Raw genomic sequence first — 57671 nt, 5'->3', positions numbered from 1 at the left:
AAAGAGTTGCATATTCAATTAGATTTGAAATAGAAATGCCTGATTATCAATATTTTTAAAAAATATTAACACAAATTTGCGTTTGTATTATTTTAAAGATTACATTTGCTACATTATAAATTATTATTACAATTAAAATGCGCACAGGAACAGTAAAATTTTTCAATGAATCTAAAGGTTACGGATTTATTACAGACGACGAAACAGGAAAAGACATTTTCGTACACGCTTCAGGTATCAAAGCTGAAGAGTTAAGAGAAGGAGACAAAGTTTCTTACGAAGAAGAAGAAGGAAGAAAAGGTAGAGTAGCTGCTCAAGTAGTAGTTATCGAAGGATAATAAATTATTTTTTGGCATACCGAAAAACTAACCGTTTCATTTTGAAGCGGTTTTTTTATCTCTTTTTCCTAAAAAAATCTTTCATTAAATCTCCACATTCTTCTTCTAAAACACCACTAACTACAATAGTTTTAGGATGCAACTGTGTTCCCATTTTAGTAAAACCACGCTTGGCATCATTTGCGCCAAAGACTATTTTAGAAATCTGACTCCAATATAAAGCGCCCGCACACATTTGACAAGGTTCTAGCGTTACATATAGCGTACAGTTGGTTAAATATTTTCCGCCCAGAAAATTGGCAGAAGCTGTTATGGCTTGCATTTCCGCATGAGCAGTCACATCATTTAATAATTCAGTTAGATTGTGACTTTTAGCAATTACTCGATTGTTTATTACCACAATTGCACCTACAGGAATTTCATCTTTATCAAAAGCTAAATAAGCTTCTTGCAAAGCTTTTTTCATAAAATATTCGTCTGTGAAAATGTTTTCCATAAAGCAAAAATAAGAATTCAATTTGTACATTTGCTTTATGTCTGATAATTTACTTCAAAATATAAATAACCCCAAAGATTTACGTCAATTAGATATAAATCAACTACCACAAGTTGCTCAAGAATTGCGTGATTTTATTATAGATGTTGTTTCAAAAAACGAAGGACATTTAGGAGCAAGTCTTGGTGTTATCGAACTTACAATTGCTTTGCATTATGTATTTAATACGCCCGAAGATTTATTGGTTTGGGACGTAGGTCATCAAGCTTATGGGCATAAAATATTAACTGGACGAAGAGAAAATTTTCATACCAATCGGAAATTAGGCGGAATATCTGGTTTTCCTAAACGAAGCGAAAGTATTTATGACGCATTTGGTGTTGGTCATTCATCAACTTCAATTTCTGCAGCGCTGGGAATGGCAATAGCTTCTAATATCAAAGGTGATTTTAACAAACAACATATTGCGGTTATTGGTGACGCTTCCATTGCGAGCGGAATGGCTTTTGAAGGATTGAATCATGCTGGAGTAACTGATGCCAATTTATTGGTAATATTAAATGATAATGCTATCGGAATCGACCCCAGTGTTGGTGCTCTTAAAAATTATCTCACTGCTGTGAAAGAAGGGAAGAATCCCAAAAATAACAATATGATTACCTCTTTAAATTTCAATTATTCAGGACCAATACATGGTCATGATATTTTTGCAGTTATCAATGAGTTAAAACGATTACAAAATATAAAAGGGCCAAAATTTCTCCATATAATTACAACCAAAGGAAAAGGGTTACAATTAGCCGAAGAAGATCAGGTAAAATATCATGCGCCAGGCAAATTTGATGCTGATACAGGAAAAATACACTTGAAATCCGAAGAAAATTTACCTCCAAAATTTCAAGATGTTTTTGGACTAACCCTAGTAGAATTAGCCGAAAAAAACGAAAAAATAATTGGAATTACTCCAGCAATGCCTTCAGGTTCTTCTATGAAATTTATGATGGAAGCTTTCCCAAAACGCGCATTTGATGTAGGTATTGCGGAACAGCATGCCGTAACTTTATCAGCAGGAATGGCAACGCAAGGAATGGTTGTTTTTTGTAATATTTATTCAACATTTATGCAAAGGGCTTATGATCAGATTATTCATGATGTGGCTTTGCAAAATTTACCTGTAATTTTCTGTTTGGATAGATCTGGACTAGTTGGTGAAGATGGCGCAACGCATCATGGTGTTTTTGATATTTCTTATTTGAATTGCATTCCTAATATAATTATTTATGCTCCAATAAACGAAATAGAATTGAGAAACATCATGTTTACAGCTCAATTGGGATTAAAAAATCCTATTGCCATTCGTTATCCTCGTGGTCGTGGTGTGTTAGAAAATTGGCAATTGCCATTTGAACAAGTCGAAATTGGTAAAGGAATTCAATTAAAAAAAGGTGCTAAAATTGCTATTTTATCTACAGGAGCTATTGGGAATAATGTTATTAATGCTCTTGGTAAAATTAAAAATTCTGATTTGTTTTCACATTATCATTTCCCTTTTGTAAAACCTTTAGATGATATTTTGCTTCATGAAATATTTATAAAATATTATACAATCGTTACAATTGAAGAAAACTCGATAATTGGTGGTTTTGGGAGCGTTATTAATCGGTTTTCTACTAATAATAATTATAAGACTTTTATTAAAAATTTAGGAATTCCAGATAATTTTATTGAACAAGGTTCAGTCAATGAATTACATAATATTTGTAATATTGATGTGTTAAGTTTGGCGAAATTATTTGATTCTATTATATAAAAAAAGCGTTCACAATTTGTGAACGCTTTTAGTGTTATTTTGTAAAATTAGTTTAAGATAATTTTCTTAGTATAATTTAATTCACTTCCGTTAATTTTAACGATATACATTCCAGATTGTAAATTACTTAAGTTAATTGTTTTTTCAATATTAAAATCAGTATTGTTTAATGAATAAACTACACGACCATTTAAATCAACGATTTGTAAGTTAACTTTTCCAATAAATTGGTTTATTTTGATATTGATTTGACCGTGTGATGGATTTGGATAAACTTTTATCATATCCTCATTTTCGAAATAGTTAACTCCTAAAGTACAGTTTGGTCCTGGAGCAGGCTCAACGAAACTTGCTGTTTGATCCTGAATATCTGTTACAGAACTTGAATTATTTCCTGCGGAAGCTCCAACACCTACACCTCTTCTAGCGAAAGTTGCCCAAATCATACAATAATTTTGACCGCCAGTTGTTGCTTGATCTGCAGCAATAATAGCATTACGACCACTAACAATTGTTGGATTACATCCGCCAATTTTTATAGCATCCAACACCAATTTCATTACTTTGTTATTACCACCAGTTCCACTATAGATATTTGGATCGTAACCATATTTGTCTATATAATTCCACGCTAAATCCCATAACATAACAGCCCAGATTGATCCAAGGCCATGAGTGTCAATAACATCAAAACCGGATGTGGCATCTGTATACCATTGATCGTTTGAATCGGCATAAGTATGTGGGTTAACTGACATGTCAGTTGAATATCTAAATTCTCTAATTCCAGGGCCATTAGTAGCTTGATTCTCTACGAATGTGCCAATTCCTCTTGCATCATTTCTTGTGTCACCTGGTTTTATTTGCATCATTAGCCAAGCCCAGTCAGACCATCCTTCTCCCATTTGTTCAGCACCGCCTAAACAGTTTCCTGATAATCTTGTTGAAATACCATGAGTATATTCGTGAGCAATAACTCCATTGTCAAAATCACCGTCTGCATTAACAAAAATTTCAGGAGTAGAAATGCTCACATTTACCGTTCCAGCTCCCATTGCTGTGATAAGTGCTTCACCATCTGCTTGAGACATACTAACTGCAGGAATAGTGATTGTGGCATCTGCTCCAGCCATAGATATACCGCCAGCAGTATTGTTTACGATAATTGCACCAATAGCTCCTGCTGTTTGCGCAAATTTCACTTTAATAGCAAATGAACAAGTACCTCTTCTAATAACTGCAATTTTTCCATTTAATGCAGTAGCATTTATTGCGTCAGTGCAAGCATCGGAGTTATCTGGAGTGCCATCGTCGAATAAAACTAAATCATTTGTTAAAGTTGCAGGTGTCACTGGTAAATTAACGTGTCCTGGACTAAAAGCATTGTCATTATACGGATAGCTTGTGCCTGATAAAGCCCCTGTGTTTACTAATAAATATGAAGGTTTTCTGATATTCCAAAGATACATTTGCATTCTTGGTTTAGAACCATCTGTTGGAGTTGAAAAATTAGCATTGTTAAAAGCTGGTGTTGTAGCTTGTGAAGCATCCTGAGCTTCTGCATTTACAGCATCATTACCTGTACCACCTCTACTAAAATTAGCGGCTTGAAAATTTTTGTTAGCTTCGGTAAAACCATATTGGTACCACAAGTCATGCATTACATTGTTTTGGTAAAATAAGTTTGTTGTTGCAGCAGCAATATAAGTTGTAGCAGCTACGCTATTGCCAGGGTAGGCAAAATCAAAAGTTAAATTTGGGTATGCTCCAGCTGAAGCCGTAGTATATGTTGTTGGGGTAGCAGGATTTAAATTTGTGTAATCTGAGTAAGCAAATGCATTGTTTCCTCTTGTATAATTATAAGTAGTGGTTGTGCCGCCAATTGTTGTACTAGCATTATGCCATCCGTTAGGAGATGCCGCAACAAGTAGTGGTGCTAATGCGGTAGTCGCTTCGGGATTTGTTATTAATTGTCTAGCAGTGTGATTTGGGCTCTCATAATTCCAAGGTATTACTCTATAATTTGTTGTTCCAGGAGTAAAGACTATTGATTTCTGATCGTCATTTTTTAAGAAATTTTTTGTAAATTCTACTGAATTATGGGTAATATTTTCTGTATGAATATGTCTAGGACCAAAGTTACAAGAGATAACCATGTCTTTTTTGTCTAAAATTTTACCATCAACAGCATCTATTTTTACATTCCATAAATGCTTATAGTCTTGAGAGTAAAATTCATAATCCCAAGCTAATTTTAAAGTTGTCGTATTTGTAAGATAATATACTAATTGAGCAATAATGGGACTGTCTGTTAAATTACCATTGCTTAATTTGTATTTATTTTTATTTGATTCTAAAATTTGAACATTGTTAACATTAATTTCTTGAAGTTGTGTTATTGCAGAACCAAATCCGTCAGTTACACTAAAACTTGAAATTGCAGTATTAATTTTTTGATTAATATTCTGAATAAAATTTTCTCCTCCTTGGTTGATTAATTTATTGTTTTGAATTAAAAAATTAGAATCTGAATTTAAAACTTCAATTCCGTTTATACGTTGTTTTACGTGATAAATAAAAACATCATTATCAGCAGTTACAAAATCATTCGTTATAACTAAATCCGAAACATCCAATTGCGTTAAGTTTAATTTAGTCCGATTTTCTGTCATATAATTCTGTATTTTCTCAATAGGAGTCTGGGAAAACCCAAACATTGGTATAAGAAAAAATAAAAAAAGAGTAATTTTTTTCATTGTTATGTATTTAAAATTAGTTTATTATTTGCGAATATAAATAATATATTAAAACAATAACAATTTTTTGACATTATATTGCTATTATTAACACTTGTGTTAAGAAATTATTTTGTTATATAACAATGCATTGCCATCGGTTAGCATAGATACAAAATGACAAATATGTAATAATTGATCATATAAACTTCCTTTTTCCAGATGGTATTTTTCGGGCAAAATTTTAAGTAATAAAGAATCAAAATTAGTTGCTTTTCCTTCGTGTTTGTTGTTGTAAGCTGTGATAAATTTGTCAAGAAGACTATTGATGATTTGATAGCCAGTAAGTTCTTTTTCTATCACTTCTCGACTTTGGTAAATATTCTTAACACTCAATTTGATGATATCATCCATTTGCGCTTTATACTTACTTTTATCAGTTAATGCAAATGGAAAATTTCCTTCTAGAATTGCACTTTCATTTTCGATAAATGTGTTTACAGCATCATTTATCAAACTTCCAATGGCTAATGCGCGTAAATAACTAATTCGATCTTCCTTTGTAGTTAAGGTGTTATATTTAATAGAATCAATATTATCTTTTACTAATTTTATAAGATATTCTAATGCAAAATCTTCAGAGACTAGCCCTAGATTAATTCCGTCTTCAAAATCTATAATGGTATAGCAAATGTCGTCTGCTGCTTCAACAAGATAGGCGAGTGGATGGCGTTCGAAACCAATGTCATCACCAGTTTTATTTGTAATCATTCCTAATTCTGAAGCAACTTCTTGAAAAAAGACTTTATCAGTTTGAAAAAATCCATATTTTTTATCAGCAATAGCTGAAGTTGGTTTTTTAGGTAAACTTTCTTTGGGATATTTCATAAAAGCGCCTAAAACGGCATAGGATAAACGCAAACCCCCTTCTATTCCTGGACGTGAACTTGTAAGTACAGAAAAACCATTTGCATTTCCTTCAAAATCGATTAAATCTTGCCATTGTTTGTCTGTAAGTTGGTCTTTGTATTTTTGCCCTTTTCCTATCGAAAAATACTCACCAATAGCTTTTTCTCCCGAATGACCAAATGGCGGATTGCCAATATCGTGAGCTAATGAAGCTGCTGCAACAATAGCTCCAAAATCGTTTGCTTGATAACCGTGAATTTCTTGTAAATGCGGATATTTTTCTATAATTTTTTTGCCTACTAATCGCCCGATAGATCGTCCAACTACAGAAACTTCTAAACTGTGTGTTAATCTGGTGTGTACAAAATCTGTTTTAGATAATGGAATCACTTGTGTTTTGTCTTGCAAGCTACGAAATGCTGCCGAAAAAATGATTCTGTCATAATCTACCTCAAAACCCAAACGAGTATCGTCTTGTTCTTTTCGCAATCGTTTGCTTGTGTCGCCTTGTCGTTTAAGAGATAATAATTGTTCCCAATTCATCATTGATTTTAGATTTGCTTCGCCATTTCGCCTTTTAGGCTCGTGTCAGATATATGATATTAGATTTTCCGAAATTCAAAAATACATTTTATTTTAAGATTTTCTTCATACAAACACTACTTTCAACATTTTTGTATTGTCCATATCTTTCAATTATTGTATATCCACTTTTTTTGTAAAGTGCGATGGCGTTTTCTAGTTTAAAGGAAGTTTCTAAAATACAGGCAGAAAAATGGAGCGACTTTGCCCAAGATTCCAATTCGTTTAACACTTGACTTGCCACTTTCTTGCCTCGGTGTTCAGGGTGTGTACAAACATTCTTTTTATTTCTGCAATTTCTGGTTCGTATGTTTTGAATGCACCACAACCTATGGCATTATCATTCTCATAACAAATAACGACATTCTCTAAATGAATTTGATTATATTGTGCAAAGAAATCTTTTTCTTCTCCATCGATATCAACAAGATATTCATCAAAAAGTGCTGTTAGTTTTTGAAAATCTGGGTTATCTGATGTTGTTCTTTTTAGTGTAATCATTTCTTTGTTTTTTTTAGCCCCGATTAAAGTGAAAATCCTTTTTCTTGCTCCTTTAGCAAGGAAAAGATTGCAACGGAAAGCGGGATTAGCTCCTAAAATAAAAACAGCCATCAAATTTGACAGCTGTTTTTTGTTTTTAATTATGACCCACACATTTCACAATCTTCTGGACCAGCATTTTTTGCTAGTTCAATCATGGCTCGGTATTCTTCGTTAGTCATTGCTGTTGTTTGTACTTCGAGTTCAGCTAAAACTGGTTGCTCTTTTACTTCGATAGCAGCAATTGGCTCGGCTTTTTTGTCGTTATTTAAGGTGAATTTAATCGCATCGACCGCAGCTTTTGTTCTCAAATAATACATTCCAGTTTTTAAACCTGATTTCCAAGCATAAAAATGCATCGATGTTAGTTTCGAGTAATTAGCATCTTGCATAAACAAGTTTAACGATTGCGATTGATCTACAAAATACCCTCTGTGACGTGACATATCGATAATATCTTTCATAGACATTTCCCAAACTGTTTTGTACAAGTCTTTCAAATCTTGCGGAATATCAAGGTTTTGAACAGAACCATTTTCACGCATTAATTGTTGTTTCAAATCTTCTGTCCACAAGCCTAATTTTACTAAATCTTCGAGTAAATGTTTGTTTACCACGATAAATTCTCCGGATAAAACACGACGTGTATAAATGTTTGAAGTATATGGTTCGAACGCTTCGTTATTACCTAAAATTTGTGAAGTTGATGCGGTTGGCATTGGCGCAACCAAAAGGGAATTTCTCACTCCGTTTTTCATTACTTCTTTACGTAAATTGGCCCAATCCCAACGACCAGAAAGTTCTTCGTCTTTTAATCCCCATAGATTGTATTGAAATTCTCCTTGGGAGATTGGCGAACCTGCAAAAGAAGAATACGACCCTTCCTCAATTGCCATTTCCATCGATGCGGTTACGGCTGCAAAATATAAAGTTTCGAAAATTTCTTGATTCAATTTTTTTGCTTCATCGCTTGTAAACGGTAAACGCAACAAGATAAAAGCATCTGCCAAACCTTGTACTCCCAAACCAATTGGACGGTGGCGTTTGTTAGAGTTTTCTCCTTCTATTACTGGATAATAATTTCTATCGATAACTTTATTTAAGTTTCTTGTTACTCGTTTGGTTACGGTAAACAATAAATCGTGATTAAATTTTCCATTTTCGACAAACATTGGCAACGAAAGTGATGCTAGATTACAAACTGCAATTTCATCTTTCGAAGTATATTCCATAATCTCGGTACACAAATTCGACGAACGTATGGTCCCTAGATTTTTTTGATTCGATTTTCTATTTGCTGCATCTTTATACAACATATATGGTGTTCCAGTTTCAATTTGAGATTCTAGAATTTTCTCCCACAATTCGTGTGCTTTGATGGTTTTTCTTCCTTTTCCAGCTTTCTCGTAATCAGTGTACATTTTCTCGAATTCTTCTCCGTGCACATCATACAAACCTGGACATTCATTAGGACACATTAAAGTCCAGTTGCCATTTTCTTCGACACGTTTCATGAATAAATCTGAAGTCCACATCGCAAAAAATAAATCTCTCGCACGCATTTCTTCTTTACCTGTATTCTTTTTTAAATCCAAAAAGTCAAAAATATCAGCATGCCAAGTTTCAATATAAATGGCAAAACTTCCTTTGCGTTTTCCACCACCTTGATCTACGTAACGAGCCGTATCATTAAAAACACGTAACATCGGAACAATTCCGTTTGATGTTCCGTTTGTTCCACGAATATAAGAACCTGTTGCACGAACATTGTGAATGGATAATCCGATTCCTCCAGCCGATTGTGAGATTTTTGCTGTTTGTTTCAGCGTGTCGTAAATCCCATCGATACTATCGTCTTGCATTGCCAAAAGGAAACAAGATGACATTTGTGGTTTTGGTGTTCCTGCATTAAATAAGGTTGGAGTAGCATGTGTGAAAAACTTTTTAGACATTAAGTCGTAAGTTTCTATTACAGATTTTAAATCATTTAAATGAATTCCTACCGAAACACGCATTAACATGTGTTGCGGACGTTCTACAATTTTCCCGTTTATTTTTAGCAAATAAGAACGTTCTAGTGTTTTGAAACCAAAATAATCGTAATTAAAATCTCTTGTATATATAATGTGTGAATTTAAAAATTCAGCATTTTCTTGGATAACATTATGTACTTCTTCTGACAAAAGTGGTGCTTCTTGCCCATTTCTAGGATTCACGTAATGATACATTTCGTTCATCGTTTCCGAGAAAGATTTGTTCGTATTAGAGTGTAAATTCGAAATTGCAATTCTCGCTGCTAGTTGTGCATAATCTGGATGCGCAATGGTCATAGAAGCCGCAGTTTCTGCTGCTAAATTATCTAATTCTGATGTCGAAACACCATCGTAAAGCCCCTCAATTACTCTCATAGCTACTTTTACAGCATCTACTAAATCATTCAATCCATAACACAGTTTTTTAATTCTTTCTGTGATTTTGTCGAACATTACAGGCTCTTTGTGCCCATCTCTTTTTACTACGTACATAATTTGTTTGTTTTGTGAAAAAGCAAATCCCTTTGCAGTTTCGGGTTATTTGTAATCTTTTTTTATTCAACCCTTTCAGGTTTTTTCAGGAGCTATTCCCGCTTACCGGTAGCTATCGGGACGTTTCAATCTTTTTCTTTTTTTCTCGATACTCCTAGCAAAAAAAAGCGAGAAACTCGAACTAACGAGAAAAAGGATTTCCACTGCTATTGGGGCTAAACTAGTTTTCAGACTTGGGGGCTTTACTGAAAATTTCGGGTTTTTATTTTGGTTGGTTGTGTTTTTTATTTAAAAATCAGCATCAAAACTAATTTTTTGCGCTTCAGAATCGGTATTCATCACTCCTGCTTTTTGATATTCAGCTACTTTCTTCTCGAAGAAATTCGTTTTTCCTTGCAACGAAATCATATCCATAAAATCGAAAGGATTTGTCGTATTATATTCTCTATCGCAACCTAATTCTACTAACAATCTATCGGCAACGAATTCTAAATATTGTGTCATTAGTACCGCATTCATACCAATTAATGAAACAGGCAATGATTCTGTAATAAATTCTCTTTCTATATTTAGCGCGTCAACAATAATACTTCTAATTCTTTCTTTTGGCACTTTGTTTACCAAATGGTGGTTGTGCAAATGCACTGCAAAATCGCAATGAACACCTTCGTCACGAGAAATTAATTCGTTAGAGAAGGTTAAACCGGGCATTAATCCACGTTTTTTTAACCAATAAATAGAACAAAATGCACCTGAAAAAAAGATGCCTTCCACCGCTGCAAAAGCAATCAATCTTTCAGCAAATGAATCAGATTCAATCCATTTCAAAGCCCAATCTGCTTTTTTCTTGATGGCTGGAAAAACTTCTAAGGCATTAAATAGTTCGTCCTTTTCAGCTTCATCTTTTACATAAGTGTCAATTAAAAGGGAATAGGTTTCAGAATGAATATTTTCCATCATGATTTGAAAGCCATAAAAGAATTTTGCTTCAGCATATTGCACTTCATTGACGAAGTTTTCTGCTAAATTTTCATTTACAATCCCATCAGAAGCTGCGAAAAAAGCTAAAATATGTTTTACAAAGTATCGCTCGTCATCAGATAATTTATTATTCCAATCGTTTAAATCTTGAGACAAGTCAATTTCTTCGGCAGTCCAGAAACTGGCTTCCATTTTTTTGTACCATTCCCAAATATCGTGGTGTTTTATCGGAAAAATAACAAAACGATTTTTGTTTTCTTGTAAAATTGGTTCTACGAAAGACATAGTTAACTGGTTTTTATTGTATTATAAAAATGATTTTTGTAACGATTGGGGTTTACAAAGATTGGAATTTGAATCTATAAATGAAAGAGATAGTTATTCACAATTGCCTTGAGTTTTTAACAAAGTATGGTTTTGCGAACGCTTTCTCTGAAATTATTAAATAACTATAAATCAATTGTTTAAAAACGTAAAAAAAGATAAAGTATTGTAAAGTAAGGGATTTTATTTTAGTGCTAAAAACTAAAAATTATTCGTTTTTTAGCTCCTCAGCAACTTTCTCGAGCTCGGCATACCAGTTTTCGCCAAAGCGACGAACTAGTGCTTCTTTTACGAATTTGTAAACTGGAACTTCAAGTTCTTTTCCTAATGAGCAAGCTGGAGAGCAAATGTCCCATTTGTCATAATTTACGGCCGCAAATTCGGTGAAATCTTTGACACGAATTGGATACAAATGACAAGAAACTGGTTTTTTCCAATCGATTATTCCTTGATTGTAAGCTTGCTCAATACCACAAAGTGCGGTTTTACCATCGAAAATAACATACGCACAATCTTTATTGTCTATTAATGTGGTTTCTAGTGTTCCATCTGTTCCAATAACCGATGTTCCTAGTGCTTCGATAGCAGCAATTCCTTCTTTACGAAGAAACGGTTTTACTTTCGGATATATTTCTTCTAGGATTCTAACTTCGTCTTCTAATAGTGGAGCGCCTGCATCTCCATCGACACAACAAGCGCCTTTACAAGCTGATAAGTTGCATACAAATTCTTTTTGAAGAATATCTTCCGATACGATGGTTTTGCCTAGTTGAAACATTATAATAAAAATTTCTACAAAGATAAGGATAAGTTATGCAGTTACAATCTTAGTTTGACTGGAAAAAGGGATTTTTACTTTCCACAACTTTTAGACTTGATCTATGAAAAAAGCTGTTAATGTAAAGAAATCTGAGTTATAGAAATAAAAAAAAGCTCCAAACATAGTTTGAAGCTTTTGTACTCGGGACGGGACTTGAACCCGTACGACCATTACAGTCACTGGATTTTAAGTCCAGCGTGTCTACCAATTTCACCACCCAAGCAGTTTATTTTTCAAAAATTAATATAATTTTTGTATGGTATTGAGCGAAAAACGGGGCTCGAACCCGCGACCTCGACCTTGGCAAGGTCGCGCTCTACCAGCTGAGCTATTTTCGCGTTTTCAAATTTTAAAAAGAACAGCAATACATTATTGTAATGCGAGGGCAAATTTAATACATTAATTCAATTATACAAGGGTTTTTTAATAAAAAAAAATACTTTTTTATAACGCTCTGAAAATCCTTGTTTTAGAGGTTTTATTTTTTGCTTAACATTCGTTTTATCTCATTCAACTTCATTAAAGCCTCGACTGGTGTTAGCGTGTTAATGTCTAAATTAAGTATTTCTTCTTTAATTTCTTCTAAAAGCGGATCATCGAGATTGAAAATACTCAATTGCATGTCGTCTTTATTCGCTTTTATTCCGTTTAATGCTTCGGCTGAATGATTTTTTTCTAATTTTTTTAAAATCTTTTCAGCTTTTTGTAAAACTATTTGTGGCATTCCAGCCATTTTCGCAACATGAATACCAAAACTGTGTGCGCTTCCGCCTTTTACTAATTTGCGAATAAACAAAACACTGTCTTTTAATTCTTTTACAGAAACATTATAATTTTGAATTCGTGGCAACGATTCGCTCATTTCATTCAATTCATGATAATGTGTGGCAAACAACGTTTTGGGTTGCGCTGGGTTTTCGTGTAAAAATTCGGCAATAGCCCAAGCGATAGAAACACCATCGTAAGTACTGGTCCCACGACCTATTTCATCCAGTAAAACCAAACTTCTGTCAGAAATATTATTCAAAATAGAAGCGGTTTCATTCATCTCGACCATAAAGGTAGATTCTCCCATCGAAATATTATCGCTGGCTCCAACTCGAGTGAAAATCTTATCTACAATTCCCATCTGTACGCTTTCGGCAGGAACAAAACTTCCCATTTGTGCTAACAATACGATAAGTGCGGTTTGTCTCAAAATAGCCGATTTACCAGACATATTTGGACCCGTAATCATGATTAATTGCTGTGTTTCTCTGTCTAAATAGACATCATTTGCAATATACGGAACACCTATTGGCAACTGTTTTTCGATAACAGGATGGCGTCCGTTTTTTATATCTAAAGCAAAAGAATCGTTTATTTCTGGGCAAATATATTTATTATCAATAGCCAATTGTGTAAACGAAATTAAACAATCTAGTTGTGCTATTAAATTTGCATTCAATTGAACTGGTTTGATATAAGTAGCAATCCAACTCACCAATTGTTCAAACAATTGATTTTCTATTTGCTGAATTTTTTCTTCGGCGCCTAAAATTTTAGTTTCATATTCTTTCAGTTCTTCGGTAATATATCGTTCCGCATTTACAAGTGTTTGCTTACGAATCCATTCCGTTGGAACTTTGTCTTTGTGTGTGTTCCTCACTTCAATATAATAACCAAAAACATTATTGAAAGAAATTTTAAGTGACGAAATACCAGTTTTTTCAGATTCTCGTTTTTCAATTCCTTCTAGATATTCTTTTCCTAAAGTTGAAATTCCTCGTAATTCGTCTAATTCGGTATTAATACCAGACGCAATGGCATTTCCTTTACTTATGGCAACAGGCGCTTCTTGGTTTAGTGTTGTTTTTATTTTTTCTCTTAACAAATCGCAACTATGCAAACTATCACCAATCACTTTTACCGCTTCTTGTGGGCTTTGTAATGCCAATTCTTTGATAGGAATGATAGCATCTAAGGATTCTTTTAGATAAATAATCTCTCTTGGACTAATTCTGCCAGCGGCTACTTTAGAAATTAATCGTTCTAAATCGGAAATTTGTTTAATCTGATTTTGAACCTTTTGTAGCATTTCTTGATTTTCGTTAAAATAGGCGACCACTTCATGACGAGATTTTATTTTATTAGCATCTTTTAGCGGAAGTGCTAACCATCGCTTGAGCATTCGTCCTCCCATTGGCGAGAGCGTTTTATCGATAATATCGAGTAAAGTCACCGCATTAGGATTGTAACTATGGTACAACTCTAGGTTTCTGATTGTGAATCTATCCATCCAAACGTAAGCATCTTCGGCAATACGATGTATCGATGTGATGTGTTGAATTCTATTGTGTTGTGTTTCCGATAAATAATACAAAATAGCGCCAGAAGCAATGATTCCATTAGGTAATTCTTCTATACCAAAACCTTTTAGGGAATTGGTTTGAAAATGATTTATTAAAATTTCGGTTGCATAATCTTCTTTATAAACCCAATCTTCGAGATAAAAAGCATGAAAATTATCCCCGAATTTTTCTTTAAAATCACCTTTATTTTGTTTGGGAACTAAAATTTCGCTTGGGCTAAAGTTTTGCAACAATTTGTCTATATATTCTTCGTTCCCTTCGGAAGTAAGGAATTCTCCAGTAGAAACATCAAGAAACGAAACGCCAATTATTTTTTTACCAAAATAAATAGAAGCCAAAAAATTGTTCGTCTTAGAGTTTAAAACTTCATCATTCATAGAAACCCCAGGAGTGACTAACTCTGTTACACCTCGTTTTACAATGGTTTTGGTCATTTTAGGGTCTTCCAGCTGGTCGCAAATAGCAACACGAAGTCCCGCTTTGACTAATTTAGGCAAATAAGTATTGATAGAATGATGTGGGAATCCTGCAAGTGCGGTTTCAGTAGGTGAACCTGCACCACGTTTTGTCAGTGTTATTCCAAGTATTTTTGACGCACGAACAGCATCTTCGCCAAAAGTTTCGTAAAAATCGCCTACCCGAAATAATAAACAAGCATCAGGATATTTCCTTTTTATCTCGTTATATTGCTTCATTAATGGTGTTTCCTTGATTTCTTTCTCTTTTGCAGACAAAACTTTGTGGTTTAATTAGTAGGCGACGAATTTACTTATTTTGATTAAATAAATAACTAAATAATTTAACAACAATTTTGGAAAAAAAAAGTATCGCAATTCGATTTTATTTTTACATTTGCTATGTTAAACAATAATTAAAATTTAAAATGAAAAAAATTATATTTATTTTATCAGCTGTTGCTTTTTTTGGAGCAAATACTGTTAGTGCTCAAGAAGTTGCTACTAAAGCAAAAATGGAAGTAACTAAAAAAGTAAAAAAAGCTAAAAAAGGTGCTAAAGCAGCACTTCCACAAGTAGAAGGTGCTGGAATGGTTTTTGAAAGTGAAACAATCGATTATGGAACAATTGCACACAATGCAGAGCCAAATCGTCAATTTGTATTCACAAATAATGGTAATAAACCACTTATTATTTCAAATACTCAAGGATCATGTGGTTGTACAGTTCCAACTACACCTAAAGAGCCAATTGCTCCAGGTGCAAAAGGAATTATTGGTGTGAAATATGCTACAGATAGAGTAGGGCCTTTTACAAAAACTGTGACAGTAACTTCAAATGCTGAAGGAATGCCTTCAAAAATTTTAACTATTAAAGGTACAGTTTTACCAGACGCAACTCCAGCTCCAGCAGCAGGAACGGCTGAGCCTGTAAAAAGCTAATAGTTAAAAAATATTATTATTAAAGCTTCCTAAATATTTAGGAAGCTTTTTTTATAAAAAACATCATGCGAAAATTAGAAAATAGCGAATTAGACCGAAAATCGATTTCAGATTTTAAAGAAGCTACAAAAACACCTATAATTATAATTCTGGATGATATTAGAAGTTTGCATAATATAGGTTCCGTATTTAGAACTGCCGATGCTTTCCTAATTGAAAAAATATACTTGTGTGGTATTACTGCAAAGCCACCTAATAAAGAAATACATAAAACAGCACTTGGAGCAACAGAAACTGTAGCCTGGGAATACTATGACAACGTTTTGGAGCTTATTAATAATCTAAAAAAAGAAGATGTTTCCGTTTTTGCCATTGAGCAAGTGGAGAATTCGATTTTTCTTAATGATTTTAAAGTAGAAACTAATAAAAAATATGCTTTAATTTTTGGAAATGAGGTTTTTGGTGTAAATCAAGAAGCCATAAAACTATGTGATGGAACTATTGAAATCCCACAATTGGGAACCAAACATTCGTTAAATATTTCTGTGAGTGCGGGAATTGTAGTTTGGGATTTATTTGTAAAAATGAATTAAAAAACAAATGAAAATCTTCTAAATAATAGTTTCTTTCTTTTAAGGAGATAATTTAAATTATCTCCTTAAAAGAAAGAAACTATACATGTATAATAAATTTAATTTTTAGAAAATACTATTTATGGTTTTTTCTTCTTTCCAAATAAGCCATTTAACAAGCTTCCAGCTGCATTTTTAATTTCGTCTTTTTTAGGATCCTTTGTTTTTGTAGTATCGGCAGGGTCTTTTTTTCCGCCACCTAATAAGTTACCCAATGCTGAAGTTCCTTGATTAATTAGTTTGTCTTTCTGTAATTTTACAATTTGAGTTGCTAGATTTGTTGAAGCTTGCTTCATATCTGTGCTCACTTTTGGGTTTGTGAAATTTCCAGTCATTAAAGCAGTTATAGGAATATTTTCTATTTTAGCAGCATCAGAAGGAGTAAGTTTTGCTAGTAATTTATTTACTTCTGCACCTAAATATTTAGCGGGAACATCCATTTTAATGTTATAATTCATACTTTGGTCAAAACCATGAGAACCACCAATTTCAGCATTAATATCTTGGTATTTTATTTTGAAAGGTTTAACGTTGACTTTTCCATCTTTGAACGAAATAGCAGCTTTAATATCGTTTAAGTTTAGCTTGCTAACATCTAAAAATTTCACTTGTGAACCTAAAGCCGATAACATTTGAGAGTTATTAGGATTAATAGTAGTCGATAATAATTGTCCTAATAAATCACCAGTTATGGTTTTTAAATCAGGGGTCATTTCTACCGCATCAAGATTTCCAGATAATTTGATAGTTGAATTTATTTTTCCATTAATTACACCAGCAATTGGTGCGATTTTTTTTAACATATCTAACTGGGTAAATGTTTTAGCAATGTCTACTTTGCTTAAATCTAAATTCATATTAAAAGTAGGTACTTTTCCTTTTGTCGAAACCAATCCGTTTAGTCCAATTTGACCGTCAAAAATATTGGTTGTTAAATTCTGTAAGGTTACTGCTTCGTCTCGAATGATCATTTTTCCTGAAACTGCTTTTAGTGTTAGATTGTCATAAACAACAGTATTTGCTTTTGCAGTTATTGTACAATCTAAAAAGGCTGGAATTTTTACAGCTTCTTTTTTTGTTTTTGTTTCGGAAGTGGAGCTTGATTCTGAAGTGTTTTTTGTTGATACAGGAGTGGGTGCCATAAAATCAGATACTAAAAACTGGTTTGAATTCATGTTAAAATTTCCTTTCAAGATTTGATTTCTAAAGACAAATCCGTAAAAATTGTCTAATGTTCCTGTTAGTTGAATGTCTGAATTCCCTGTTTTCATATCCAATTGGTTCAAGCGAATTTGGTTTGGATTAAAAGCAATTACTGCTTGTTTTATTTGTACAGGTTTTGCCATTTCTGGACCAGCATAATTGAAACCAGTTAAAATAATATTTCCAGCATTCTGAATTTTTTCATATTGGCTTTTCTCAACTGATTGCATATCGAATTTTGTTGTCACATCAGCTTTTAGAATTCCAGAAAGTGGTTTGTCTAGCTTTACAGGATAGGCTTTGGTTACATTGGCTAAATTGATAGTTCCTTTTAATGAGGCATCAACTAAAGCATTTGTGGCTACATTTCGGATATTAGCTTTTGCATTAAAAACGTCTTGATCTATTCTAAACGATAATTTGTCTAGGTTTACATAAGTGTCGTTCATTAACCCAGTTTCGTTGATGATTTTAGTGTCAATAATGATATTTTGTACTGATTTTGGTAAATCAGGATATTGAAACGAGGCATTATTTGATGCAATAGCGATATTGAATTTTGGGACAGTTGTATCTGTAAGTTTTCCTTTTGCAAAACCTACTATTGAAAAGTCTCCTGAGGTTTTTACGGTATTCAAATCTCCTGCATAGGCGGCAGGTACAAGTCCTAAGAAATTTTTGAATGAAGATGTTGGGGTTTTAAAAGTTAAATCATAACCTTGGCCGTCTTCTAGTAATTGAATAAATCCATTAAACTCTAATGGTAATTCGTTAATTTTTGCCGTATTGTCTTTGAAGGTATATTTACTTTTTTCTAAATCTATTCCAAGGACTGCATCGAGAGAAATAGCAACGTTTTTCATATAGTTCATTTTGTCCATGTCTAATGAAATTTTCGCAGTCGATTTAGTGTCTAAATCTAAAACTTGTGATGCAAAATTACCTTTTCCTTCATGGTTTAGTTCGCTAATTACCATTTTAATTTTAGAACGTTCGTCGTAGTATTTGAATTTAAAGTTTTCTACTTTATAATTCTGAATATTCATAGCAAACGGTTTGCTTTTTTCGGTTTCTTGCTTTTTATTGTCTTTGATTGCTATATCAAAATTCCCGACACCATCTTTATTGAAAAGTATGTTTGCTTTTCCATTTTTAACAGAAATGGCTTTTAGTGTCATAGGTTCGTCATCACTATTGAATAATTCTCCGATAGACATTTGCAAGTTCAATTCTTCAAATGCTACTAATGTGTCTCCAGCAAAAGGCGCTTTATTTATTACAATTAGTTTTTGAATTCCAACATTGGCTTGCGGGAAACTTTTAAATAAACTCAAACTGGCATCTGCAAATGTTACTTTAGCATCTATGTTTTCATTAATGCTTTTTTCGATTTTAGCTTTAATTTGGTCTTTAAAAAATATAGGAATTGCAGCTAAAGAAGCTATAATCACTAATAAAAAAACACCAATTCCTATAAAGATTTTCTTTTTCATATTATTTGAATTTAATTCTAAAAGCTTCAAAGTAAAAAACTTACTGCGCTATCTTACAAAAATAGTATTTATAGTTTAAGTGTGTTGTAAAATATTCATAAAAAAAACAGGCAAAGGTTAATTTGCCTGTTTTTATAACTGATATTTTCATGAAAATCTAAGAAGCAATTTCCAATCGCTTCAATAAATTTTTAGTCAAAGTATGATGGGCGTATTCCTTATCTATATTCAGCGTTTTGTCATCTGAACTTGGTAATTCGTACATCGCATCAGTTAGTATTGCTTCACATAGCGAACGCAATCCACGAGCTCCTAACTTATATTCTAATGCTTTATCGACAATAAAGTCTAGTGCTTCATCGGTAATGTTAAATTCAACATCATCCATCATAAATAATTTTTGATATTGTTTGATTAAAGCATTTTTAGGTTGTGTCAAAATAGCACGTAAGGTTTCTCTGTCTAAAGGATCCATGTGCGTCAATACTGGCAAACGACCAATTATTTCTGGAATTAAACCAAAATCTTTAATGTCTTTTGGAATAATATATTGCAACAAATTGTCTTTGTCTATATTGTCAACATTTTTTGAAGTACTGTAACCAACTGCTTGACGGTTTAATCTTTTTGAAATTATTCTTTCAATACCATCAAAAGCGCCACCAGCAATAAATAAAATATCTTGAGTATTTACTTCAACAAATTTCTGGTCTGGATGTTTACGACCTCCTTTTGGCGGTACATTTACAACGGTTCCTTCCAAAAGTTTTAATAATGCTTGTTGCACACCTTCGCCCGAAACATCACGAGTTATAGATGGATTGTCACTTTTGCGAGCAATTTTATCTATTTCATCTATAAACACAATACCTCTTTCAGCTTTAGTTACATCATAATCGGCAGCTTGCAAAAGACGAGTCAAAATACTTTCTACATCTTCTCCTACATAACCCGCTTCTGTCAAAACGGTTGCATCGACAATTGCTAAAGGAACGTCAAGCATTTTTGCAATGGTTTTTGCTACTAATGTTTTTCCTGTCCCGGTTTGTCCTACCATGATGATGTTAGATTTTTCAATCTCTACTTCGTCATGATCATTTTGTTGCATTAATCGTTTGTAATGGTTGTAAACTGCCACAGACATTACTTTTTTTGTTTGGTCTTGACCAATAACATACTGGTCTAGAAAAGCTCTGATTTGTTTTGGTTTTTGTAAAACTAAATCGGAAGCTTGACGTGAAACCCCACTTGTTTTTAATTCTTCCAGAACAATTCCGTGTGCTTGCTCGATGCATTTGTCGCATATATGTGAATCGATTCCAGCAATTAACAAATTGGTTTCTGGTTTTTTCCTTCCACAGAAAGAACATTCTAATTTTTCTTTTGCCATCTTTTTAGATTTTAGATTTTAGATTTCAGATTTCAAAACTGCCAACTGAAATCTGAAATCTGTTATCTAATTTAACTTCTTCTCAACACTTCATCAATCATTCCATATTCTTTTGCTTCGTCGGCAATCATCCAATAATCACGTTCAGAATCTTTATGTACTTTATCGAAAGTTTGTCCTGAATGGTGTGATATAATGTTATATAATTCATCTTTTAGTTTCAACATTTCACGTAAGTTAATCTCCATGTCAGTCGCAACGCCTTGTGCTCCGCCTGATGGTTGGTGAATCATTACTCGAGAATGTGGTAAAGCTGAACGTTTTCCAGCTGCTCCAGCACACAACAAAACTGCTCCCATAGAAGCTGCCATTCCTGTGCAAATTGTTGCTACATCTGGTTTGATATATTGCATGGTATCATAAATTCCTAATCCTGCATAAACGCTTCCGCCTGGAGAATTTAGGTAAATTTGAATGTCTTTACTAGCATCGGCACTTTCTAAGAAAAGTAATTGTGCTTGTACGATGTTTGCTATTTGATCATCGATTCCTGTTCCTAGGAATATAATTCTATCCATCATTAATCTAGAAAAAACATCTAGTTGAGAAATATTCAACTGGCGTTCTTCTATAATATAGGGTGTCATGTTTGTTGGTGTCATTGCACCCACTATTTTATCATAATACATTGCGTTTACACCTTGGTGCTTTGTTGCAAATTTTTTAAATTCTTTTCCGTAGTTCATTTAAATTTTAGTTTAAAAGTTTATGTATTTAAAAGTTTAAAGTCGCAGAACTAAAACTTATAGTTTTTTTATTTTAAAGCAAAGTTCGTACCTTTTATTTTATGTGACAAACTGTCTCATTACTTTTTTAAAATTTAGAAATTTTAAAAAAATAAGCGTCTGAATTATATTATTCAGACGCTCAAATATACTAATTATTTTATTATTTATTCGCCGTACATTGCCGCAACGAATTGTTCATAAGTAACTTCTTTTGTAGTAGGATTTGCTTTTTCAACCAACATTTGTAAAAGTTTGTCTTTTGTTACTTGCTCAGACAATCTTTTTACTTCTTCTTGGTTAGATAAAACTCTTGCTACAATTCCTTCTACTTCTTGGTCTGTTGGATTTGTTTGTCCGAACTGTGCCATTTGCTGACGGATTGATTTTGAGGTAAAAGATTTTAAATCTTCAAAATTAATTTTGATATCACTTTGAGCCAAAGCACGACCTTCAATCATTTGAAAACGCAATCCTTTTTCTGAACGGTAATATTCCGCTTCTGCTTCTGCTGGAGATAATTTTTTCTCACCTACAGTTTGCAACCATTTTTTTAAGAATGCTTCTGGTAAATCGAATTTTGTGTTTTCGATTAATGCATTAACCACGTCATCTGTTAGTTTTTGCTGTGCTTGCTCTTCAAATTGAGATTCAGCATCTTCTTTTATTTTTGCTTTCAAGTCTGCTAATGAAGCTACTTTTCCTTCGCCAAAAAGTTTGTCAAATAACTCTTGGTTCAGTTCTGCTGGTTCAGTTTCGTTAATGTTTTCGATGGTAAAGTTTACATCAACTTCTAATCCATGTACGTCATCATGGTTTACTTTTAGGAAATCCATTAATTGATGATCGTCTTCAAATAAACCTTTTGTATTTACAGTAACAACATCACCAGATTTTTTCCCGATAAATTTAGCTGCCGTTTTTTTGTCTTTAAAAATATCTAAAGAAATAGTAATAGGATTGTTTATTCCTTTTTCTTCGTTTGTAAAAGTTCCTGAAACTTCCGTTTTTTCTGAAACGATGTCTTGAGGAATTGCTTTTCCAAATTGTTTTTGGATGCGTGTTACTTGTCCGTCGATTAATTTATCATCAGCAGTAACAATATATTTTACTACATCAGTTTTTGCGTCAAGATCTAAAGTAAAGAAAGGAGCTAATCCTATTTCGTATTGAAAAGTTAGTTCTTCTACTTCCCAGTTAAAAATTTCTTTTTCTATTTCTAATGGAGTTCCTAGTAATGCTAATCTTTCGGCAGTGATGAATCTTTCTAAAGCAAGATCTACAACTTTCTTAACTTCTTCTTGTTTTATGGCGCGTCCGTATTGTTTTTCTACTAAATCTTTTGGCACAGCACCTTTACGAAAACCTTTTACAGTTGCTAGAGGCATTTTTTCGTTGATACGTTTTGCTACTTGACCTTTATAATCTGTAGGCATTACTGTAATTTCGATAATTTCGGTTACAGCGTTTATTGCTATTCTTCTAATATCCATCTTCTCTTTAATTTACATAATAAAATTGGGTGGCAAAATTACAAAATTTCTGCCACCCAACAAATTTTTAACTTATCGAATTTTGCTATTTATCGTCATTTATGAATTTGTATAAAATAGATTGCGAAATAGATAGTAAAATACTAAAGATTAATGCGGTTAAGAACGAACTTATGTTAAATCCGTCTAACCAATGATCGCATAATAAAACAATCGCAGCATTGATAACCAATAGGAATAATCCTAAAGTAACCACTGTGATTGGAAAAGTAAAAAACACTAAAACGGGTTTCAAAAACGTGTTTAGTAATGCTAGAACAACCGCCACTTTGATAGCTGTTGTGATGTTGTCAACCTGAACTCCGCCCATAAAATAGGAGAGTGCTATAACAATAAGGGTTGTGATAAGTAAACGAAAAAGTAGTTTCATAATGTTTTTATTTGTTTAGATTTGATGATAATAAATTGATAATATCTTTATATAATGTTGATTCTGTTTCGTTTTTATCGGAATTAAATCCAGTAGATGGTGTTTTAAATCGGTGGTTGTAGATTTCTATTTTTTGACAATCTTCCTCTTTGTAAAATGTAAGCTCTATATGTTCAGTATTTGGACCAAAACTTATCATCATATCTCCATTTGTAGGTATATTTTCAATTCTTTCAATTATTTCATTAATAGCTATTGTGTCATTAACAGAAATAGAAGCTTCAATTTTATGATTAGAAATACTTTTGTATTTTACAATTTCTAATAATGTATAATTTTTATTTTTAAACCAAGTTCTTCCAGAGTTCATTTGTGCATTTATGTTATAGTTTATAGTAATAAAAAATATAAAAATAAACCTTTTCATTATGTATAAATTTTAAGTTTGAAAATTATTTCTCTAAAAACCGCACCGTTTTTTCAAAAAATTCAAGAGGATTTTCGGCATGAAGCCAATGTCCTGCGTTCGAAATAGTTTCTATTTCCCCTTTTGGAAAATGATGCAATATTGTTTCGAAATCCGAATCTAAAATATAATCTGATTTGTCTCCACGTAAAAATAAGGTTTCTTTTTCAAATATATTATGAAAAGGTAATGCTTTTCCTATTTCTTCGATTTTCTGATTGAAAACTTCTAAATTGAAACGGAAAGCCAATTGCCCTAGCGCTGACCAATACAAGTTTTTAAGCAAAAATTGTCGGGTGCCAAAGTCTGAAATGTATTCAGAAATTATGGCTTCAACATCCGAGCGTGATGGTTTTTTTGAAAAATCGACTGCATTCAATGCGGCTAAAATAGTTTGATGATGTATAGGATAAAACTTAGGTCCAATATCTGCAACGATTAGTTTATTTACTAATTCTGGATAAGTCGTAGCAAGCAACATGACTACTTTTCCGCCCATTGAATGTCCTATGACATCAACGGAAGTTAGCTGATGAAAGGCGCAATAATCGACCACGTCTTGCGCCATGATTTCGTAACTAAAATCGTCGGAATGGAACGATTTTCCGTGGTTTCGCAAATCTAATGCGTGCACTTGAAATCCTTGCTCGGCATATTTTGTTGTGAGTGTTTTCCAATTGTCTGACATGCCTAAAAATCCGTGAAGAATAAGGAGTGGCTTGCCTTCGCCTTCTATTTTTGAGTGTAACATAATATTTTAGAAGTTTTTTTTGTAATTATTTGAAGTGAATCCTGTAATTTAATACTTTCTATTAAATTAAAAAAATTCTGCGAAACATAAGTTTGAATTTATATAAACTTAAAAATCTCGGAAAATGTTTATTTAGTCTTTGCGAGTTTTTCTATTGTTAATCCTTGAACTAAAATACTAAAAAGGACACAGAAATAAGTAGCTATCAAAAGGATGTTTTTTGTTTCACTTTCGGGCAATGATAAAACTAAAGCTAAAGAAAGTCCACCTCGAAGTCCGCCCCAAGTAATTATTTTTGCTTCTTTGCTTTCAAGGTTTAATAATTTTGGAAAAAATAAATGTGGAAAGTAAACAATAAATACTCTTGATAGCAAAACAATAAAAACAGAAAACAAACCCAAAATGATATAACTTGTTTTGAAATCTATTACTAAAAGTACAAAAGCAATTAAAATGAATAAAATAGCATTAAGTATTACGTCGATTAACTCCCAAAATTTATGAACATATTCTTGTGTGATGTCGCTCATTGCTATTTCTTGTCTAAAATTACCAACCATAAGCCCCATTACCACCATTGCGAGTGCGCCGGAAATATGTATATAATTACTCATTGAATAACCACCCATAACAAAGGCAAGTGTCAATAATACTTCAGTTTCGTAGTGGTCGATAGATTTTAAAAGTAGATGTAAAAAATAACCTAATATCAAGCCTATTATTACTCCCCCTATAGCTTCTTGCAAAAATAAAATTCCAAAATGAGATAAACTAAAACTACCAGTATGTAAAGTGTCTAAAAGTGCTACAAAAACAACCACGCCAACGCCATCATTAAACAAACTTTCCCCAACAATTTTAATTTCTGTTTTTTTAGGAACATTAGCTTTTGTTAGTATTCCTATAACTGCTATAGGATCTGTTGGTGATATTAATGCGCCGAAAAGCAAACAATAAATAAAATCGATTTGTAGGTTTAACATCTGTGAAAGAACAAGAAATAAACCCGCAATAATGATAGTTGATAATAAAACGCCAAAAAAGGCAAAAATCGCGATCGATTTTATATGTGTTTTTATCTTATTCCAATCCGTATGCATTGCACCTGCAAAAAGTAAAAATCCTAAAAGAATGTCTAAGATAATTTTATCAATATGTGCATTTTGAATTAATAGTTTTATTTCCGTAAAAGGTAATTTGAGCCATATTTTTGAACTTAAAACCAGTATTGATAATATAGTTGAAATCAAGAACAAACCAATAACAAAAGGAAGTTTTAAATATTTTTGATTGATAAAAGCAAAACTTGCAGAAAGGCAAATTAAAATTATTAGTGCAAGGTATATATTCATTAGTCTTTTATGGTTAGTTCAATTTTTTTAAGGTTGTATTTTTTTTGCATCCAATTTTTTAATTTTTCTTTATCTTTTTCAGATAATTTTGGTTTGGAATCATAAAATAAAGTGGTCATTACAACTGTCGTATCTACAGTTGTAATGTTTTGATTTGAAAGCGAAATAGAATTTATATTTGGGAAAATAGTTTTAATTTCAGAAAATAATTGTTTGTTATCAAAAGTGTTTTCAATCAATTTTTGCTCCAATGTTACAATTCGTTGGTCTTTTTCGATTTCAAAACTTCCATTTTTATTTACTTCGTTTAGAATATCTTTTTTAAGTGCTTCTAGATTATCTGTTGCGTTTTGTTTTATTAAGAGTTTAGTGTTTTGTAGATCAAACGTATTTAGTTTATTGGTTAATTTTTTTATTTCATCTTCAGAGTAATTTTTTCTCAAAAAAGCCAATTCAATTATTTTTGGATTGTTGTTGTAATTTATTTTTTTATAAATTAGCGTGTTGCCATTTTCTACAAACTCTTTTTCGATAAAAAGATTGGCATTTTGTTTAAATTGCTGTTCTTTAAACAAACGATAGGCAAAAAATGAACTCGGTAAAAGCATTAATAAAACAATTACAGTTATGCCATATTTTACTTGTTTTTGATTTTTAATATCAATTTGTGTTGATGCTGGATAATTCAAATATTTTACAATACTAAAAGTAGCAATACAAATAAAAACACAGTTAATACAATACAGAAACAAAGCACCAAAAAAGAATTTATAATTGCCAATCGCTAATCCATAACCAGCTGTGCAAAGTGGTGGCATTAATGCTGTGGCGATGGCTACGCCAGGAATTGGATTTCCTTTTTCTACTCTTGTTATGGCAATAACACCTGCCAAACCTCCAAAAAAAGCGATTAAAACATCATAAATATTTGGAGAAGTTCTTGCTAATAATTCAGATTGTATTTCTTTAAACGGGCTTAAATAAAAATAGACTGTTGCGACAAATAAACTTGTAATTGTTGCAATAAGTAGATTTTTTAGAGATTTTTTTAAAAGTATAAAATCATAAACTCCTAAGGCAAAACCAGCGCCAACAATTGGTCCCATTAACGGAGAAATTAACATTGCTCCAATAACTACTGCTGTAGAATTTACATTCAAACCAACTGATGCAACCATAATTGCGCAAACCAAAATCCACAAATTAGACCCTGTAAATGAAATATTATCTTTTACAACTTCTAATGTCTTTTTTTTTCCAGCTTCCCCTTCGTGTAAGTTAAATAAGTTTCTTATTATTTTCACCATTGTTTAAAGTTTATTTATGCGGTTTTGGATGTTGTACAATCTTTATTCCATTATAACATTCTCAAACTTTAAAAACACACAATACCCTAATTTCTTTTCTATTTTAATTTTTGCAAATACATATTCACCACATTATCCAAACCTAAATATAATGATTCAGAAATAAGAGCGTGACCTATAGAAACTTCCATCAAATTTGGAATATTTTGATTAAAAAAATGAATGTTATCTAAACTCAAATCATGTCCAGCATTAATGCCAATGCCGAGTTCATTGGCTAAAATAGCCGCTTTTGTATAAGGTTCGATAGCGTTTTTATTTCCCAAACCGTATTGGTGAGCAAAAGCTTCGGTATATAATTCGATTCTGTCAGTTCCTGTAATTTTTGCTCCTTCAATCATTTCGAGAACGGGATCTACAAATATGGAAACTCGAATATTATTGCGTTGAAATTCTTGTGTAATTTCGGTCAGGAAATCTTTGTTTTTAATCGTGTTCCAACCCGCATTTGAAGTTAAATTACTATTAGCATCAGGAACCAAAGTCACTTGCTTTGGTTTTGTTTCTAGCACTAAATTGATAAACGAAAGTTCTAACGGATTTCCTTCTATATTGTATTCGGTATAAACGATTGGTTTCAAATCTCGTGCGTCTTGGTAACGAATATGTCTTTCGTCGGGACGCGGATGTATTGTGATTCCTTGTGCGCCAAATTTCTGAATATCGGCAGCGACTTTTAGTAAATCAGGTACATTTCCGCCACGAGAATTTCGTAAAGTGGCAATTTTATTAATATTTACACTTAACTTGCATTGATTTTGAGTCATTATAAACTTAATTTGTATTTGTAAATCACAAAAATACAAACTAAAACAAGCATAGTAACTTATTTTTTAATTATTTTGCAGTAGATTTATACCACAATGAATATTTTATCAGACTATATTAATAACGATTACAAACCGCTCGACATTCACGAAACTGTTGCTGTTGCGCAGGATTTTTTTGTAGAAGCACCGTTTTCGCATTTTCCGATTATGGATGAAGGTGTGTTTATTGGAAATTTGTCTAGTGAAGATGTAGAAACTTTCGATTTTAATAAAAAAATCATCGATTATAAATATACGCTCGAAGGTTTTTTTACGAAAAACGATTCGATTTGGTTAGATGTATTAGAAGATTTTGCTAAAAACCAAACGACTGTTTTGCCAGTTCTCGATGAGAATAATAAGTATTTAGGATATTATGAAATTGTAGATGTGATTCGTTTTTTTAACGAAACGCCTTTTTTAAAAGAATCTGGAGGTATTATTGTTATCGAAAAAAATATTACTGAATATTCTTTTAGTCAGATTTCACAAATTATAGAAGGAAATAATGGTCGAATTTTAGGTTTGTTTGTTTCGGATTCAACCAATGGAAAAATACAAATAACGATTAAAATTGCCACTGGCGGAATGAACGAAATTATTCAAACGTTTCGTCGTTACGAATATGGAATTATTTCTGATCATCAAGAAGATAATTACATAAACAACTTAAAAGAGCGCTCGGAATATTTAGACAAATACCTTAATATATAGATATTCGTGGATTTGTTTATTCGGTTATTTTTTATCCGAATAACTAAACCCACAAATAATCAAACCAACATTAAAAATGAAAATAGCTGTTTTTGGACAATTTTATCAGAATTCTACTTCGCCAATTATCGAACGATTGTTTGCTTTTTTGAATCAAAATAAAGTTGAAGTTATTATCGAAGAGAAATTTGCTGCTATTTTAGTCGAAAACAAATCGATTACAAACACTTATGAAAAATTTAGTTCTCACAAAGATTTAGACAAAAGTTTTGATATGCTCATTAGCGTTGGTGGTGACGGAACTTTTTTGAGAGCCACGACATTGGTAAGGAATTCAGGAATTCCAATTTTAGGGATTAATGCGGGAAGATTAGGATTTCTAGCTACTGTTCAGCAAGAAAATATTGAAATTTTTCTGCAAATGGTTCTCGAAAAAAAGTATACTATTTCTAAACGTACTTTATTAAGTTTAAAATGTTCCAGTAAAGTTGAAGAAATAAAAGAGTTGAATTTTGCGATGAACGAAATTACCGTAAGCAGAAAAGATACCACTTCGATGATTACTATTGAAACTTATTTGAACGGAGAATACTTAAATTCTTACTGGGCTGATGGGTTAATTATCTCAACACCAACAGGTTCTACGGGTTATTCGATGAGTTGCGGCGGACCTATTCTTACCCCCGAAGCAAACGGTTTGGTTATAACACCCATTGCTCCACATAACTTAAACGCCAGGCCGCTTGTGATTCCGGATAATACCGAAATAAAACTTAAAGTTTCTGGTCGTGAAGAAAATTACTTGGTTTCGCTAGATTCTAGAATTGCATCGGTAAAAAATGAAGCGATTTTAACGATCAAAAAAACGCCTTTTAAAATCAATATGGTTGAAATTCCTGAGGAAACTTTCTTGAAAACATTACGAAACAAACTACTTTGGGGCGAAGACAAACGAAATTAATCTTACCTACAAATACTACAACTCTTTATTTTTCGTTTTTACATCATAAAAAACTATTAATTATTTGCTCTGGATAACAAATTTCACTTTGTTAAGTGTTCAGAATTAGTATATTTGCACCCTTATTAAAAATAAATGAGAAAAACGACTTACATTTTAACGATATTTCTTCTGTTTCAGATGGCTAATGCACAAATACATGAGATTGGTATTTTTGCTGGAGGAAGTAATTTTATAGGAGATGTAGGAAGTACTCAATATATCGCGCCGAATATGCCAGCCTTTGGAATATTGTATAAGTGGAATAAAAATCCGAGATATTCTTGGCGATTCTCAGTAACACAATCTAAACTAAAAGGGGTAGATGCAAAATCTGATATAAACTCTCGCAAAGAAAGAAATTTCACTTTCGAAAATACAATTACTGAATTTTCTGCTGGATTTGAGTTTAACTGGTTCGATTTCAACTTGCACAAATCTGGATTTATATCAACACCCTATTTATATACTGGTTTAAGTTATTTTACTTCCGATGATTTATATGTCGCAAACAACAAATATGTTTCAAATGGTAATTCAGGAGGAATTGCATTACCTATTATTGGTGGTTTAAAAATGCACATTGCTGATAGCTTTGTTTTGGGAATTGAAGCCGGAGCGAGATATACATTTTCAGACGATATTGACGGAAGTTTGCCTAAAAACGGAAATTTACAAAATTTAAAATTTGGTAATATAAATAGTAAAGATTGGTATGTTTTTACTGGACTTACACTAACCTATACTTTTGGAAATAAACCTTGTTATTGTAACGACAAATAAAAATGAGCTTGCTAACTTCTATAAATACCGACAATCTTCCTAAACATTTAGCCATCATTATGGATGGTAATGGTCGGTGGGCAAAAAAACAAGGAATGTTGCGCGCTATTGGTCATGAAAATGGAACAAAATCTGTAAAAATAACGGTAGAAGCTTGTGCAAAACTAGGAATAGAAAACCTTACATTATATGCTTTTTCAACCGAAAATTGGAATAGACCAAAACTAGAAGTAGATTTATTAATGAAGTTACTAATTAATTCTCTGAAAAAAGAATTAGCTACTCTAGTAAAAAACAACATCAAATTAAACTCTATAGGAAATCTTGAGAATTTGCCGAAATCTGTTCAAAAAGAACTAATAGAAGTAATTGAGAAAACAAAAAACAATACCAGAATGACCCTGACTTTAGCATTGAGTTACGGATCAAGAGAAGAAATCATAAATGCTGTTAAAAAAATTAGTGATAAAGTTAAAAATAATATAATTTCAATAGATTCTATTGACGATTCAATATTAAATAAGCATCTTTACACGCACAATCTACCCGACGTAGATTTAGTAATAAGAACAAGTGGTGAACACCGCATTAGTAATTTCTTGCTTTGGCAAATAGCTTACGCAGAATTTTATTTTACAGATGTGTTGTGGCCAGATTTTAGTGAAGAAAATTTATATGAAGCCATTATTAGCTATCAAAAAAGAGAACGTAGATTTGGAAAAACAAGTGAACAAATTAAATAATTTATTTAATACAGTAAACAATACAAAATTAGTATTGTTATTTTTAGTTTTAGTTAGCGCGGTAAAAGTTAATGCACAAGATCGTGTTCCTTTTGATCAAGGTAAAACCTATATATTAAAAAAAGTAAGCGTTACAGGGAAAATCACTTATAATGAACAAACTATTGTGACTTTTGCTGGTCTTGAAAAAGGGCAATCTATTACAATTCCAGGGGAAGAAATTAGCAATTCGATAAAAAAGCTATGGAAACTAGGTCTTTATAACGATGTTAATTTTTATGTAGACAAAATAGAAGGAGATAGTATTTCGTTAGAACTAAATATTAATGAACTTCCTAAACTAAAAGAAGTAAAATTTGTAGGGATCAAAAAAGGGAAACTAGAAGCCATAACTAAAGATACGGAACTAACATCTGAGAAAATAGTTAACGAAAACCTTATCACAACCACTAAAAATTATATTGAAAATAAATATAAAAAAGAAGGTTATTATAATACAAAAGTAAATATTGTAACTACCGAAGATACAGCAACTATAAACCATGTAAATATGGTTGTAAATGTAGATAAAGGTTCTAAAGTTAAAGTTTCTAAAATAACTATAAACGGTAACACGCAATTTACGGATTCAAAAATTCGTGGTGCAATGAAAAACACAAAACAACAAAGTGTGCTTCATATCTTTAAATCGTCAAAATATATTAAAGACAAATACAAAGAAGACTTAACTTCAATTGTAGATAAATACAAAGAAAATGGTTATCGTGATGCAAGAATTGTGTCAGATTCTGTAGTTTTTGATAAAGAGAAAAATAAAATAGCAATAACTTTAAATATCGAAGAAGGTAATAAGTATTATTTTGGAGATATTAAATTTTTAGGAAACACGGTTTATAGTGATCAACTTTTAAGCAGATCTCTTGGTATTAAAAAAGGAGATGTATACAATGGTGTGCTTTTAGAGCAAAGAATTGCAGACAAATCTAAGCCAGATGGAGATGATTTAACGAATCTCTATCAAAATAATGGTTATCTTTTCTCTACAATAAACCCTGTTGAAGTTGGTACAGCAAACAATATTATAGACATGGAAATTCGTGTAATAGAAGGACCTCTCGCTTATTTTAATAAGATATCTGTTGTAGGTAATGACAAAACAAATGATAAGGTTATTTATCGTGAATTGAGAACTAAACCTGGAGACATATATAGCAAAGAAACTTTAATTAGAACTATTCGTGAAATAGGACAATTGGGATTTTTTGATGCTGAAGCAATAAAACCAGATTTCGAAAATGTAGATGCAGCAGCAGGAACGGTTGATATTAAATATAATTTAGTAGAAAAAGGAGCTAGCCAAATAGAATTACAAGGAGGTTATGGTGGTGGTGGATTTATAGGAACATTAGGTCTTTCATTTAATAATTTTTCTATAAAAAATATTTTCAAAAAAGAAGCTTACCATCCATTGCCTATGGGAGACGGACAAAAATTAGCATTGCGTTTACAAGGAAGTACAAATTTTCAAACCTATAGTTTTTCATTTTCAGAACCATGGTTTGGAGGAAAAAAACCTATAAGTTTTTCAACGTCAATAGCTTACACTAAGCAATTTGGCTACAGTTCATCTTATAAAGCAGATAAGTCGAAATATATGAATATCTTTTCGGTATCAGTAGGTATTGCAAAAAGATTGCAAGTTCCAGACGATTTCTTCGTGTTGTCACATTCTATAAGTTATCAGCATTATGATTTAAATAATTTTAATAGTGCCTTATTTACTTTTGGAAATGGAGCTTCAAGAAATTTAGCTTACACGATAGGGTTAAGTAGAAACAATAAAGGTACAAATCCGATTTTCCCAACCTATGGTTCAGAGTTTAGTCTTACTGGAAAATTTACGTTACCTTATTCATCATTTAGCGGATTTAATTATGGAGATTTAGAAAATCAGGAAGAATATAAACTAAAAAATACTGTTGACCGTTCAAATTCATTAGATGGTAACGGTAACATAGTTCAAATAGGTGATTATATAGATGTTAATGGTAATAAAGTTGTTGATTATAGATTAGCTGCTGTTGATAGAGCCAAGGTAGATCAGAAAAAATTTAATTGGTTAGAATATTATAAAATTAAGTTTAAAGCAGAATGGTTTACAAAAATTTACGGTAAATTAGTATTACGTACACTTGGAGAATTCGGTTATTTAGGAGCATACAATCAAGGAAGAGGTATTGTTCCTTTTGAAAGATTTGTTGTGGGTGGAGATGGTTTAGGGGGTAATTATATGACTAGTAATGAAAACATTCAAGTAAGAGGATACAAAAATAATGGAAGTTTATCTGTAAATGGAAATAATGGAGATCCTATTTATAATAAGTTTTCATTAGAATTAAGATATCCAATTACATTGAAACAATCAGCTTCAATTTATGCCCTTACATTTGTAGAAGGAGCAGGGTCATATAGTAATTTTAAAACATATAATCCATTTGTAATACAACGTTCTGCAGGATTAGGATTAAGGGTATTTATGCCTGCTTTTGGTTTATTAGGAATAGATTTCGGACATGGTTTTGATGCGCCTCAAGGGACTACAATCAAAAACGGATGGGAAACACATTTTATAATAGGTCAACAATTTTAATTATATTTGGCACGATAGTTGGACTTAACATTTCAAGTTTATGAAAAAGTTTTTTTTATTGTTACTAATTTTTGGAATTACTTTAACTGCTAGTGCGCAAGCAAAAGGAGCTAAAATAGGATACATTGATATGGATTATATTCTGGAAAATGTACCTGAATACAAAGAAGCGTCAGTTCAATTAGAACAAAAAGCTCAAAAATGGAAACAAGATATTGAGGTTAAGAAAAATGCGATTAAAAAATTAGAAGAAATTCTTAAATCTGAAAGAGCTTTACTGACAAAAGAACTTATAGATGAGAGAGAAGAAGAAATTAAGTTCCTTGAAAATGATTTGATAGATTATCAACAAAAGAGATTTGGTTCCAATGGAGATTTTATGATTCAAAAAATATCTATTGCAAAACCTGTACAAGACCAGGTTTTTACAGTAGTTCAGGACATAGCAGAAGCAAGAGGATATGATTTTATTTTTGATAAATCGTCCGATTTAACGATGCTTTTTTCTGCAAAAAAGTTTGACATTAGTGATAGAGTAGTAAAAACTATTGTTAATGCAGAAAAGAGAGAGCAAATAGGTAAAAAACAACTCAAAGCTATACAAGCAAAAGAAGACGAAAAAGAAAAAATAGATGATAATCCCGCTTTAGCAGAAAGGCAAAAAATCCTGGATGATAAAAAAGCCATAAGAGAAAAAGCAATTGAGGATCGTAAACAAACGGCAGCTCAAAAGAAAAAAGATTTTGAAGATAGAAGAAAAAAATTACTAGAAGAACAAAAAGAAAATAAACCCAGTACAATTACAGATTCTACTTCAACAAAAAAATCAGGGTTAGATGATTACAATAAAATAGAAGATCGCAAATTAGCCCAAGATTCTATTAAAAATAGTAAAGAAGTTGCACGACTAAAAAGCATAGAAAACAATAAAAAAACACTTGAAGAGCGTAAAAAGGCATTAGAAGAAAAAAAGAGAAAAATAATAGCCGATAGAGAAATAGCAAAACAAGCAAAAGAAAAAAAATAATAAAAGAAAAAATTAAAATTAATTAATACACTAATACTAAAAATGATGAAACAGATTAAAACTTTACTTATTGCAGCAGTTATGTTTTTTGGTGCTAGCACAATGAATGCTCAGACAAAAACAGCACACATCGATGTTAACGATTTATTATCTAAAATGCCAGAAATGACATCTGCAAAAGCACAGTTAGACAAACTAAGCAAAACTTTCGATGCAGAATATGGTACAATGGTAACTGAATACCAAACAAAAATGAAAAAATACGAAGGTGAAGCTGCAACTGCAACTGAAGCTATAAACGAGACTCGTGCAAAAGAAATGCAAGACATGGGGCAACGTATTCAACAATACAGAGATTCTGCTCAAAAACAATTACAAGACAAAGAACAAGAAATTGTAAAACCAATTATGGATAAAGCTAAAGCTGCAATCGTAAAAGTTGGAAAAGCAAAAGGATACCAATACGTTATGGATTCTGCAAGTTTAATCCTTGCTGATGGTCCTAATTTATTTGAAGACGTAAAAAAAGAATTAAAATTTTAATAATATAAATTTTAACTTAAAAAGTTAACCATATTAATTTAAAATAATATATAATGGGAACAGAATTTTAATTCTGTTCCCATTTTTTATGTTATAGTTATATCGTTTTTTAGGTATTTAGAAGAGCGTGAAAATTGTATTAACTTAAGTTTTTTTTATTATATGATAAGTTTATTGTATGAATTTTTTCTATAAATTATAGTATCATAGGGTTTTATTTTAATCCATTTTCTAAAATAGAATATATACTTGTCATGAGTTTTTGAACAAGCTTAAAAAGTGAGTTGGGTTTAAAAAATGTTAAATATCATTTGTAAACATAAAACCCCGTGTTATTTTTACAATGACACGGGGTTAATAATTTTGTTTTTATATTATCTTATAACAAACTCAATACGTCTGTCAGTGTCAAATTCAGCTTCAGAACAGTTTATTTTACAATTGGATAAAAGTTTGCTTTCTCCATAGCCTTTAGCTTCTAATCGGTCTGTATTAATTCCCTTTGCAATTAAGTATTTTTTCGCTGCTTTTGCTCTTTTATCTGATAAAATCATGTTGTATTTATCAGAACCTCTAGAGTCAGTGTGGGCATTAATTATGATTTTCATCTCTGGATTATCGTTTAAAACAGTAAATATTTTGTTTAATGACAAGGTAGATTCTTTTTTTATCGATGCTTTATTAAAATCAAAATAGATGTTCTCGATGGTAATTGCATTTTCTTTAATTTCTGCTTTTGCCTGATTTAACTGAATGTTTACATTCGAATTATCATTTTCAGTATATATTGGCATTTCAAAATCTAAATAGCCGTCTTTTTTTGCCACGATCGAATAATTCTCTAAGGGCTCTATTTCAAAATTATAGCTTCCATTATTACTGGAGATTTGTGAAGAAACTTCTTTTCCATCTTCATCTAATAAACTAACTTTAGTGTTTGGTAAAAGAATTCCACTTTGTTTTTCGGTTACTAAACCTTTTAGATTAAAAACGGTTTCTTGTAATTCGAAATGGTAAATATCATATAATCCTGAACCTCCTGCTCTGTTTGAAGTCACATAACCACTATTTTTTGTAGCAAGTATAAATGCCACTTCATCTGCGGGTGTATTAATTGTTTTTCCCAAATTTAAAGGGATTGTATATCTATTTTTTTTAATTTTTGATATAAAAACGTCCTGTCCACCGTAACCATTATGTCCATTTGAAGAAAAATATATTTCTTTATTGGTTGGGGAGGCATAAGCAAATTTTTCGTCCTTTTCAGTATTTATAACTTTTCCTAAATTAATTGGATTTACAGGTATTCCATTAGCATTTATTTCAGCAACATAAAGATCAAACCCCCCAAAACCTCCAGGCATATTTGAAGAAAAATACATTTTTTTGCCATCTGGAGTAATTGAAGGATTTTCGATAGAATAACTGATATTATTAAAATCTACGGGAATTTCATTAATCCAAGTGTATTTGTTAGAATCAAAAACTGATTTATATAACTGATAATTTTTAGAGTTTCCTTCAGCACTTTTAGTATAGTATACTGTTTTTTCATCAATAGAAAAAGCTAATCCGCCTTCATTCCCTTTAGAGTCTAAAGCATAAGCGAAGAAGTTTGGTCTAGATAAGTTGCCTCTTAGATCCATATTTAAGCAATATAAGCCGTTGTATGGATTGTTAGTGTTTTCATCTTTTCCTGCTCCAATTGCTCCTGTTTTTCTAGACGAATACATAATATATTTACCCATAAAAAAAGTAGATCCGATATCTGATAATTTTGTATTTATTGCAGTTGGAACTACAGTATATAAGTCTTTTGCTTCGTCAAAATTATAATTAGCTAATATTTCTGAACCTTTATTTTTTATAAATGAGTTTTGAGCAAAATTTATGTTAGTGATAAATAAAATTAATATTACAAATATTGATTTTTTCATAAAAATATAATTGAAAAATGTATTGTTTTTGATAATGTGGCGCAAAATTATCATTTTAAATCAATTATATGTATGAAATAAGATTAAATGCTAAAATAATCGATAAAACACATATTTTGCAATAGAGGCTAAGTGTTTTTTAAGATGTTTTTGTTGAAAAATTAAAATAAATAAGCTTAAAATCAACTAATTAATAATTATTACAAATATAATAACTCTTCTAGATAATCTCGTTTGTTAGATAGACGAGGGATTTTATGTTGACCTCCTAATTTATCTTGATTTTTTAACCAATCATAAAAAAGATTCTCACGAGCAACATTTATAGTAAGCTGATTCAATGTCATGTTATTGTAGCGTTTGGCTTCGTAATCTGAATTTAAAGCTTGAATATTTTCGTCTAAAGTTTTTGTGAAAAACGCAATATTATCTGGTTGCTTTCTAAATTCAATAATCCATTCGTGCGAACCTTTTTCTTTACCTTTCATAAAGATGGGTGCTACAGTATAATCTTTTACTTCAGAATTTGTTATTTTACAAGTTTTAGCAATAGCCATATCCGTGTTTTCGACCATCAACTCTTCACCAAAAACATTAATATGGTGTTTTGTTCTTCCTGTAACTCGAATTCTGTAAGGATTTAATGAGGTAAATCTCACTGTGTCACCTATTAAGTAACGCCACAAGCCAGAATTTGTCGTAATAACAATGGCGTAATTTTTATTAATTTCTACTTCAGCTAATCGAATTATTTTTTCGTTTGGTGTGCCAAAAACATCCATCGGAATGAATTCGTAAAAGATTCCGTAATCTAACATTAATAATAAATCACTAGAATTATTCAAATCTTGAATGGCAAAAAAACCTTCGGAAGCATTGTATACCTCGTAATATTTAAAATCTTGTTTGGGCAATATTTTTTTGTATTGGTCACGATATGGGTCAAAACTTACACCACCGTGAAAATAAACTTCAAGATTAGGCCAAACATCAAATAAATTATTTTTTCCAGTTTCTTCTAATGCTTTATTTAGTAAAACCATCATCCAAGACGGAACACCTGCAAAACTGGTCACATTTTCTATTTTTGTTTCGTTTACAATAGCAAGTAATTTAGTTTCCCACTCGCTCATGAGTGATGTTTTGTTGCTTGGCGTACTACTAAATTCGGCCCAAAACGGCATATTGTCTATTAGTATTGCTGACAAATCACCAAAAAAAGTATTGTTATCTTCATACAATTGCTTGCTTCCTCCCAAACGCAAACTCTTACCCGTAAATAGTTGTGAATTTTCGTTATTGTTCAAATACAAACACAATAAATCTTTACTCCCTTTATAATGACAGTCTTCTAGTGCGGAGTTGCTTACGGGAATAAATTTACTTTTAGCATTAGTAGTTCCGCTCGATTTTGCAAACCATTTGATTGGTTCATTCCAAAAAACGTGCTGTTCTCCTTTTCTAGTTCGTTCTATAAGTGGTTCTAAATCTTCGTAAGTAGAAACGGGAACTCGCTCCTGAAATGTATGATATGTTTTTATAGAATTGAAATCATATTGTCTTCCAATAATCGTGTTTTCTGATGCTCTAATAAGATTTATCAATAATTCTTCTTGTACTTCATTAGGGTATTTTAAAAACAACTCAATCTGATGAATACGTTGTTTCAAAAACCATGAAGCAATAGAATTTATGATTGGTAAAGGCATTTTATGAATTACGGATTATGAATTATGAATTACGAATTATAACTTTACCAAAAATAAGATTTTTTTTTAAAAATCCTAATTCATTAAATCTTAAATCCAAAATGCAATACGAAGGAGTTTTAACTAAAATGCAAACCGAAATTGGGAAGCCAATTCAATATTATCTGATATTTGAAAACAGTTTTCTAAATGTAAATCAATTACTTAGTAAAGAATTAGAAATTAGTTTTCAAGGTTACCAATGTTTGAATTGCAAGAAAAAAAAGAAAATTTTCCGACAAGGATTTTGTTATGATTGTTTTATGGGAAGTGCTTCTGCAGGAGATTGGATTATGAAACCCGAGCTTTCTACAGCACACTTAGATATTGAAGACCGAGATTTAGTTTATGAAAAAAAAGTACAATTACAACCACATATTGTTTATTTGGCTTTGTCTAGCGAAGTGAAAGTGGGTGTAACTCGTGGCTCGCAAGTCCCAACTCGATGGATAGATCAAGGTGCCGTGCAAGCCATTCCTATTGTAGAAGTTCCTAATAGATACTTAGCAGGAATTACCGAAGTTGCCCTAAAAAGTCATTACGCAGACAAGACCAATTGGCAAAAAATGCTAAAAAATGAAGTTCCCGTTGCCGATTTGATAAAAGAAAGAGCTAGTTTAAAATATTTGATACCTAAAGAAGTACAAGAATATTTTGATATAAATAAAAATGATTTGTACGAATTGCAATATCCAGTTTTACAATATCCAAAAAAAGTCACTAGTTTAAACTTAGATAAATCCCCTAATTTCTCTGGAAAATTATCTGGTATAAAAGGTCAATACTTGATTTTTGAAGATGGTACAGTATTTAACGTAAGAACTTTTGAAGGCTATGTTGTAAAGATTAGTTTGTAGGTTTATTTGTCAGGAATTTATAGAGTAATTCTTAATTTTCTCTTCAATTGAATCTAATATTTTAACATAATCTTCTTGATTTTCTACAAAATCGAAATCAGAAACATCAATTACCAATACATTTAAATCGGTTTGTGATTTGATATAATCTAGATAACCATAATTTATCTTTTCTAGATAGTCTGCTTCAATTTCTTGCTCGTAACTTCGACCTCTTTTTTTAATGTTTTGAAGTAATCTATCTGTATTTTGATATAAATAAAGATACAAATCAGGTTTTTGCATTTCTTTATATATTATATCAAAAAGGGTTTTGTATAGCCTGAATTCGTCTTCTTGTAGTGTTACTTTAGCGAAAATTAAGGATTTGAAAATGTGATAGTCAGCAACAACAAAATCTTTAAACAAATCAAATTGCGATAAATCGTCAGATAATTGCTGGTATCTATCGGCTAGAAATGACATTTCTAAAGGAAAAGCATATCGGTTTTGGTCTTTATAAAATTTAGGCAAAAAAGGATTGTCAGCAAAACGCTCTAAAACTGTTTTAGCGTTAAAATCTTCGGCAATTTTTGTTGCCAAAGTTGTTTTTCCTGCACCAATATTTCCTTCAATGGCAATATAATTTAATTGATTTATACTGTGTTTTTTTAATAGAAAATCTAAATCACTAACCATTTTACAATCACTTTTATCTTTACAGGTTTCAATTAGTTCTTGAACCGATTTATTCAGTATTGGGTGTTGCCATTCGAGTTTTAAATCCAACATAGGTAACAATACAAAAAGCCTATTTTGCATCTGTTGATGCGGAATAGTTAGTGTTTCGGAACTGTAAGTTTCTTCATTAATATCAATAATATCAATATCAATAATTCTAGCTTGGTAATTTTCTGTATTCTGTCTAATTCTGCCTAATTCTTTTTCGATAGAATCTGTTTTTTGCAATATTTTTTCAGCAGAAAAAGAAGTATGTAAAACCAAGGCGCAATTATAAAAAGGATCACTGTCAAAACCCCAAGATGGCGTTTCATATAAGTTAGAAACACGGAGAATTAATCCAATTTTCTTATGAATCAATTGGATGCATTTTTCTATGTTTTCTAAACGATTTCCTTGGTTACTACCAAGTGATAAAACTACTTTTTGCTGCATTTTCATATATAAAGCAAATTAACTAAAAAGAAATTTACAATCTTATTATATTTGCCAAGTGTTAATAACTAATTTAAGTTGTAACAAATTTAACAAAACACGACTTATAAGTATTAAATAATTAATTATGAAGTTTTTAGGAAATGTATTGTCAACCATTGTAGGTTTGTTTGTTTTTTGCATGTTATTCTTTTTTGGAATATTACTTATTGCAGCCATTTTTGGAGGAAATTCCTCGAGAACGGTTGTCAAAAATAATTCCGTTTTAGAATTAAATCTTGAAGAAGTTACAAATGATTATGGGGGAAAATTTAATTATGAAGAAATAGGATTTTATGAAGCCAATCATGACGGATTGACAGATATCCTAAAAGCTATTGAAGCAGCAAAAAATGATGAAAAAATAAAAGGAATTTCAATTCTAAATAACACTTTGGCACTTGGCGTTGCTCAAACAAAAGCCTTGCGTGATCAATTGGAGGATTTTAAAAAATCAGGGAAATTTGTGATGGCTTATGGTAATGTTTATTCTCAAAAAGATTATTATTTGAATTCAGTTGCGAATACAGTTTATTTAAATCCAGTAGGAGAGCTTGACTTCAAAGGACTTTCGACTGAAGTGATGTATTATAAAGATTTTCAAGAGAAAACAGGATTAAAAATGGAGGTTATTCGCCATGGAAAATACAAAAGTGCTGTCGAACCATTTTTGTTAAACCAAATGAGTCCTGAAAACAGAGATCAAATCACAACCTTCTTAACTTCCATATGGAATGCTATGGCTATCGATATTTCGAAATCAAGAAATATTCCGGTGGCACAATTAAATACTATTGCTTCGGGATTGTTAGCTAGAACTCCGGAAATGGCTTTGCAAAACAAATTAATTGATAAAATTGCTTACGAAGATGTGTACCACGATGATATTAGAAAAGTGCTGAAAGTTGATTCTGACGATGATTATAACACTATTGATATTATGGATTATGCCCAAGATATTGCTACATCAACTTCCGATTTTGAAACAAAAGACAAAATTGCAGTTATTTATGCTCAAGGAGAAATAGGTTCTGGAGAAGGTGATATAAATACCGTTGGGGAAGGTTCTATGCGTCGTTCGTTGCAAGAAGCGAGAAAAGATGATAATATAAAAGCTATCGTTTTGAGAATAAATAGTCCAGGAGGAAGCGCATTAACTTCCGATTTGATTTGGAGAGAAATCGAAATTACTAAGAAAGTAAAACCCGTTGTGGTATCTATGGGGAATTTAGCAGCCTCTGGAGGTTATTACATTGCTTGTAACGCGAATGAAATTTTTGCAGAAGCAAGTACAATAACTGGTTCAATTGGTGTTTTTGGAACTTTACCAAACCTATCTGAGGTGACAAAAAAATACGGAATCAATACCGAATTGGTAGAAACCCACGAAAATGCATCGGGTTATAGCTTGTTTAAACCACTAGATGATAATTTTAGAAAAATCACACAAGAAGGAGTAGAGCATATTTACAATGTTTTTGTAACCCGTGTTGCTACAGGACGAAAAATGACCTTTGCACAAGTAGATGCCATTGCTCAAGGTAGAGTTTGGGCCGGTTCTGATGCTTTACGATTGGGATTGGTTGACAAAATAGGTGGTTTAGATGCTGCTTTGGCTTATGCTTCTAATTTGGTTAAGGTCAAAGATTACTCTACTGTCGATTATCCTAAATATGAAAAAGATTTTAAAGATTTCTTCGGTGGTGGTTTGCCATTTATGAAATCTCGTGAAAATTTAATTAAAGAAGAAATAGGTCTCGAAAATTATAAAATTATCGAGCAAATTAGAAAAATGAATTCTCAAAAAGGTGTTCAGGCAATGTTACCATTTGAGGTCAATGTTAAGTAGATGTTTTCTATAAATAAAACTAAAAAAGCACAATTTTATATTGTGCTTTTTTAGTTTTATTATTGAGTTACAATTAGAAATTTTTGTTATTAATCTGTTTGCTTTTAGTTTTGAACCTCTAATTTTTTTACAATACTTTTAATGTCTTGTTCTTTGCTTTTGGGGTAAATTAGTAAAATCCCTTCTTTATCTACAATGATATAATCATGCAACCCATCAATAACTATTATCTTTTTAGCATCTGAACGGATAATGTTGTTTGATGAATTTTCGAGTAAAACTTTAGCATTAACCACAGCATTGTTATTCTCATCTTTATCTAATTTTTCATGAAGTGAACCCCAAGTTCCTAAGTCATTCCAATCGAAAGTAGCGGGAAGTACAAATACGTTTTTCGCATTTTCCATGATGGCGTAATCAATAGATACATTCTCGGCTAATGGATAATTTTCGGTTATAAATGCTTTTTCATCTTCGGTATTATATAAATCATAACCTTTCATAAAATGCAAAAACATTTCGGGTTGAAATTCTTCAAAAGCTTTTAGGATAGATTGTACACTCCATAAGAAAATACCTGCATTCCACAAATAATTTCTACTTTGAATAAATTTTCTAGCTGTTGCATAATTCGGTTTTTCTCTAAACTGAACCACTTTTTTTATAGGACGACTATCTAATTTGTCGAACTCGATATACCCGTAACCTGTATTGGGGAAAGTTGGTAAAATGCCTAAAGTCATTAAGGTTTCTTCTCTTTCACACACATCAAATGATCTTTGCAAATTAGCAACAAATTGCATTTCGTCTTCAATCCAATGATCGCTTGGAGCAACTACCATAACTGCATTTGGATTTTTCTTTTTTATTTTTAATGAGGCATACAAAATACATGGTGCGGTGTTTCGCATGGCTGGCTCTAGTATAATTTGCTCTTGATTTACTGATGGCAATTGCTTTAAAACAATGTCATTATAACTCTCATGAGTTAGAATTAAGATATTTTCCTTAGGAATAATTTGAGATAAACGACTGAATGTTTTTTGAATTAAAGTTTCACCAGTTCCTAACATGTCATGAAACTGTTTAGGAAAATCAGTAGTACTCACTGGCCAAAATCTTGATCCAACACCACCAGCCATTAATATTGCGTAATAATTTTTATTCATTTTTTTAAGTTTCAAAGTAACAGCGTTACAAAGTTTTTTAAAATTAATTTGGTAACAATTCTACTTCAGCATTTGGATTAAATAAATACATTCTTCCAGAATTTATTTCTAAACATTCAAATCTTTTTAATCGCAACGCTACTTTTTTAAAAATTTTTCCGTTATGAATGCGAAACATACTTCCGTAGGGAATCTCAAAGATATAGTTTTTATCGTTCTCTGGGTCAAATTGTTTTAGTGCTAATGATAAAGTAGCGTCGGTATCGCTACTCGCTTTTGGATTTCTGAAATGTCTAGCCAATAATGGTAATAATTGACTTGGGAATATCTCGGGACGAATAAACGGAACCATCAGTCGTTGAAAAGTTAGTTTCCATTCGTCTCCGTGTGGTTTTATATTTCGGCCGTATTTTTCGAAAGCTACTAAATGTGCTATTTCATGAATCAATGTCATTAAGAAACGATATTTATTCAAGCTGGTGTTTACTGTAATTTCGTGTTTTCCAGACAATCCTTTTCGATAATCTCCATGACGAGTTACTCGCTCATTTACGATTTTTAGATGCACCTGATTGATTTTGATTAATTCAAAAACGGGTTCTACTGAATATTCTGGAATGTATTTTTCTAAAACGGTTTTCATTTATGGCGTTGTTGTTGAAACTTGCAAAACCCTTCCATTATAATATTTATTGCCCGTTAAAGCAAAATTATAAATATAATCGGCCATTTCTGTAGCTGAAAGTGGTGCTTGATAACCTGGAAAAGCTTCTTGTAGCATTTCGGTATTTACAGAACCGAGTGCCAAAACATTAAACGAAATACCACGTTCTTTATATTCTTCTGCTAATAATTCAGATAACGTAATTACAGCGCCTTTACTAGAGCTATAAGCCGCTAATCCTGCAAATTTCATACTTCCTTGAATTCCGCCCATAGAACTTATGGTAACAACATGGCTTCCTTTTTGAAGATATGGCAAACAAATACGGGTTAGATTGGCTACTCCAAAAACATTGACTTTATATATATTTTCGAATTCCTGTGAAGTGATTTCTCCGAAAGGTTTTAACAAAAGTGAACCTGCATTATGGACTATTGCATCTACATTTTTCCATGTTTTAGAAAGAAAATCTTCTACTTGTTGCAAATCTTCTTCAACAGATAAATCAACAGAAAGACAAGTGATATTTTTATTTTCGATTAATGTTTGTGGCGTTTTTCTAGAAATAGCTAAGACATTATGTCCAGTATTTGCAAATTGCAAGGCTAATTCGTAGCCAATTCCTCTAGAAGTTCCTGTGATGATAATGTTTTTCATAAAAAATGAATTTAAGCTAAAATAAAAAAAATCTCATCATGATGAATCAAGATGAGATTATATACTAAACAAATATTGACAATTATGCCAACATAGTTACTGGATTTTCAACAAATTGTTTCAATGTTTGTAAGAATTGAGCTCCTGTTGCTCCATCGACAGTTCTGTGATCGCAAGCTAAAGTTACTTTCATAGTATTACCTACTACGATTTGACCATTTCTAACTACTGGTTTTTCGACAATAGCACCAACAGACAAAATCGCTGAATTGGGTTGGTTTATTATAGATGTGAATTCAGTAATACCAAACATACCTAAATTAGAAACTGTAAATGTACTTCCTTCCATTTCGGCAGGCGTCAATTTCTTAGTTTTTGCTTTTCCTGCTAAATCTCTAACTGCTGAACCTATTTGAGTTAAACTCATTTGGTCTGTAAAATTTAAAACTGGAACTACTAATCCGTCTTCAACAGCTACAGCAACACCAATATTTACATGATGGTTAATAATCATGGCATCTTCTCTCCATTGAGAATTCACTTGTGGATGTTTCTTTAAAGCCATTGCACAAGCTTTGACAACCATATCGTTAAAAGATACTTTTGTATCAGGAATAGTATTTATTGTTGCACGAGATTTCATAGCTTCGTCCATCGCAATTTCGATAGTTAAATAGAAATGAGGCGCTGTAAATATAGATTCTGATAAACGCTTCGCAATGGTTTTACGCATTTGCGAATTCTTAATTTCTTCAGAGAATTTTTCACCAGCAGGAACAAAAGGTTTTACAACTGCTGGTTGTTGGTTATTTGTTGTCGGTTGACTTACTGCATTCGGCTTTTGACTTTCGATTGTGAAACTCTCGACATCTCCTTTTACAATTCTACCATTTTCTCCAGAACCTTTCACTTGAGATAAGTTAATTCCTTTGTCTTGAGCTATTTTCTTAGCCAATGGAGAAGCAAAAACTCTATCCGTTGAATTTGGTGTTGAATTATGGTTATTGGGTGTTGAATTAGAAACTTCAGCAGCTTTTTCAGCAACTGGAGCAGTAACATTTCCACCTTTTTTATAATTTTCAGCAATTCCTGTAATATCTGTTCCGTCTGGTCCAATAATAGCTAAAACGCTATCAACTGGTGCAGATTCTCCTTCTTTAATCCCTACAAATAACAGAGTTCCTGCATTGAAAGACTCAAATTCCATTGTTGCTTTATCAGTTTCAATTTCGGCAAGAATATCGCCTTCGGCAACTTTATCACCTACTTTTTTTAACCAAGTAGCTACTGTTCCGTCGGTCATTGTGTCTGAAAGTCTTGGCATTGTAACAACTACAACTCCTTTAGGAAGACTAACTGATTTAGTTTGCTCATCAACTTTACTTGGAGTGATAACTTCTGGTGCCACCTCTGATTTTGCAGACGCTGATTCTGTAGCTACGGGGCTTCCATTTAATAAAGCAGAAATATCTTCTCCTTCTTTTCCAATAATAGCTAAAAGCGAATCGACTGGCGCTGATTCTCCTTCTGGTATTCCAATATATAAAAGCGTTCCAGAATTGAAAGATTCAAATTCCATTGTTGCTTTATCGGTTTCAATTTCGGCAAGAATATCACCTTCTGAAATTTTATCGCCTACTTTTTTTAACCAAGTTGCTACTGTTCCTTCCGTCATCGTATCGCTTAGGCGAGGCATTGTGATTACTGTTGCCATAATTATAGTCTATGAGGAATAAATGGATAATTTTCTTGGTCGTAAACCACATCATATAATTGCTGCACTTCTGGAAAAGGAGATTCTTCGGCAAATGCAACACATTCTTCTACTAAATCTTTTACTCTTTCATCTATTGCTTCAATTTCTTCTTCTGTAGCATATTTTTTCTCCATAATTACATCAAGAACTTGAGTAATTGGATCTATTTTTTTATATTCTTCTACTTCTTCTTTAGAACGATACAATTGCGCATCAGACATCGAATGGCCTCTAAAACGGTATGTTTTCATTTCTAAAAAAGTTGGGCCATCACCGCGACGTGCCCTATCAATAGCTTCATGCATTGCTTCGGCTACTTTTACAGGATTCATTCCGTCAACTGGACCACAAGGCATTTCATAACCCAAACCTAATTTCCAAATATCCGTATGATTTGCTGTTCTTTCTACTGACGTTCCCATGGCATAACCATTATTTTCAACGATAAAAACAACTGGAAGTTTCCATAGCATAGCCATATTAAAAGCTTCATGTAATGAACCTTGACGTGCTGCACCATCACCAAAATATGTTAATGTTACACCATCACGTCCAAAATATTTATCTGCAAAAGCCATTCCAGCTCCTACAGGTATTTGAGCTCCAACAATTCCGTGACCTCCAAAAAAACCTTTTTCTTTTGAGAAGATGTGCATAGAGCCACCCATTCCTTTAGATGTTCCTGTTACTTTTCCAAGTAATTCTGCCATAACAGCTTTTGGATCTACACCCATTCCTATTGGCTGAACGTGATTACGATAAGCAGTAATCATTTTGTCTTTTCCCAATTCCATTGCATGCAAAGCACCTGCAAGAACTGCTTCCTGACCGTTATATAAGTGAAGAAATCCCCTTACTTTTTGTTGTATATAAAGTGCCGCTAGTTTGTCTTCAAACTTTCTCCAAAGTAGCATATCCTCGTACCACTTTAAGTAAACTTCTTTTGTAATTTCTTTCATCTAAATTTTCTTTTTCTAGTATTTTACGCTTGCAAATTATCTTATAAACTTTAAATATTGACTACTTACAAATTTGCGAAAAGCAAAAATAAGACATTCCAAGTAAGAAGTAAAATTTAACTGGTTTTTTTTAATAAAAATTACAAGAAGTTCTTATCAAATGTTAACGGAAGTAAATTTTGAATTGAGTTTGATTTATAAATTTCTCCTGTTTCTCCCATAAAATAAATTTCGATAGGAACGTCTTGTCTAAATTCATATTCAAAAATAGATTGACGACAAGCCCCACAAGGCGGAATAGGTTTTGTTGTTGCAGATGTTGTAGAACCTGCCGTAATTGCCATTTTTATAATTTTTGCATCAGGATAAATAGCGCCTGCATGAAAAATCGCAACTCTCTCAGCACACAATCCTGATGGATATGCAGCATTTTCTTGGTTTGAACCCAAAGCAATTTCACCATTGTCTAACAAAATAGCCGCCCCTACATTAAATTTAGAATAAGGAGCATAAGCTTTTTTTCGAATCTCGATAGCTTTTTGCATTAAGTCACGCACATCGCTAGGCAATTCTTGCATCGATTCAAAAACCGACAATCGAGTATTTATATTAATTTCTTTCATAATTTATTAAGGGAAAAAAAATCCAAATCTCAGTAATTGAAATTTGGATTGTTTATTTATTATTTATTAATTTTAATTCTGATCATAGTCATCACCGAAATTGAATGTTAGAGAAAAACGTAATGTATTCTCTAAAGGATTTGGCACTTTTGAAGCCGAAAATAAATAAGAAACATCTAGGGTTACTACATTATATTTGAAACCTGCTCCTAAAGTAAAATATTTTCTCTTTCCTTTTTGCTCACTTTCGTGAAAATATCCTAAACGTAAAGCGAATGAATCTTGGTACCAATATTCTGCTCCTGCAGCATAAGTAAATTCTTTTAGCTCTTCGCTAAAACCATCTGGCGCATCACCAAAAGATTTAAAAATTCCAGAGGTCCAGCTAATTGCTTTGTAATCTGCATTAGCTTGTGCTACGCCATTTTCTCCAGCATCTAGAGTATCTCCATCTCCATTTAAATCAACAGGAACTGGGATTTGTGGTGTTGGAACTAATAGTTTTGTAAATTCAATATTAGTAGAAATTTTGTTATAATCGTCTAAAATGAAATCAAAACCTCCACCTATTCGTAGATTTGACGGAAGAAAATTAGCGTTTTTTTCAGCTCCAGTAGCTCCATCATAATTTAGTTTTGGTCCAAGGTTTTGAAAATTAAATCCACCTCTCCAGCGTCCATTGAAATCTGAATATGCAATTTCTTCTGACTGGTAATACCCTGCGACATCAACTGCAAAACTACTAGCCGCTGAGGCATCTAATGTTGCTGAAGCTACTTTTAGATTAGATCTAATATAACGTCCAGCTACAGCCATAGAAAACTTTTCACTTAGCTGTAATGAATAAGACAGATCTAATGCTAGCTCATTTGGTTTAACTACATTTAGTGCGTTACCTGAATCATCTGTTAACTGAATCTCACCCAAACTAAAATAGCGTAAACTTGTTCCTATCGCACTTCGTTCGTTAATTCTGTTAAAATAATTAAGTTGTCCTAAGGAAATGTCATTTACAAGCGCTGTAAGATAAGGTGTGTAACTTACTGCAAAACCTTGTTTTCGTAATGAAAACGCATATTTTGCAGGATTGTATTGTTGCGAATAAGCATCAGGAGAACTCGCTACTCCATTATCTCCCATTCCCGCAGCACGTGCATCGGCGGCAATTAATAAAAATGGAACGCCAGTTGTTATAGGTCTTTCGTTTTGAGCATTACTACTTAATCCTAAAAGTAATCCTGTTAGTATAAAAACAATTCTCTTCATTTTATTTTTTTGATATAATAATTAACAAATATATATTCTTTTATTAAAGAATTACTAATTTCTCTATTTTTTCGGTTTTTTTATTGGTAAGATTAGATTTTACAGTTAGTTTGTAAACATAAACCCCTTTTCCTATTTTGTCTCCAAAATCATCACGACCATCCCAAGTAATGTCTCGTGATGTAAAACCTTCATTACTTACTACTTGATTTTTTGTCCAAACTATTTTTCCTGTTATGGTAAATACTTGTACTTGGACTTCTAGTTGTTCGAATGGTTTGTTGTGAGTGAACCAAAATTCGGTATGATTTACAAATGGGTTTGGATAATTTAAAACATTTGTTAGTGTTAATGTTTCATCACCTACAACAATAAACTGCAAATCTGAAGTTACAATATTGTTATAAACGTCCCAAGCTTTGAAAGTTAATGTATGCAAGCCAATTGCTAAATTTCTGAAAGGATATTTTAACTTTCCTTTTGTATAATTATTTAATTCTGTTTCATAAAAATCGTTTAAAATATATGGTTTTGTTTCATCTCCATCTAAATAAGCAACGATGTCATGACCTATTCCGCTAGCTGTATTTATACCATGCTCGTCTTCTAGAAAAGCAAGAAATAGAGGGGATTGATTTGTTGTTCCGCCAGATACAAAAGATTCATCATTCATATAAATTTTTATTCTAGGTGGCACAACATCTGCCACTGCATTGGTGTTTAATCCACCAATTTTTATCGAGAAATCATAACCTGTTTGATCTTCTAATATATTGTTGTTTTTTGCATAAAAACTCACTTTCCCATTTCCTACGGGAATTTTTATATCTCTAGGTACTACAAATCCAAATTCGAATTGACCATTTGTAACGGAAGCATTTCCTCTGAAAATAGTCTCTCCTAGTGTAGTAAAATTCATTGTTAATACTACACCGCCCACGATAGTGCCATCATTTCCTAAAGTTGTTCTGTTTATTTCTTTATCAAATACATTAATCGCTAATTCTCCATTGTAATTAGGTAATGGTGCGTCAAATTCATCAGTAATTTCACCAGTAAGTGTAACATATCCTAAGGCTTGCAATATGTCTGGAGTACCAGTTATGGGCACTCCATTTATTTTTGTTAGCTTTATTTTTGGTTTTGGAATAGCAAGTTTTATTGCAGGGTCTCCTATATAAGAAACCACATTATTTCCTGGATTTGAAGACACCACTTTGGTTAATCTGACAGCCTCAGCAATAGAAGTGTAATTGTTTGAGCCATAAGAAAATAATTTCGCTCCTAAATTAAGATTAAAATTTTCTCCTGTAGATTGTCCAATTTGCCTTGTTGTGGTTACCATGGAAATTGCTCCTCCTAACGGATTCCAATATGTTTGTTCGCCTGCTGTGGGTCTGAACGGATTGTCAAAACGAGTAAACTCACAAGTTACTGTAATAAATAACGGATATTTGTATCGGTTACTCAAGCTCATAGCATCTTTTATTTCAAATAATCTTTCTCCTGCTAGTCCGTCTTCCCCTCCGTGACCAATATAATTAAAGACTAGAGCTCCTTGTCCGAAAGAGTTTGTAAAATCTTCTTTTGCTTTAGGGTATTTTTGACCTCCTGATGTTGTTTCTTGAACATATGAATCAGTGTGAATTTTTTTAGAATTAAAAAATGGTTTCTGAGTTGTTATGGTATTAGATAAAATGTCAATACTAGTTTGTAAAGATGCATCACTAACTTTATCGATGTCATCGGATAAAAAAACCAAATTATTACGCCATCTTCCGTAAGATTTTTTGTCATGATAATCTATAACTTTCGTGACCATTTGATCGGCTTGTTCTAAGCTTGAAACCAACATTCTTCCTACAGCAATATCCAAGCCTAAAGGACTTGTCATACTTCCTTCATTAGCATCCATTAATCCAAAATAATCATCAGAAATAAATGACCCTGAAAGAGAAAAACTCTCTAATGACTGGAATATTGGAACAATATTAGTGTTGTTTGTGATTCTATTTTTAAAGTCGTAGGAAGCATCACCAAAAAGACATAAATATTTTAATTTTTTACTTGGTATTGATGCATTGTCATAAACATATTTTACAAAATTTCTAATAGCTCCTATATCTTGTTTTCCTGAAGAAAACTCTTCATATAATCCTTCAAGGTTTATCACTTTTACATTAAGATTAGAGTATGTTCTGTGAAAATTAGCTAATCTTTCGGCTTGACTATTTAGAGAAGAAGGTGTAACTATTATATAGTCAACATCTGTAAAAGTATTTTGGTTGTTTAAAAATATTTGACCTTTAATATCTTGATTACGGACTAAATAATTAGCGTCTTTTTTAGGGGAATAAATATCTAAATTATCTACAGCTATAAACTTTCTTTCTTGTCCCATAAATGTTTTGAAAGAAATCTGAGCTTGCCCGTTATTTAGTGTTGAAGTTACATTATATATATCGGTAATATCCCAAACTTGAGCTATTGCTGACGCATTACTTATTTTATATTCGCAAGTTCCAATAGATGAAGTTGCTGCATCGACTGTAAATCTAAATTGTTTTCCATATCCATTTAGATTTGATTTTGCCTTAAGACTTATATAGTCTAAATACCCTATTGCGCTTGGTACTCCATTATTATTGTAGCTTAAATCGATAGAGATGTTTGGGGTTGTAATTGCTAATGATGCGGTAATACTTCCAGAAGAGGCTAAGCTACTAGTATTGTTCGCTGGTAAAGTAATGTTTCCAATATTTGTATTGTTGGCTTTTACGGTCATAGAGGTTACAGAAACTCCAATAGCACCTGCTTTAACTGTCAATGAAACAGGGCTTGTTGTAACAATATTTGGAAAAGAAAAAGAAAAATTTTGATCATTATTTATATTAAACTCTTCACCATACCATCTTCTTCCTAAACGAACCAAGTTTACTCGGTCTATTTCATGAAATTGATATTCATCATAAGTAGTAAACGTGATGTCTGGAGGTTGTGGAGATTCTGTCATTGCAGAAATTCTTTTCCCGTTAGATGCAGATGATGTTACATAGTAATAACTTTTGTCAGCATATAAATTAACATGTGTATCGCTATCATTATTGTAATTATCAACGCCCTCAGCATAAAACAAAATATAATCACCATCGTTAAAAACTCCATCATTTTCACCAATAAATTGAATCGCATTTTCTGCTAAATCTATAGGGTATGGATCTGAGTTTGTGAGTGGGATCATTCGCCCGCCATTACCGTATATTTTTATTGTACGAGGGTCAACATTTACATCGAAACCTAAATCTGATAAAAACGATTTCGAAACTACATAAACGCCAGATTTTTCAACATAAAATTTGTGCCAAAGCCCAGTTTTTAAAACGGAGTTGCCAATTGAAAAACTATTTTTTTGAGCTCCCTCATTACTGGTTTTATAAGAATATGTATAGGATAATGATTTAACTCGTTTGTAGATATTTCCCTCTTTTATTATTGGTGAAAAGGTTAGTAATCCGTAATTTATATCTCTTGCTTTTGCATTTTGAATAGTTGTGTTAAGTGTTTTTGGGATTTGTAATTTATCTAAGTCACCTAACTTATCTTCGGGTATGGTCTCAAAAACAATATTGGATAGTTTTAGGCTATTTTCATCAACAGAGGATGCAATTTCGATTTTTTTAGAAAAATAAACGATTTTTTTAACTTCATCATATATAAATGTCTCGACCGAAAAATGAGGAATACTTACATTGTAATTTTCAGCAACATTATATTGACCATCAATCCAATCAAGATTAACTGTATTATTGTCTTGAGAAAATGATGTTTGAAAAACAAGCAATATAATTATAAGTACAATTTTTTTCATATCCAAAGATAACGCTATAATAACATTTTTATTTCAGTGAGTAAAAATAATTTTTTTACTACAATAAAAAAATATATAATTCGTTTAACATATATAAAATAACAAAAAATATTTTTTTTGATGTTTTTTAAAATATTTCTAAAAAAGGTGTTGCAGTTTAATGGTTAATTGTTATATTGCGCCACAAAATAATTACCTACGAAAGTATGAAAGTAAACAAAATTGTGACTGTAAGAGTGCTGTTTTCATTAATAGTACTGTTTGGATTTACTAGTTGTAGTAAAAAGTCTAGTTCGAAAAACACTTCTTCCGCTACAGGATGGAAGATTAACGACCCTAATGGTGGTTTCCAATACAACAATAATTTTACTAAACAAGCGACTGCTCCTGGATTAGTATTAGTTGAAGGTGGAACCTTTACAATGGGTAAAGTTCAAGATGATGTAATGCATGATTGGAATAACACACCAAGTCAGCAACACGTTCAATCTTTTTATATGGATGAAACGGAGGTTACAAACCTTATGTATATGGAATATTTAGATTGGACAAAAAGAGTTTTTCCTCCTACTGAAGAAAACTACAAAAATATTTACGAAGGAGCTCTTCCTGACACATTAGTTTGGAGAAATAGATTAGGTTATAACGAAACTATGACTAATAACTATCTAAGACACCCAGCTTACTCACAATACCCAGTTGTAGGAGTAAATTGGATTCAAGCTAGCGAATTCGCTAAGTGGAGAACTGACCGTGTAAACGAATCAGTACTTGAAAAAGAAGGTTATATGAAAAAAGGCGCAAAAGTTGTTGATGTAGATGCCAACAATACTTTTAGTACTGAAGCATATTTAGCTTCTCCGTCAACATCATTTGGTGGAAACGAAGAAATTATTTTGAAAAAAACAGGTCGTAAAGGCGGGAAAAGCGCTAAGAAAGCTAAAAAAGAAGCAGCTTCAACAGACACTACTTCAACTGCTGGTTCAGACGGTCCTAAAAACGTATACGCACAAAAAACTTCAGGAATACTTTTACCTGAATACAGACTACCAACTGAAGCAGAATGGGAATACGCTTCTGCGGCTGATGTAGGTAATAGAGAATATAATCTTTACAGAGGTCAGAAAAAATATCCTTGGAAAGGTTCTTATACACGTTCTGGAAGCAGAGGTACTAGAGGTGATCAATTGGCAAATTTCAAACAAGGTAAAGGTGATTACGGAGGAATAGCTGGATGGTCTGATGACGGTGCGGATATTACTGCTCCTGTAAAATCTTACAAACCAAATGATTTCGGTTTATACGATATGGCGGGTAACGTTGCAGAATGGGTACAGGATGTTTATAGACCAATAGTTGATGATGAAGCTAATGATTTTAACTATGTTCGTGGAAACGTTTATACTAAAAACAAAATTGGTGACGATGGTAAAGTAGAACTAATAACTTCTGATAATATTAAATATGACACATTAAGTAATGGTAAAGTCATAGCTAGAAATAAACCTGGCGATATTGCTCAAGTTCCTGTAGATGAAAAAGAAACTTACTTAAGACAAAATTTTGATAAGAGTGATGAGATTAACTACAGAGATGGTGATAAGCAATCTACTCGTTTGTTTAAACTTGGTAATTCTGAAGAAGGAGAAGTAAAAGGAAGTGATAAAAACAGAATGTATGATTCTCCTATTCATAAAGTATCTGCTGATAGTACAGGTAAAATGGATAGAAAATTTGACAAGTCTGCAAAAAGAACAACACTTATTGGAGATGACGTAAGAGTTTACAAAGGTGGTTCTTGGAAAGATAGAGCATATTGGTTAGATCCAGCACAAAGAAGATATTGTCAACAAGATATTGCTTCTGATTATATTGGATTTAGATGCGCAATGTCTAGAGTTGGTCCTAAATCTGACTTCCCAAAAAGAGCAAGAAATTAATAATTTTCTCATATAATATTTAAAAGCCCTAAATTTTTAGGGCTTTTATATTTTTACTACTTTCGTATTATGAAAATCGAAGAAATTTACCAATGTTATTTACAGTGTACTTCCGTAAATACTGATACGCGAAAAATAGAAGCCAATTCACTTTTTATAGCCCTCAAAGGTGAAAACTTTAATGCAAATACATTTGCCCAAGAAGCAATTACTAAAGGAGCTTTATTTGTAATAATAGATGATAAAAAATATTTTACAGATAAGGATAAAATGATTCTAGTTCCAGACACCCTAAAAACTTTACAAGAACTAGCTAAATTTCATCGTGAACAATTAGGACTTCCTATTATTGCTCTAACTGGCAGCAATGGTAAAACAACAACTAAAGAACTTATTAATGTAGTTCTTTCTAAAAAATACAATGTCAAAGCAACCATAGGAAATCTTAATAACCACATAGGAGTTCCGTTAACGCTATTGTCGTTTGATGAAAACACAGACCTAGGAATTGTAGAAATGGGTGCTAACCATCAAAAAGAAATCGAATTTTTATGTTCAATTGCATTACCAGATTATGGTTATGTTACAAATTTTGGTAAAGCACACCTAGAAGGTTTTGGTGGGGTAGAAGGTGTGATAAAAGGAAAAAGTGAACTTTATCATTATTTAGAAATAAACAAAAAAGTTGTTTTTGTAAATTTAGATGATGATATTCAGAAAAATAAAACAGCACAAATTACTCGCTATTCATTTTCACAAATAGAAAAAACAGATGTTAATATAGATTTGGTTTCAGCAAATCCGATGGTGAAAATTCAATTTAATAATATTGAAATTCAATCACATCTAATAGGATTATATAATGCAAACAATATTAATGCAGCGGTTACTATTGGTAAATATTTCAATATTGAAGAACATTTTATTAAAGATGCAATAGAAGGATATGTTCCATCAAATAATCGTTCGCAATTAATCGAAAAAAACAAAAATAAGATTATTTTGGATGCTTATAATGCAAATCCAAGTAGTATGAGTGCTGCAATAACAAATTTCATACAACTAGAAGGAGAAAGTAAAATAGCAATATTAGGTGATATGTTCGAGCTTGGAACTGAAAGCTTAATTGAACATAAAAAAATAATTGAATTACTTTTGAATCAATCAGAGATTGAAACCTATTTTATTGGGAAAGATTTTTTTGCAAACAAAATGGAAATGGGTAATATGTACTTCTTTGATAGTTATGAAGATTTTGCAAAAAAAATTAAGACAAATATTCTAACACAAAAAATAATTTTAATAAAAGGTTCTCGCGGTATGTCATTAGAGAAAGTTTTGGATATAATATAGGAATCAACATCAAAAACTTTAACATTATTTTGTGATTAACAACACAATGATTAGCAAATACATACGTTTGTATAGTATAAAGTTAGTTAGAAGTTAAGTTTTGTTTTTGGTGTTTAGAAAGAAAGGCGTTCAGGAAAATATTTCTTGAACGCCTTTCAAATTTTTATATAATACTGTGTTTCAAAGAAAAAAATAGATTTAGAAATAGTTTTTTGATTTTTCATAATAAATATGTTTGCGTATTGTTTTTTGAGTTTTCCTAAAGAAAAACATGGATGCTATTTTTTTCGATAAAAGAAGAGGCGTTTCTTAATAAAAATTTAGTTGTACTTTTGTCGTGTTAAAAATTGTAAATTATGTTTGAAATTAACTTTAAAGAAATTGTAACAGTTA

The 57671-nt window shown here is 31.9% G+C and carries 46 protein-coding genes and 2 tRNA genes (1 of these 48 running past the window's edge); 16 read left to right on the top strand and 32 right to left on the bottom strand.

Features of this window, described 5'->3' with window-relative positions:
* Together aspS and ABI549_RS03550 are read left to right on the top strand one after the other, a co-directional pair.
* The coding region annotated (gene aspS / locus ABI549_RS03555; protein WP_348075075.1) for an aspartate--tRNA ligase crosses the window boundary (this coding region is incomplete at its 5' end): on the top strand, window positions 1-33 show 33 of its 1121 nt. The annotated region extends 1088 nt beyond the left edge of the window.
* Between the two features lie 104 nt (window positions 34-137).
* Window positions 138-338 (top strand): cold shock domain-containing protein, encoded by a 201-nt coding sequence (locus ABI549_RS03550; protein ID WP_011962450.1) that lies wholly within the window; start codon window positions 138-140, stop codon window positions 336-338.
* 55 nt (window positions 339-393) lie between these two features.
* Here the strand turns inward: ABI549_RS03550 and ABI549_RS03545 are convergent, their stop codons facing one another.
* On the bottom strand, window positions 394-834 hold the full coding sequence (locus ABI549_RS03545; RefSeq protein ID WP_348075074.1) for a nucleoside deaminase: 441 nt from the start codon (window positions 832-834) through the stop codon (window positions 394-396).
* 37 nt (window positions 835-871) lie between these two features.
* Here ABI549_RS03545 and ABI549_RS03540 point away from each other — a divergent pair, with 37 nt between their 5' ends.
* Complete coding sequence (locus ABI549_RS03540) at window positions 872-2644, top strand: 1-deoxy-D-xylulose-5-phosphate synthase (RefSeq protein WP_348075073.1); 1773 nt, start codon at window positions 872-874, stop codon at window positions 2642-2644.
* 47 nt (window positions 2645-2691) lie between these two features.
* On the opposite strand, the gene ABI549_RS03535 is transcribed toward ABI549_RS03540, so the two are convergent.
* The 10 genes from ABI549_RS03535 to mutS form a co-directional block, all read right to left on the bottom strand.
* Window positions 2692-5400 (bottom strand): T9SS-dependent M36 family metallopeptidase, encoded by a 2709-nt coding sequence (locus tag ABI549_RS03535; RefSeq protein ID WP_348075072.1) that lies wholly within the window; start codon window positions 5398-5400, stop codon window positions 2692-2694.
* Between the two features lie 99 nt (window positions 5401-5499).
* Window positions 5500-6831 carry a dGTP triphosphohydrolase gene (gene dgt / locus ABI549_RS03530; protein WP_348075077.1) on the bottom strand — a complete coding sequence of 444 codons (1332 nt, stop codon included), beginning with the start codon at window positions 6829-6831 and terminating at the stop codon, window positions 5500-5502.
* A gap of 88 nt (window positions 6832-6919) precedes the next feature.
* The gene (locus ABI549_RS03525; protein ID WP_348075071.1) at window positions 6920-7114 is read right to left on the bottom strand and encodes a hypothetical protein; all 195 of its coding nucleotides are present in this window, start codon (window positions 7112-7114) and stop codon (window positions 6920-6922) included.
* A complete protein-coding gene (locus ABI549_RS03520; protein WP_348075070.1) occupies window positions 7096-7482 on the bottom strand; it encodes a hypothetical protein in 387 nt (128 codons plus the stop codon). Before ABI549_RS03520 ends, ABI549_RS03525 begins: the two co-directional genes overlap by 19 nt.
* A 29-nt stretch (window positions 7483-7511) precedes the next feature.
* Window positions 7512-9935, bottom strand: coding sequence for a ribonucleoside-diphosphate reductase subunit alpha (locus ABI549_RS03515; RefSeq protein ID WP_348075069.1), 2424 nt, complete (start codon window positions 9933-9935; stop codon window positions 7512-7514).
* A gap of 288 nt (window positions 9936-10223) precedes the next feature.
* The gene (locus tag ABI549_RS03510) at window positions 10224-11201 is read right to left on the bottom strand and encodes a ribonucleotide-diphosphate reductase subunit beta (protein ID WP_348075068.1); all 978 of its coding nucleotides are present in this window, start codon (window positions 11199-11201) and stop codon (window positions 10224-10226) included.
* Window positions 11202-11448: 247 nt separating this feature from the next.
* Window positions 11449-12018 carry a DUF3109 family protein gene (locus ABI549_RS03505; protein ID WP_348075067.1) on the bottom strand — a complete coding sequence of 190 codons (570 nt, stop codon included), beginning with the start codon at window positions 12016-12018 and terminating at the stop codon, window positions 11449-11451.
* 180 nt (window positions 12019-12198) lie between these two features.
* Window positions 12199-12283 (bottom strand) — tRNA-Leu (locus ABI549_RS03500).
* 42 nt (window positions 12284-12325) lie between these two features.
* A tRNA-Gly gene (locus ABI549_RS03495) sits at window positions 12326-12398 on the bottom strand.
* Window positions 12399-12538: 140 nt separating this feature from the next.
* On the bottom strand, window positions 12539-15145 hold the full coding sequence (mutS, locus tag ABI549_RS03490; RefSeq protein ID WP_348075066.1) for a DNA mismatch repair protein MutS: 2607 nt from the start codon (window positions 15143-15145) through the stop codon (window positions 12539-12541).
* A gap of 149 nt (window positions 15146-15294) precedes the next feature.
* Here mutS and ABI549_RS03485 point away from each other — a divergent pair, with 149 nt between their 5' ends.
* Both ABI549_RS03485 and ABI549_RS03480 read left to right on the top strand, forming a co-directional pair.
* Complete coding sequence (locus ABI549_RS03485) at window positions 15295-15807, top strand: DUF1573 domain-containing protein (RefSeq protein ID WP_348075065.1); 513 nt, start codon at window positions 15295-15297, stop codon at window positions 15805-15807.
* Between the two features lie 65 nt (window positions 15808-15872).
* Window positions 15873-16400, top strand: a complete 528-nt coding sequence (locus tag ABI549_RS03480; RefSeq protein WP_348075064.1) for an RNA methyltransferase — start codon at window positions 15873-15875, stop codon at window positions 16398-16400.
* A 119-nt stretch (window positions 16401-16519) separates the two neighbouring features.
* Here ABI549_RS03480 and ABI549_RS03475 read toward each other — a convergent pair whose 3' ends face one another.
* The 10 genes from ABI549_RS03475 to ABI549_RS03430 form a co-directional block, all read right to left on the bottom strand.
* Window positions 16520-19135 (bottom strand): AsmA-like C-terminal region-containing protein, encoded by a 2616-nt coding sequence (locus ABI549_RS03475; protein WP_348075063.1) that lies wholly within the window; start codon window positions 19133-19135, stop codon window positions 16520-16522.
* 157 nt (window positions 19136-19292) lie between these two features.
* Window positions 19293-20525 carry an ATP-dependent Clp protease ATP-binding subunit ClpX gene (clpX, locus tag ABI549_RS03470; protein WP_348075062.1) on the bottom strand — a complete coding sequence of 411 codons (1233 nt, stop codon included), beginning with the start codon at window positions 20523-20525 and terminating at the stop codon, window positions 19293-19295.
* Window positions 20526-20596: 71 nt separating this feature from the next.
* Window positions 20597-21271, bottom strand: a complete 675-nt coding sequence (gene clpP, locus ABI549_RS03465) for an ATP-dependent Clp endopeptidase proteolytic subunit ClpP (protein ID WP_348075061.1) — start codon at window positions 21269-21271, stop codon at window positions 20597-20599.
* Window positions 21272-21477: 206 nt separating this feature from the next.
* Window positions 21478-22803 carry a trigger factor gene (locus ABI549_RS03460; protein WP_348075060.1) on the bottom strand — a complete coding sequence of 442 codons (1326 nt, stop codon included), beginning with the start codon at window positions 22801-22803 and terminating at the stop codon, window positions 21478-21480.
* 85 nt (window positions 22804-22888) lie between these two features.
* A complete protein-coding gene (locus tag ABI549_RS03455) occupies window positions 22889-23233 on the bottom strand; it encodes a phage holin family protein (protein WP_348075059.1) in 345 nt (114 codons plus the stop codon).
* A gap of 7 nt (window positions 23234-23240) precedes the next feature.
* Window positions 23241-23660, bottom strand: coding sequence for a hypothetical protein (locus tag ABI549_RS03450; RefSeq protein ID WP_348075058.1), 420 nt, complete (start codon window positions 23658-23660; stop codon window positions 23241-23243).
* A 25-nt stretch (window positions 23661-23685) separates the two neighbouring features.
* Window positions 23686-24450 carry an alpha/beta fold hydrolase gene (locus ABI549_RS03445; protein ID WP_348075057.1) on the bottom strand — a complete coding sequence of 255 codons (765 nt, stop codon included), beginning with the start codon at window positions 24448-24450 and terminating at the stop codon, window positions 23686-23688.
* A 128-nt stretch (window positions 24451-24578) separates the two neighbouring features.
* Entirely contained in the window at window positions 24579-25802 is a 1224-nt protein-coding gene (locus tag ABI549_RS03440; RefSeq protein WP_348075056.1) for a sodium:proton antiporter, read from the bottom strand.
* Window positions 25802-27109 carry a TIGR00341 family protein gene (locus tag ABI549_RS03435; RefSeq protein ID WP_348075055.1) on the bottom strand — a complete coding sequence of 436 codons (1308 nt, stop codon included), beginning with the start codon at window positions 27107-27109 and terminating at the stop codon, window positions 25802-25804. Before ABI549_RS03435 ends, ABI549_RS03440 begins: the two co-directional genes overlap by 1 nt.
* A 98-nt stretch (window positions 27110-27207) precedes the next feature.
* On the bottom strand, window positions 27208-27936 hold the full coding sequence (locus ABI549_RS03430) for a pyridoxine 5'-phosphate synthase (protein ID WP_348075054.1): 729 nt from the start codon (window positions 27934-27936) through the stop codon (window positions 27208-27210).
* Window positions 27937-28032: 96 nt separating this feature from the next.
* Here ABI549_RS03430 and ABI549_RS03425 point away from each other — a divergent pair, with 96 nt between their 5' ends.
* The 7 genes from ABI549_RS03425 to ABI549_RS03395 all read left to right on the top strand — a co-directional run bounded on the left by ABI549_RS03425 (window position 28033) and on the right by ABI549_RS03395 (window position 35438).
* A complete protein-coding gene (locus ABI549_RS03425; protein WP_348075053.1) occupies window positions 28033-28692 on the top strand; it encodes a CBS domain-containing protein in 660 nt (219 codons plus the stop codon).
* Window positions 28693-28768: 76 nt separating this feature from the next.
* Window positions 28769-29653 carry an NAD kinase gene (locus tag ABI549_RS03420; protein WP_348075052.1) on the top strand — a complete coding sequence of 295 codons (885 nt, stop codon included), beginning with the start codon at window positions 28769-28771 and terminating at the stop codon, window positions 29651-29653.
* A gap of 135 nt (window positions 29654-29788) precedes the next feature.
* Window positions 29789-30475 (top strand): DUF6089 family protein, encoded by a 687-nt coding sequence (locus ABI549_RS03415; protein WP_348075051.1) that lies wholly within the window; start codon window positions 29789-29791, stop codon window positions 30473-30475.
* 2 nt (window positions 30476-30477) lie between these two features.
* Window positions 30478-31218 carry an isoprenyl transferase gene (locus ABI549_RS03410; RefSeq protein ID WP_348075050.1) on the top strand — a complete coding sequence of 247 codons (741 nt, stop codon included), beginning with the start codon at window positions 30478-30480 and terminating at the stop codon, window positions 31216-31218.
* Window positions 31151-33868 (top strand): outer membrane protein assembly factor BamA, encoded by a 2718-nt coding sequence (gene bamA, locus ABI549_RS03405; protein WP_348075049.1) that lies wholly within the window; start codon window positions 31151-31153, stop codon window positions 33866-33868. The genes ABI549_RS03410 and bamA overlap by 68 nt, the downstream gene beginning before the upstream one ends.
* Window positions 33869-33908: 40 nt before the next feature.
* Complete coding sequence (locus ABI549_RS03400) at window positions 33909-34895, top strand: OmpH family outer membrane protein (RefSeq protein WP_348075048.1); 987 nt, start codon at window positions 33909-33911, stop codon at window positions 34893-34895.
* A gap of 45 nt (window positions 34896-34940) precedes the next feature.
* Window positions 34941-35438, top strand: coding sequence for an OmpH family outer membrane protein (locus tag ABI549_RS03395; protein ID WP_348075076.1), 498 nt, complete (start codon window positions 34941-34943; stop codon window positions 35436-35438).
* A gap of 374 nt (window positions 35439-35812) precedes the next feature.
* Here the strand turns inward: ABI549_RS03395 and ABI549_RS03390 are convergent, their stop codons facing one another.
* Entirely contained in the window at window positions 35813-37375 is a 1563-nt protein-coding gene (locus ABI549_RS03390) for an OmpA family protein (RefSeq protein ID WP_348075047.1), read from the bottom strand.
* A gap of 200 nt (window positions 37376-37575) precedes the next feature.
* Window positions 37576-39084: a GH3 auxin-responsive promoter family protein gene (locus ABI549_RS03385; protein ID WP_348075046.1), complete on the bottom strand. Its 1509-nt coding sequence runs from the start codon at window positions 39082-39084 to the stop codon at window positions 37576-37578.
* Between the two features lie 101 nt (window positions 39085-39185).
* Between ABI549_RS03385 and ABI549_RS03380 the strand changes: the two genes are divergently transcribed.
* Window positions 39186-39980, top strand: a complete 795-nt coding sequence (locus tag ABI549_RS03380) for a DUF2797 domain-containing protein (protein ID WP_348075045.1) — start codon at window positions 39186-39188, stop codon at window positions 39978-39980.
* Window positions 39981-39989: 9 nt separating this feature from the next.
* Here the strand turns inward: ABI549_RS03380 and folK are convergent, their stop codons facing one another.
* Window positions 39990-41141 (bottom strand): 2-amino-4-hydroxy-6-hydroxymethyldihydropteridine diphosphokinase, encoded by a 1152-nt coding sequence (folK, locus tag ABI549_RS03375; RefSeq protein WP_348075044.1) that lies wholly within the window; start codon window positions 41139-41141, stop codon window positions 39990-39992.
* A gap of 121 nt (window positions 41142-41262) precedes the next feature.
* Here folK and sppA point away from each other — a divergent pair, with 121 nt between their 5' ends.
* Window positions 41263-43023 (top strand): signal peptide peptidase SppA, encoded by a 1761-nt coding sequence (gene sppA, locus ABI549_RS03370; protein ID WP_348075043.1) that lies wholly within the window; start codon window positions 41263-41265, stop codon window positions 43021-43023.
* Between the two features lie 104 nt (window positions 43024-43127).
* Here the strand turns inward: sppA and ABI549_RS03365 are convergent, their stop codons facing one another.
* The 8 genes from ABI549_RS03365 to porU form a co-directional block, all read right to left on the bottom strand.
* A complete protein-coding gene (locus ABI549_RS03365; RefSeq protein ID WP_348075042.1) occupies window positions 43128-44192 on the bottom strand; it encodes a mannose-1-phosphate guanylyltransferase in 1065 nt (354 codons plus the stop codon).
* 43 nt (window positions 44193-44235) lie between these two features.
* A complete protein-coding gene (locus tag ABI549_RS03360) occupies window positions 44236-44835 on the bottom strand; it encodes a SprT-like domain-containing protein (RefSeq protein ID WP_348075041.1) in 600 nt (199 codons plus the stop codon).
* Window positions 44836-45513: an SDR family oxidoreductase gene (locus tag ABI549_RS03355; protein WP_348075040.1), complete on the bottom strand. Its 678-nt coding sequence runs from the start codon at window positions 45511-45513 to the stop codon at window positions 44836-44838.
* Window positions 45514-45595: 82 nt separating this feature from the next.
* Complete coding sequence (locus ABI549_RS03350; RefSeq protein WP_348075039.1) at window positions 45596-47227, bottom strand: 2-oxo acid dehydrogenase subunit E2; 1632 nt, start codon at window positions 47225-47227, stop codon at window positions 45596-45598.
* Window positions 47228-47229: 2 nt separating this feature from the next.
* Window positions 47230-48228 carry a pyruvate dehydrogenase (acetyl-transferring) E1 component subunit alpha gene (gene pdhA / locus ABI549_RS03345; protein ID WP_348075038.1) on the bottom strand — a complete coding sequence of 333 codons (999 nt, stop codon included), beginning with the start codon at window positions 48226-48228 and terminating at the stop codon, window positions 47230-47232.
* 140 nt (window positions 48229-48368) lie between these two features.
* On the bottom strand, window positions 48369-48851 hold the full coding sequence (cdd, locus tag ABI549_RS03340) for a cytidine deaminase (RefSeq protein WP_348075037.1): 483 nt from the start codon (window positions 48849-48851) through the stop codon (window positions 48369-48371).
* Window positions 48852-48923: 72 nt separating this feature from the next.
* A complete protein-coding gene (porV, locus tag ABI549_RS03335) occupies window positions 48924-50117 on the bottom strand; it encodes a type IX secretion system outer membrane channel protein PorV (protein WP_348075036.1) in 1194 nt (397 codons plus the stop codon).
* Between the two features lie 43 nt (window positions 50118-50160).
* Entirely contained in the window at window positions 50161-53985 is a 3825-nt protein-coding gene (gene porU, locus ABI549_RS03330; protein ID WP_348075035.1) for a type IX secretion system sortase PorU, read from the bottom strand.
* Between the two features lie 206 nt (window positions 53986-54191).
* On the opposite strand from porU, the gene gldJ reads away from it, so the two are divergent.
* Complete coding sequence (gldJ, locus tag ABI549_RS03325; RefSeq protein ID WP_348075034.1) at window positions 54192-55925, top strand: gliding motility lipoprotein GldJ; 1734 nt, start codon at window positions 54192-54194, stop codon at window positions 55923-55925.
* Between the two features lie 69 nt (window positions 55926-55994).
* A complete protein-coding gene (murF, locus tag ABI549_RS03320) occupies window positions 55995-57278 on the top strand; it encodes a UDP-N-acetylmuramoyl-tripeptide--D-alanyl-D-alanine ligase (RefSeq protein WP_348075033.1) in 1284 nt (427 codons plus the stop codon).
* Window positions 57279-57671: the final 393 nt, after the last annotated feature.

The sequence above is a fragment of the Flavobacterium sp. genome, from assembly GCF_039932285.1.
Lineage (GTDB): Bacteria > Bacteroidota > Bacteroidia > Flavobacteriales > Flavobacteriaceae > Flavobacterium.
This window is presented reverse-complemented; position numbering and strand designations above follow the sequence as displayed.

Bases quoted from the DNA above. Each gene is read 5' to 3' on its own strand.
- ABI549_RS03550 (WP_011962450.1), top strand. From the start codon at position 138: ATGCGCACAGGAACAGTAAAATTTTTCAATGAATCTAAAGGTTACGGA.
- ABI549_RS03545 (WP_348075074.1), bottom strand. From the start codon at position 834: ATGGAAAACATTTTCACAGACGAATATTTTATGAAAAAAGCTTTGCAA.
- ABI549_RS03540 (WP_348075073.1), top strand. From the start codon at position 872: ATGTCTGATAATTTACTTCAAAATATAAATAACCCCAAAGATTTACGT.
- ABI549_RS03535 (WP_348075072.1), bottom strand. From the start codon at position 5,400: ATGAAAAAAATTACTCTTTTTTTATTTTTTCTTATACCAATGTTTGGG.
- dgt (WP_348075077.1), bottom strand. From the start codon at position 6,831: ATGAATTGGGAACAATTATTATCTCTTAAACGACAAGGCGACACAAGC.
- ABI549_RS03520 (WP_348075070.1), bottom strand. From the start codon at position 7,482: ATGGCTGTTTTTATTTTAGGAGCTAATCCCGCTTTCCGTTGCAATCTT.
- ABI549_RS03515 (WP_348075069.1), bottom strand. From the start codon at position 9,935: ATGTACGTAGTAAAAAGAGATGGGCACAAAGAGCCTGTAATGTTCGAC.
- ABI549_RS03510 (WP_348075068.1), bottom strand. From the start codon at position 11,201: ATGTCTTTCGTAGAACCAATTTTACAAGAAAACAAAAATCGTTTTGTT.
- ABI549_RS03505 (WP_348075067.1), bottom strand. From the start codon at position 12,018: ATGTTTCAACTAGGCAAAACCATCGTATCGGAAGATATTCTTCAAAAA.
- ABI549_RS03485 (WP_348075065.1), top strand. From the start codon at position 15,295: ATGAAAAAAATTATATTTATTTTATCAGCTGTTGCTTTTTTTGGAGCA.
- ABI549_RS03480 (WP_348075064.1), top strand. From the start codon at position 15,873: ATGCGAAAATTAGAAAATAGCGAATTAGACCGAAAATCGATTTCAGAT.
- ABI549_RS03475 (WP_348075063.1), bottom strand. From the start codon at position 19,135: ATGAAAAAGAAAATCTTTATAGGAATTGGTGTTTTTTTATTAGTGATT.
- clpX (WP_348075062.1), bottom strand. From the start codon at position 20,525: ATGGCAAAAGAAAAATTAGAATGTTCTTTCTGTGGAAGGAAAAAACCA.
- clpP (WP_348075061.1), bottom strand. From the start codon at position 21,271: ATGAACTACGGAAAAGAATTTAAAAAATTTGCAACAAAGCACCAAGGT.
- ABI549_RS03460 (WP_348075060.1), bottom strand. From the start codon at position 22,803: ATGGATATTAGAAGAATAGCAATAAACGCTGTAACCGAAATTATCGAA.
- ABI549_RS03455 (WP_348075059.1), bottom strand. From the start codon at position 23,233: ATGAAACTACTTTTTCGTTTACTTATCACAACCCTTATTGTTATAGCA.
- ABI549_RS03450 (WP_348075058.1), bottom strand. From the start codon at position 23,660: ATGAAAAGGTTTATTTTTATATTTTTTATTACTATAAACTATAACATA.
- ABI549_RS03445 (WP_348075057.1), bottom strand. From the start codon at position 24,450: ATGTTACACTCAAAAATAGAAGGCGAAGGCAAGCCACTCCTTATTCTT.
- ABI549_RS03440 (WP_348075056.1), bottom strand. From the start codon at position 25,802: ATGAATATATACCTTGCACTAATAATTTTAATTTGCCTTTCTGCAAGT.
- ABI549_RS03435 (WP_348075055.1), bottom strand. From the start codon at position 27,109: ATGGTGAAAATAATAAGAAACTTATTTAACTTACACGAAGGGGAAGCT.
- ABI549_RS03430 (WP_348075054.1), bottom strand. From the start codon at position 27,936: ATGACTCAAAATCAATGCAAGTTAAGTGTAAATATTAATAAAATTGCC.
- ABI549_RS03425 (WP_348075053.1), top strand. From the start codon at position 28,033: ATGAATATTTTATCAGACTATATTAATAACGATTACAAACCGCTCGAC.
- ABI549_RS03420 (WP_348075052.1), top strand. From the start codon at position 28,769: ATGAAAATAGCTGTTTTTGGACAATTTTATCAGAATTCTACTTCGCCA.
- ABI549_RS03415 (WP_348075051.1), top strand. From the start codon at position 29,789: ATGAGAAAAACGACTTACATTTTAACGATATTTCTTCTGTTTCAGATG.
- ABI549_RS03410 (WP_348075050.1), top strand. From the start codon at position 30,478: ATGAGCTTGCTAACTTCTATAAATACCGACAATCTTCCTAAACATTTA.
- bamA (WP_348075049.1), top strand. From the start codon at position 31,151: ATGAAGCCATTATTAGCTATCAAAAAAGAGAACGTAGATTTGGAAAAA.
- ABI549_RS03400 (WP_348075048.1), top strand. From the start codon at position 33,909: ATGAAAAAGTTTTTTTTATTGTTACTAATTTTTGGAATTACTTTAACT.
- ABI549_RS03395 (WP_348075076.1), top strand. From the start codon at position 34,941: ATGAAACAGATTAAAACTTTACTTATTGCAGCAGTTATGTTTTTTGGT.
- ABI549_RS03390 (WP_348075047.1), bottom strand. From the start codon at position 37,375: ATGAAAAAATCAATATTTGTAATATTAATTTTATTTATCACTAACATA.
- ABI549_RS03385 (WP_348075046.1), bottom strand. From the start codon at position 39,084: ATGCCTTTACCAATCATAAATTCTATTGCTTCATGGTTTTTGAAACAA.
- ABI549_RS03380 (WP_348075045.1), top strand. From the start codon at position 39,186: ATGCAATACGAAGGAGTTTTAACTAAAATGCAAACCGAAATTGGGAAG.
- folK (WP_348075044.1), bottom strand. From the start codon at position 41,141: ATGAAAATGCAGCAAAAAGTAGTTTTATCACTTGGTAGTAACCAAGGA.
- sppA (WP_348075043.1), top strand. From the start codon at position 41,263: ATGAAGTTTTTAGGAAATGTATTGTCAACCATTGTAGGTTTGTTTGTT.
- ABI549_RS03365 (WP_348075042.1), bottom strand. From the start codon at position 44,192: ATGAATAAAAATTATTACGCAATATTAATGGCTGGTGGTGTTGGATCA.
- ABI549_RS03360 (WP_348075041.1), bottom strand. From the start codon at position 44,835: ATGAAAACCGTTTTAGAAAAATACATTCCAGAATATTCAGTAGAACCC.
- ABI549_RS03355 (WP_348075040.1), bottom strand. From the start codon at position 45,513: ATGAAAAACATTATCATCACAGGAACTTCTAGAGGAATTGGCTACGAA.
- ABI549_RS03350 (WP_348075039.1), bottom strand. From the start codon at position 47,227: ATGGCAACAGTAATCACAATGCCTCGCCTAAGCGATACGATGACGGAA.
- pdhA (WP_348075038.1), bottom strand. From the start codon at position 48,228: ATGAAAGAAATTACAAAAGAAGTTTACTTAAAGTGGTACGAGGATATG.
- cdd (WP_348075037.1), bottom strand. From the start codon at position 48,851: ATGAAAGAAATTAATATAAATACTCGATTGTCGGTTTTTGAATCGATG.
- porV (WP_348075036.1), bottom strand. From the start codon at position 50,117: ATGAAGAGAATTGTTTTTATACTAACAGGATTACTTTTAGGATTAAGT.
- porU (WP_348075035.1), bottom strand. From the start codon at position 53,985: ATGAAAAAAATTGTACTTATAATTATATTGCTTGTTTTTCAAACATCA.
- gldJ (WP_348075034.1), top strand. From the start codon at position 54,192: ATGAAAGTAAACAAAATTGTGACTGTAAGAGTGCTGTTTTCATTAATA.
- murF (WP_348075033.1), top strand. From the start codon at position 55,995: ATGAAAATCGAAGAAATTTACCAATGTTATTTACAGTGTACTTCCGTA.